Consider the following 57,226-nt stretch of genomic DNA (forward strand, 5'->3'; position numbering starts at 1 on the left):
CAAATCCGCTTCGGCAATCGTGCTGTCGCTGATTTCTGAGGAACCGATGGCATCTGATTGAATCGTGGCGACACCTAAGTTACTGATGAGCATATCTCCGCTCATAGAACGGAAAGTTGGCACACCAGTCGCTCCGGCAATGAGCAGTTGGGCGTCGGTGCCGGCCGTCGTCATTCCGACTGCACTGGCTCCCAGACCATAAAGGACACCGTTCGTGGTGAGCGTGGAGCGACCGGTTCCGCCATCAGCCACGGAAATGTCGGTGCCACCGGCGCGGTAGATGTAGCTCGAACCGATGGTTACGGCGGTTGGGATGTCAGTGGCAATCGAAGGCACGCCCGATCCGTTAGTCACGAGTAGTCCATTATTGCCGGAAGTCACGCCAGAAAGGGCGTTAGTGCCAGACCAATAGGCCAGTTGATTAGCCACGCCGGTGCCCAGAGCGACTGAGCCTGTGGCATTGGGGAAAGTGTAAGTTTGATTGGCGCTGAGATCTGCCACGTCTAATGTTCCATAAAAAGTATCACCGGTGGATTCCATAATTTGCAGTTCACTGCCGGCATTAGCGAGCACAATGTCAAAGGCGCCGGCTTGCGTCCAATTGGAAGTCAAACTGCCTAAAGCCAAGGTGAGTGTCGCACCTTCGCTGCCGCCGTTGGCGCCGGTGATTCCATTGCCGTTAGTGAGCGTTGCCACGTAGTTGCCGGTGGTATCGGTGGTCAGTGCGACAGAATTAGATTGAATTGTGGCGGTGCCAGTGTCAGTCAGATTTATGTCTCCACTAACTGATTGGAAAGTCGGTGTTCCGGTTGCTCCGGCAATGAGGATTTGTCCGCTCGTACCGGCGCTGGTCATTCCCACGGCACTCGAACCGAGGCCATAAATAACGCCGTTATTGGTGAGAGTCGAGCGACCGGTTCCGCCGTTACTCACCGGTAGTGTGCCTGTGACATCAGTTGTGAGATCAATCGCTCCGCGCGTAAGCACTTGATTACTGTCCAGCGTGAGATAGTCCAGTGTTCCGGCCAGGGTGACGGAATTGTGGAGATCAGTTGTGAGAGCGATGGTGCCGGAGGCGTTGGGGAAAGTGTAAGTTTGATTGGCGCTCAAGTCGCCCACGTCCACTGTGCCATAATAGGTGTTGCCAGATGATTCCATAATTTGCAATTCACTGCCCGCGTTGCCCAAGATTATATCAAAAGCACCCGACTGATTCCAATTAGCGGTGAGATTACTCAAAGCCAAAGTTAAGGTTGCGCCTTCACTGCCAGCGGAACCGCCGGTCAGGCCATTACCACTGGCGACTGTGGCCACATAGTTTCCAGTTGTCTGCGTCGTGAGTGCGATGCGATCCGCTCCGACTGAGGCCACACCCGCCGCGCTGATCGTCACATCCCCACTCATCGTCACAAAAGTCGGCACACCAGTCGCGTTAGCCACTAAAAATTGCGTTTCTGTTCCAGCCGTCGTCGCTTGAAGCGCGCCTGTTCCATTGCCATAGAGCACGCCGTTGGTTGCATAAGTTCCCGCTCCGGTGCCTCCGCGCGTCACACTCAAATACTGTTCCGCCGCCAGAGAACTGGCTCCCGTCCAATAGGTCGCGTAGCCATTGGTGCCAGTGCCAGTCACTCCGCCCACGCCGGAAACCGAACTCCAAGAGAGCGCACCGTTGCCGTCCGTGATTAAAACTTGCTGATTGATTCCGTCATCGGCCGGCATAGTCAGTGTCACATCTTGCGTCATCGCCGGATTTGGCGCAATAGCCAGCGTGTGATCAGTCGCGCCTTGCTCACTATATATAGTGAGCGATCCGCTTGTGGCATCTGCTCCTAATTGAATTGTCGCATCCAGATCCAGTGTTGTTCCGGTCAAGTTCAGATTGCCCGAATTGGCGGTGATCCAAGCGATAGAACTATTGGAATCATCCCAGAACATTAGACGGTCGGCGTTGGGGTCGGTGAGATTCGCTCCAGTTCCTCCGCGCGACATTGCGAGTTGATTTTCATAAGCCAGTGTGTTGTCATCAAGCCAATAAGCGGCCGAATTGGCAAAACCGGTGCCATCAAGCGCGCCCACACCGGAAACTGAACTCCAAGTCAGGGCGCCGGCACCATTCGTAATCAGCACTTGACTAGCATCACCATCATTAGCTGGAAGGGTGAAGGTAACGTTTTGCGTCATTGCTCCGTTTGGTTGTAATTTGACAGAATAATCTGTTGTTCCTTGTTCACTATATAGGGTAAGGTCACCACTCGTACCATTGGAACCAAGCGTGACAGAAGAAGCCAGGTCAAACACTGTGCCGGTGATGTTAAGGTTAGCAGCGCCGGAAAGCCAAGCGATAGAACTATTGGAATCATCCCAGAACATTAGACGGTCGGCGTTGGGGTCGGTGAGCGAGGCTCCCGTTCCACCGTCAGCCAGTGACACATCCGTTCCGCCAGCGCGATAGATATAGCCCGAACCGATCGTGACGGCGGTGGGCAAATCCGTACTAATTGAAGGCGCGCCACCGGCACCAGTGACCAAAATTCCGTCGTTCGCGGTGGCAATGCTCGAGAGCGTGTTCGCCGAAGTTGTATAAAGAATAGTGTTTACTCCGCCAAAAGTTCCCACACCAGTGCCTCCGCGCACCACACTCACATATTGTTCCGCCAAAAGCGTGTTAGCATCTGACCAATAAGCCGGATAACCGGCAGTTCCGATGCCTAATGCAACAGTTCCGGAAACATTAGGAAAGGTGTATGTCTGATCAGCGCTCAAATTTGCTACATCAAAAATTCCGTAATATAGCCCGCCGATTGATTCCATAATTTTCAATTCAGACGAGGCATTGGCTAAAACTAAATCATAGGCGCCACCTTGGCTCCAATCAGCCGTTAGATTGCTCAGCGCCAACGTCAGAGTTGCCCCCTCACTCCCGCCATTAGCACCAGCTATTCCATTGCCATTGCTCAAGGAAAGGACATAATTGCCTGTCGTGTCACTGCCCAGCGCCACAGCGTCCGGTTGGATTGTCGCCACACCCAAATCTGTCAGATTAATGTCCCCGCTCACCGAACGGAAAACTGGTGTGCCGGTTGCTCCAGCGATAATAAGCTGTCCACTGGTTCCCGCTGTGCTCGCACTGATTCCACTGGTGCCATTGCCATAGAGTACGCCATTGGTAGCAAAAGTGATCTGTCCTGTTCCGCCGTTGCCCACTGGCAGTGTGCCGGTCACGTCGGTGGCAAGATCAATGGCACTTCTAGTAATGACTTGATTGCCATCAATTGTGAGATAGTCTAATGTTCCGCCCAAGGTCGCAGAGTTGTGTAAATCAGAGGTAAGGGCAACTGTGCCGGAAGCGTTGGGGAAATTAATCGCTCGATCAGCCGTTGGATCAAGCACACCTAGCGTTGTTTCATAAGCATCCGGAGTGGCTCCTTCCAAAGTTAAGGTAGAGGCGCTGATATCAAAGAAGAATCCTGTATCCGTTGCGCTTCCGCCGATAACCAGGTCATTTGTCGTTGTGGTGAGATAGGTAAACGTTCCCGTGTCTGTCCATTTGGAAGAACCCGAGCCACCCGTTTCTGGCGACCAATGCATCTGACCGCCGACATATTTCAAAATCAAGCCTTCTCCGGCGGCATTGTCAAAATTAATGTCCCCTTCGGCGATACTGCTGTCGATAATTTCCGCGCTACCCACCGCACTATTAGCAATTGTCGCCGTTCCATTGGCGATAATGGTTACATCTCCGCCTAGCGTCACAAAAGCTGGAATACTGCTGGCATTAGCAATGAGGATTTGTCCCGATGATCCGGCCGCGGTGATTTGCATTGCTCCGACTCCATTGCCATAAACAATTCCATTGGGCGTGAAAGTAGTCGCGCCGGTTCCGCCGTTGGCCACTGGGAGCGTACCAGTCACATGGCTAGCCAGATCAATTTGAGCAAAGGTAATCGCTTGACCGATGATTGACGCATAGGTTTGGCCGGCGAGCGTGACTGGGGCGTGGATGTCGCTAGTCAAAGCTAGTGTGCCAGAGGTATCGGGGAAAGTATAGGTGCGGTTAGCACTCAAGTCGCCCACATCTACTGTGCCATAGAACGCTCCGCCATTGGATTCCATGATTTGCAATTCACTGCCGGCATTAGCGAGTACGATGTCAAATGCGCCGGTTTGGTTCCAATTGGAGGTTAAATTACCTAGCGCCAACGTCAGAGTTGCCCCCTCACTCCCGCCATTAGCACCAGCTATTCCATTGCCATTGCTCAAGGAAAGGACATAATTGCCTGTCGTGTCACTGCCCAGCGCCACAGCGTCCGGTTGGATTGTCGCCACACCCAAATCTGTCAGATTAATGTCCCCGCTCACCGAACGGAAAACTGGTGTGCCGGTTGCTCCAGCGATAATAAGCTGTCCACTGGTTCCCGCTGTGCTCGCACTGATTCCACTGGTGCCATTGCCATAGAGTACGCCATTGGTAGCAAAAGTGATCTGTCCTGTTCCGCCGTTGCCCACTGGCAGTGTGCCGGTCACGTCGGTGGCAAGATCAATGGCACTTCTAGTAATGACTTGATTGCCATCAATTGTGAGATAGTCTAATGTTCCGCCCAAGGTCGCAGAGTTGTGTAAATCAGAGGTAAGGGCAACTGTGCCGGAAGCGTTGGGGAAATTAATCGCTCGATCAGCCGTTGGATCAAGCACACCTAGCGTTGTTTCATAAGCATCCGGAGTGGCTCCTTCCAAAGTTAAGGTAGAGGCGCTGATATCAAAGAAGAATCCTGTATCCGTTGCGCTTCCGCCGATAACCAGGTCATTTGTCGTTGTGGTGAGATAGGTAAACGTTCCCGTGTCTGTCCATTTGGAAGAACCCGAGCCACCCGTTTCTGGCGACCAATGCATCTGACCGCCGACATATTTCAAAATCAAGCCTTCTCCGGCGGCATTGTCAAAATTAATGTCCCCTTCGGCGATACTGCTGTCGATAATTTCCGCGCTACCCACCGCACTATTAGCAATTGTCGCCGTTCCATTGGCGATAATGGTTACATCTCCGCCTAGCGTCACAAAAGCTGGAATACTGCTGGCATTAGCAATGAGGATTTGTCCCGATGATCCGGCCGCGGTGATTTGCATTGCTCCGACTCCATTGCCATAAACAATTCCATTGGGCGTGAAAGTAGTCGCGCCGGTTCCGCCGTTGGCCACTGGGAGCGTACCAGTCACATGGCTAGCCAGATCAATTTGAGCAAAGGTAATCGCTTGACCGATGATTGACGCATAGGTTTGGCCGGCGAGCGTGACTGGGGCGTGGATGTCGCTAGTCAAAGCTAGTGTGCCAGAGGTATCGGGGAAAGTATAGGTGCGGTTAGCACTCAAGTCGCCCACATCTACTGTGCCATAGAACGCTCCGCCATTGGATTCCATGATTTGCAATTCACTGCCGGCATTAGCGAGTACGATGTCAAATGCGCCGGTTTGGTTCCAATTGGAAGTCAGGCTATCCAGCGCAAACGACGCCGTCCAACCTTCTCCGGCCACGCCGGAAATGGCAATTCCATTGCCACTTGTTGCACCGAGCAGATAATTTCCCACCGTGTCAGTTCCTAGTGCGACTGAATTGGGCTGAATCGTTGACGCGCCCGAAGCCGCAATAAAAACATCGCCGGTCATTGGCACAAATACTGGCACCCCGCTGGAATTGGCCACGACAAACTGCGCTTCCGTTCCTGCTGCTGTAATGTTAATTCCACTCGTGCCATTACCGTAGAGAATGCCGTTGGTGGCAAAAGTCGCTCTGCCTGTTCCACCGTTGCTGATTGGCAACGTACCCGTCACATCAGTTGTCAAATCAATCTGCCCGCGCACTATGTCTTGCCCGGCAAGCGTGATGTAGTCATAAAGACCGCTCACACTCAAATTCGTCTGAGTAATAATTGTTTGCCCGGTGCCATTGCCAATCACCAATTGATCATTGTCCACGTCCCATTCAATCCGGCCTTCAGCGGTTGGTGTCGGCGTGGCTGATTGAACCAGTGTAAGATTTGATCCGGAAATCGTTCCGCCGGAAATCGTCAGCGCATCAGAAACATAGGCATCCGTAACAGGAGTCGCATTCCAGATACCGGCCGTCACTGTTCCCAGCGAACTGATAGTTGATGTATTGCGCCATTGTAAAGCAGATCCGGTATTGCTCAAAAATTGACCCGCTGATCCAACAGCCATTCTTTGCCATTTGATGATTCCCCCGCCTTGATTAGTTCCCACAATCATATCGCCCTCCAAAGGCGAAGCAGCCACGACATCCGGATGAGAAAGCGAAAGTAAATTATGCGCTCCGACAAAGGGGGAATTTTGCCAGCCAGGCGCTCCGCCCAAAACACCAAAAATTTGTCCGTTCGATCCAATCGGCAAACGTGTCAGCGCTCCGCCGGAAGAATAATATAGCAGATCGCCTGGAACATAACTAGACAGTCCTGTTCCGCCATTGCCAGTTGGCAATGTGCCCGTCACATCCGTGCCTAAATCAATCGCGTTTAGTGTAAGCACTTGATTGGCATCGATTGAGAGATAATCCAAAGAACCAGCCAACGTGACTGCGCTGTGACCAAGTGCCGACAAATTACCCCATGCCGGTGTACCATCGGCAGAAATTGATAATACTTGGCCGATTGTTCCCGCGGATATCTTAGAGAAAGTTGAGCCGGAAGAATAATACAGCATATCGCCGGAAGTAAAAGCAGAAAGTCCCGTGCCTCCACTGGCAATTGGCAAAATGCCTTGCGTTTCGCTTGCCAGATCAACTTTTCCGACCGTGAATTTTTGGCCAGAAAGCGTGAGAAACTTGGAGCCGGAAATGGTAAATTTCAAACGTTTGTCGTTGCCCAAAAGTAGCTGATTACTCCCCGTTCCGGTTGGCAAATTGGAAATGGCAATTTTGCCTTGCGCGTCCAGAGCAACAATGTCCCCGGCCGAGACGCCAACTTTTTTGCCATTGAGGAGCAGTGAATTTCCGGCATTGAGCGCATAAAGCGGAGTGGCCAGTCTTTTTCTCGGTGCCATCTCGCTATCCTCTCCCACGCGGATGCCCAAAAAGAACTGACCAGCTTGGATGGTTGTGAAAATTGGCAAGTCAGTGACTTGTCCCAGGTTAACGCGGAAAATACCATCCTTAACCGTGACAGTTTGCGTTTCTTCCCAAACGCGATTGGCGCTGTCTGTGTCGGAAGGATAAGCGTCAATTTGGGTGCGATCTGTGTCATAGATGGCAAAACGCACAGCATAGCTTCCGTCCTCTACTTGCCCGTTGGCGCCGGAAAGCGCTCCGGTCAATTGAATAATTCTCGGTTTTGTGACAATGGTTGTCGCGTCACTCGCATTTTGCGTCGTCGTATTGTCCGACGCAACAATCGCTTCCGCCAAAACCATTTCTTGTCCTCCTTCGCTAAAGCTACGGCGTGACGAGCCCGAATTGGATTTGGCAATAGTTTTTTCATCTCCCATCGGCGCATACGCCAAATCTTGTCCCCCTGCCAAATTTCCTTCGCTACGCTGAAGCTCTTTGACACGCCGTAGTTCATCAACGGAGGAGGTTAGCGAAAGCGAGGCCAACTGATATTTTTCCGGCAAAGCGTAGGCCACTGTCGCGAAAAGCAAAATAATTCCAACCACCAAAGCCGGATATTTAGCATTGACAAGAATTAAATTTTTCTTGGCTCGGAGTGCCAGAGAATTTTCTTGCCTTTTTTCTTTCGAAGCCAATTCAAAATTATGCGCGGATTTTTCTTTTTTGACAGAAAGATTTTTTTTGCCTTTGAAAAAAATTGAAATTATTTTTTCTGATGATTTTAGTAATTTTAGATTCGCAAAAATTTGGCGGATAATTTTTAGCAAAAACCAAGCCAGAAAAATACCGGAAATCAGAACCGCAAATGAGACTGCAAGTTGTTCAATCAGCACCAAATCTAGTTTTTCGCCGGAAAAAATCGCACCGGCAAAAATGGCTTGTTTGCGGGAATTTTTACCCGTGCAGACGAGGCAGTGCCTCGTCTCTGCCGCTTTTTTGCCACCACAAATAGCCCTTTCCCAAACTTGGGTTAAGAGATTTTTCATCGATTCTCTCGATGTGGAAATAAACAAAATCAGACTGTGGACTAAGCGTCTATGGACTCGCATTTTTTGTTTTATTTTCCCATGAATTTACTTCTGAATTATACCATAAAAAAAAAGATTGCAATAGGGCAAAATGGCAAAGTTATCCACAGGTGGAAATTGAGAAAAAATTGGTTGAATTTTTGATATATTTATCGCATCCGTAGAGACGAGGCACTGCCTCGGCTTGGTCACATTTCCAATCTATTTTTTGCAAAAATACCTAGCCTGTAGAGACGCCTGCCTGTCCGGTAGGCAGGCAATTCAATGCGTCTAGCGGTTTTAATAATCGGGTAAATTTTACACAAAAAAAGACGTGGCAGTGCCACGTCTCTACAAGTAAATTTATTTTCGCAAATTTTTACCGATTCCCCTCAATCTTCCAAGAATGCACTTCCTTCAAGATCGAATCGACGTCGGAAACCCATTTTTGCACCGCCTTTGGATCATCCAAGTCCGGTCGATAACCGCATTTCCAGGGACTAACCATCTTTTGCGCGGTGGTCATTTTTTCATTATAAATCAAATCCTTGATCCGTTTGGCCGTCCGTTCAAAACCTTCTTGCGGAGTCGCAAAACAAGAATGCCCGGCTGAGCCCATTTTGTCTGTCTTTAAGCGAAAACCGACGTAGTTATAGCAATCCTTGCCATTGTTCACCGGGACATGATCACCCCAAGAACTTTCCTTTCTGGCAATCGCGATAAACATCGCCGCCACCAACGGATCTTCTTTGGCAATGAAAGGCGCCATTTGCTTGATCGGATGATTGCCGACCAACTCACGAATTTTGGTTTCAAATTCTTTTTGTTTGGCCAATTTTGCATCTTCGACCTGTTTTTTGGCCAGATCTGCCTGTTTCTTTTTGTCTGCCTCCGCCTCGGCCTTGGCCGCATTTTCGCCCAAAACCCTGGATTCTTCTTGTTTTTGACTCAACTGCACGATTGCCTCTTTGACCTGAGCCTCTTCCACGTCGGCGTGCGCGCCCGGCCCCAAATAACGATAAATCATCGTCATCAAAAACATCCCAAAAATGAGCGAACCGACCAGCGACAAATTCCAAGCCCGCATCACACTCACACCATTTGTATAACCAGCAAATGCATCTTTGAGATAAGTCGTGAAACTGGCATAACGCTCGCTCAACTCGGAATAAATCTTCGCTTCCGGTTTTGTCTGATAGCTATAGCGGACAGTTTTTTCCCGCCGTGAAACAACCGAATCTAATCGGTCAGTCGCAAAATTAATTTTCCCGCCACGCTTTATCCGCAAAAGTTCATTTTGGGTGAGGTAGAGCTTAGAATCGCGCGTCGTGAAATCGCGCACTTGTCCATATTTTTTAGAAAACAAGACGGAAGAATTTTTATACTTCAAGACAAATTTCGCCAAAGCATAATCCGGCGCGAGCGGTTTCTTTTGATTTTTGATTATCCCATCTAACATGTTTTGATTATAGCATAGTTTTTATTTTTCGTCTTTTTATAAATCCCCTTCGCCCTCCGGGAGAAGGCCTGCCCGAATTGCAACTCGTTGCAGGCGGGTGGCCGAAGGCCGGATGAGGGAAAGGGTGTTGCGTAAAACAAAAACTGAATTGGTTTAGATTATTCCTAATTTATTGCCCTTGCCCTCACCTGTCATGATTGCATGACATCCTCTCCCGAGGGGAGAAGAGGCTTTTTATTTTTTTTCAAAAAAAGTAAAATCAATCCACCAAAAAACATTGCGAGAGAAAATATTTGTCCCAATGTGAAATTGCCAAAAATAAATCCGATTTGCGGATCCGGTTCGCGAAAAAATTCACCCGCGAAACGCGCGCCGGCATAACCGATGAGATAGAGCGCTAAAAATTTTCCTGAGAAACTTTTATAATTGCGCCAAAACCAAAAAAATATAAATAGTAAAAATCCCTCCAAAAAGGCTTCATAGAGCTGTGATGGATAGCGTAAAACACCGGTTGGATCGGCCGGAAAATACATCCCAAAGCGTGAAACCGTCACTCGTCCATAAAGTTCGCCGTTCAAAAAATTGCCGATCCGGCCGAAAAAATAGCCGGCAGGAATGACGGGAATAATAAAATCCGCGAGCGCCCAAAAATTAATTTTGTATTTTTTAATAAAAATCCAAGCGGCGATTAGAACGCCAAGAAGTCCTCCGTGATAACTCATACCATAAATGCCAATCAGTTTTCCCGTGTCCAAATCAAACGGAGAAATGATTGCCAAAGGATGCGCAGAATAAAATGGGAAATTATAGAAAAAAACATAGCCCAAGCGTCCACCGATGATGACACCAAAAAAACAAAATAGTAAAAAATCTAAAAGCACTTCTTGCTTTTTTTGTAATTTATTTTTTGCACTGATATTTCTTCCCTCCTCGAGTTTAGAAAAAATTTTTTTATCCTCAAAAAGCTGCAATCTTTTTTTCAAAAGCAGCCAAACAACCAAAAGCGCCACCGCATACATCAGAGCATACCAGCCGACAGAAAAAAATCCGAAATGCATTATTTCGGGATTGATTTTTTCAGGAATGTGCTGATAGAAGTCTAAGAAATTATTCATTCAAAAGCACCTAATTTCTAATTACAAATTTCCAATGTCAAACCAAGTCTAAAATCCAAAGTTCAAAAAATACTTTTTGTCATTTTGATTTGGAAATTGATTTGATATTTGGCATTGGAAATTTGGAATTATTGTTTCCCCTTCTTCATCTCCGCCTCCGCTTTTTTCTCTTCTTTTTTCTCCAGGCGTGCCAGATAAAAACTGGCGACTACCACGATCAAAGTAATCACTACCGCATAGGCCAGTTTAGCTCTGAGGCTGTTTTGATCCTGTGGGAAAAAATAGTCGATAAAGGCTTTAATGGCGTCATTCCAGGCCAGACCAGCTACGAGTCCAAGCGCCGCAACGATATATTTCACCGTCCGGTTGCGCACCTCGCTTTTCACTTTCGCCAGCTCCCCGATCAATTTTTCTTCAATTTTTTTCATATTGTTTTTTATTTTTTACCAATTAATTCTTCCACCGCCAAGCTAGCTACCAATGCGAATGCATGGTGCCGGCCAAAACGTGACAGAGTAATTTTTTCTGCTTTTTCATCGTGTTCTATTTCTACAATTTGTCCGATTTCTATCTTCTCAATTTTCCCGATTTTCCAATCTTTTTTACTCTCGCTTGTTTCGCCGAAATAGCTGACTGGAGCATGCGATTTTTTTGCCAGCTCCTTAACCCGCAGATTATCATGATTCAAAATCACCGCACCGCTTTTTTTCGTTTTTTCGGCCAGGATAATATACTCCGCGACAAGATCATTCATCGTAGGAAAAGATTCTAAATATCTTTGCGTGATATCCGTCACGACAGAAATTTCCGGTTCGATGATTGAAAGCAGATAGCGCATATCACCGGGACAAGAAACACCCAACTCCAAAACCAGATATTCGGGAAAGTTTTTTTGCCAGATTGCCCGAAAAGCAGCACTGATCACTGGCCGCCATTCTTGAAAAGAATTATATCCACTGGATAGGCCTAGAATGGCCAAGGGAAGCCCGATGTCTGTGTTAAAATTACGTGGATTTGCCCTAACTTTTCTTCCTTTTTTCTCCAAAATCTTTTTGATTTCATCCCGCACAAAAGTCTTATTCACACTCCCCGCCACCGCAATAATTTTCGGACGATGAATCGCCAAAACTAATTTAGCGATTAGCTTGAGATAAAATTTTAGGATGGGTTTGAAAATTGTTTTCATATCTCTTGTGTCATTCCCGCCCCCGTTTTCACGAGGATAAACTCCGTCGGGAATCTAGGTTCCGCTAATTATAAGTTTTAATTTTTGTCATCCTGAGCGGAGTTCGTACTCGAACGTAGTCGAAGGATCTGCTCACCAATACCGCAAGTTTTACAAATATAAATTAAGCTCTGGATAACGCAAAGCAGATTCTTCGACTCCGCTCCGCTTCGCTCAGAATGACAATGCTTTTTATTTGCCAAACAATTTTTCCATCCGATCAAACGCCCGATTAATATCTTGCGCACTCCGCCCAAAACTCATCCGCACATGATTTTTTCCGCTCGGTCCAAAGGCCACACCAGGCACAACCGCCACTTGCGCTTTTTCTAACAGTCCCAGTGCGAAACGCCACGACAAACTATCCGGACAATCCTTGATCTCGCCAAAATCAAAATCAGTTTTCAAAATGCGGGGAAAAACATAATAGGCACTGGTGGGTTTTACGTAGCTAAAAATATGACTCAATTTGTCCAATCGGCGACAAATCAGATCGCGCCTTTTTTCATATTCCCGATTAAAAAATTCGACGTCACGATCCCCCATTTCAAGCGCTCCCATTGCCGCGTATTGCGAAATGACCGGGGCGCAAGTGACCAACGAATCATGAACTTTCAATATTTCTTTGGCAATACTTTCGTCGGTGTGGAGGTACGCCACACGCCAACCGGTCATCGCAAAAGATTTGGAAAAACTGAACAGCCGAATCACTCTTTTGCGCAATTCCGGCAATTCCGCCAGACTAAAAATTTTCTCATTGGAATCGAAAATAAAATCCTTATATACTTCATCGGAAATGAGATAGAGGTTATGTTTTTCGGCGAGCCGTGCCAGTCCCAAGAGTTGTTCTTTGGAATAGATCGTCCCGGTCGGGTTGTTTGGATTGCAATAGAAAATTGCTTTGGTTTTTGGCGTGATCGCCGCTTCATATTTTTCTAAGTTAAACGCCCAACCATTTCCTTCATCAAGTGAAACAAATACCGGTTGGCATCCAGCGAGCAAGATCACTTCGCGGTACGAAGTATAGGTCGGCTCAGGAATAATGATTTCATCACCAGGATTCGTAATGGCAAATAATGTTGCTGTAATGCCTTCAATCGAGCCAGCCGTCACAATAATTTCTTTTTCAAAATCATAAAACATCCCCGCCTCCGCCAGTTTCACTTCAATTAGCTCGCGCAGTTCAGAAAGTCCCGGAGAAAGCGAATATTTCGCCACCACACCATTTTTGAGGGCCAGTTCCACGCGCCGTTTAATGCACTCTGGCGTATCAAAACTCGGCACGCCTTGCGCCAAGGAAATGACATCCGGAAACTTAGAAGCCCGTAGTTCCATCTGCTTAATCACAGACAGTCGTAAATTTTTTGTGCGTTCAAACATAACTAAAAACTATTTAAGCCAGTAATAACAGTTGATTCATTATTCCTTTGATTATCCAGCGCTTCTTTAATTCCTGCAAACAAAGACTCAGGGAGATTATCATAATCAAACCACTCCCATTTTTCACATCTCAGCGGCTCATTCACCATTGCCTCACCTCCGATATGCTTCCCTTCTAATATTATCGTTATGTGATGTAACCGATATGGCTCAAGTCGATCCTCTCTCGCCACTAGAACTTTTTTTGACACCTCGATTTCAATCCCACATCCCAGCTCTTCATCTATCTCTCTGTCGGCAGCGTCAAGCAACTTTTCGTTTTGCTTAAGATGCCCGCCAGGAAAACCCCACTGGCCATAACCAACTTTTGATAACCTTTTTCCAAGAAGCACTCTTCCTGCGCTATCAAACACAGCCACATCAACACCTATCATAATTCCCTGACCTTCTTTCATGCTTATCCTTACTTCCTGCTCCATATTGATCTAGTTTTAATTTTTAATCTTATTCCAACTTTTTCCCCAATTTCAACTTCACCGAATTCGCAAAATTTAGCATAGCGGAATCAAGCGCATATTTAGGTTTAAATTTGTTTTTTTGCATAAAAAATTTGCTTCATCCTTTCGTAATTATATGCAAAGATAAAGCAAAAAGCAAGGTTATTTTTTCAATAGCGCGCCCGAAATCAACTCATCCAAAAATACTGGAAAACCCATTCCAGCCTGACGCGCTGCCTCTGGAGCAAGACTGGTCGGAGTCATGCCAGGCACAGTGTTGATGTCGATAAAATAGGCTTCGCTATTTTTTTCATCATACATAAAATCCACCCGCGCGAGATCCGCGCAACCGATTGCTTGAAAAGTTTTGATGGCATAAGCTTCCAATTTTTTCTGAAACTCTACTGGAATCTCTGCCGGACAAATGTGCCGACTTCCTCCGGTTTCATATTTGGCTTTGTAATCATAGAACTCGGAAATGAGTGGAATGATTTCTGTGATTGCCAACACTTTCGGATCAGCATTTCCCATCACCGTCACTGTCAGCTCGCGCCCTTTGATATATTGTTCCAAGAGCACTTCCGATCCATAGCGAAAGGCATCCGCAATTCCTTTCTCCAATTCCGTTTCAGTTTTCGCAATAGAAATTCCGACCGATGATCCCAGTTCTGCCGGTTTAATCACAACAGGCAAATCGATCTTTTCTAAAATATTTTCTAGCGTATAATTTTCTTTTTTCAAGACCAGATCTTTCGCAACACTGACACCAAAATTTTTAGCAATTACTTTTGCTTTTGGTTTATTCATCCCTAGCGCATGCGCCAAAACTCCGGAAAAAACATACGGAACACCCAGCATATCCAGCATCCCCTGCAAACGTCCGTCTTCGCCAAACGGCCCGTGGATAAGCGGGAATACTCGATCAATTTTTTCACCAGAAAGATCACCTTCGGTAAAATTCAAAAGACTACGCTCTCCCCTTTGAAGAGTCACCAAGCTCTGAGATTTCTCGAGACTGATCGCACCTTCCTTACCAAGTTTATCAGAATTATTTTTCAGATACTGCGCGCCTTTTTCTCCGATCAACCAATTTCCGCCTTTTGTAATTGCAATTGGAATGATGCGATATTTTTCCTGATTAAGGTTTTTCATTACCGCCTGCGCCGAAGAAAGGGACACTTCATGCTCGCCAGACTGACCACCAAAAATCACCGCGATGTTTATTTTTTTCATAAGTTTTAACAGATTATCTTTTCTTCTTAATTTCCCGCAAAACCTTTCTCGCCACTTCAAGATACTTGGGAAATTTGGCATAAAGATCATTGGCCATTTTTTCCGAATACGTATGCACCGACAAATTGCGATCATCCGTCATAGAAAGACAGGTTTCAATTTCTTCTTCACTCAGTTCCAAAATATTTCGTACTTCGCGGAAACAAGCCTTGGGCGATGCGCATTCGATACTTTCGAGTTCTTTCAAATAAATTTTCACCACTTTCCAAAAAAGCTCAAAAGAAAATTCATAGCGTTGAATTGTAGCGTCACGATTAAGGTCATTAAAAGGTGCGTCCAGCGCCTTTTTCCAAGCAGTTAGCGCTTGTTCTAATTGCCCAATTTTTTCGCCTAAATAAGCCATATTTTTTTCTCATTTAATAATTTAGCTTGAAAATTTTCATCTGCTTTTTTGAGATAGACCAAATCAACTTTATAGGGTAAATGTGATTCCTCCAAATCTTCCTTCGCCAGGGCAATTGCTTTTTCATCGAAAATATCGCCTGAAATGGCCACATCAACATCGGAAAACATGCCCTCACCCAGACTGGAACCAAACACAAAAAACTTGGCCTCACCGCCCAGCCTCTTTCTCAAAATAGCGCTGATCTGTTTTTGATATTTTTCCTCTAACATAGTCTTGCTTTGATTATAGCAAATAATAGGCAAAAATCAACTAAAATCCACCCCCTGCCTAGAGGGTGGATTTATCTTTCGTTATGCCGTAAATTTCAAAAAATTTACTAGTTATTTGACGCTTCCGCACTATCTTTGGCAAAAGCCTTTCGCAGTTCAATCCTGGCTTGCTCCATCGTTGTTTTGAAATTAGAAAGAGCACTTTCCACAACACCTTTTCTGGTTGCAATCAGCGCTGCCACTTGCGTGTTGACTTTGGCGACACTCTGCTTGTCTGTCTGCGTTTTTGTGCGATTAGCTTGCATACTTTTTTTGAAATTTGCCATCACTGTTTTCGCGTCAACTCCCGCCACGCAATCAGCTTTGGCTTTCTCCAAAAGCGCCTTGCGCGAATCTGCCGTCACGCTCAATAATTGATCTACCTGGCCATTTCTAGTGGCAATTGCCGCCTGTACACCCTCTTGAAATTTACTAATCGCTCCGTCCAAAATTCCCCGCCGTGTTTCGATTGCCGCGCGAACCTTGGTTTCAAAATCGGCTACCGCTTTTTTCTGCGCGTCAGTCATTGCTTTCGCTTCCAATGCCTTAAATTGGCCGTCGCGGTTAGCATCCCAAGCCTCTCGGTTAGTGTTTAATTTAGCTTCGATTTCCGCTTTTTTGGCTGTCCAATTCGTCAATCTTTCTTGACTCCTGGTCTGAAGCTTATTTTCTTCACCTGCCATTTTCTGAGCGAACGCATCGGCCCGCTCTGCAATTTTTTCACAGATATTGTCATTTACCGCCGCTTTTTTGTCGGCTATTTTTTGCTGGACATCCGATCTCCCGCTCCCCCCATTTGTAGCGTCACTGACAGCCCAAGCATTGGCGGAAAAAAGCAAACCGGCAACAACCGCTAACGATAGGGTTTGTTTATAAATTAGTTTGATCATAAGTATTGCTTAAATTATTAGACTCCGCGCTATCATCAGTTAGTGCTTTGACATCAGCCTCATCGCTGGTTGCCTGGAGTTTCTCATTGTCCGCTCCGCTGATTATCGCATCAACAGTGTTGTCCACTTCGCCAGTCGGCGCAGGTGTTTTGATTTCCGCCGTATCCATTGTCTTTTTTACTGCCGGATTTTCCGCCGGCTTTTCCGCTTGCTTTTGCATCGGTGGGTTAGTCGTCACGTCCTTAGCACCGCATCCCGCGAGCAAAAAAACGCTCGCGCCGAGGGCTAGTGTGATAATGTTTTTTTTCATAGAATTGTTTTGTGTTTAGTTGATTACTTAAAACCTCCTTATTCAAAGAGCATCGACCAAACGCACTTTGTTATTTTTTTTCAAAATTATTCAATACAACAATCGATCGCTTTTCTAACTAACTCGCCCAACTTTCCCATGAAACCACTTCGCTCAGTAACGCTTGCGGTTTTTGCCGAACCTGCGACTGACGAATTATTTATTTGAGCCTGCGGAATTTCTGCTGATTTGTTTTTCTTGTCGTCATGTCTGTTCAGTGCCTCATCATCAATTTTTTTGATATCCCCGGTGTTGATTACTTTCATGTTAATCCCCCAAAACAACGAGTATAAATCATAGGCTTTTTGAAAAAGATCTTGCGCTTTTTCTTTTCTACCCATCCCCTGTTGCTTCGTCCCCACTTCCATTAGCCTCATTGAAGCCGCCAGCAAGTGTTTTGAAATGCACCATTCTTCGCCTTGTGGATCTTTGACAATTTCTCGCAAAAGTTCTCCACGCATTTTCCGCGCCTCTTGCAACAAATCAAAATATTCCGGTTTTTGCAATTTCGCTCCCGTAAAAAAGAAATGCTCTTCAATACTCACCAAGTTCATGATAGCAATCGACAAATCCTGATCGGATGAGAGATCCATCTTATCCTGCTTTTTCATCTGATCGATCTTTTCCACGAACTCATTAAGACTGCGGATTTTGTTTTCTTCCATAATTCTACGAATTACAAATCTGTACAAATTTACAAATATACAAATTGCAATATTATATTGCTAATTATAAAGGCTTGCTATTTTTCGTTCAAGAAAATTCTTGACGTTCGACTTTTTTAGCATCCAAAATTTTAGTAGACCGGCAGAACACCAACCAAAATGCGGAAACCGCGCTATAAAGAATTTACTTGGACGGAAAATAGCAAACTACACTTTCTTAGCTTCGAGTTAAAAAATAAAATGCAATACTCAAAAGCAAAAGAAATCCTACCGGAACAGCCACTTTTTGAAAAGGAAAATAGACTTTATTATTATTATTTTTCTTTAATTTAAAATGCCACATTCCGCCGAAATAAAAAACTACACTCCCGAAAATTATGCCCAAAAGCAGTTTGTCCACGCCCCAAAATGTGTGATAGGCCTGCCCCATCAGTCCCACAAAATAGAGCGGGATGATAGTGAGGAGATAATAACCGGCGTAGACTGTGAGAGCTTCTCCCCGGAAATTAATTTTTTTCTTTTTCAACCATTCCAATGTCCAAGCCGAAAGCCCGACCAAGAGCGCTCCAATCCAAAGTCCCGTCACTGTGTCGTCAATGCCGAGATAATGCGAAAGCTCCAGTCCCGCACCCACCGCCACCACACAAACCGGACAAAATGCTTGCACAGAAAATGTTGGCATCAGCATTAATCCAACCAGTAAAAATATTTTTTTAAGTCCTGCACTACTGCGCATTAATTTTATCTTTGAAAAAATTGATTATTTCATCCTGTCCAAGATAGCACTTTTCCGCCGTCCAAAGAAATGGAACTGCTCCGATAGAATCTTTGGCCACTTGGCACTCCTGTTGTTTTTGAATCATCAGATTAGCGCTCGCCTTATCGCCCCCCACTTCGTGCTGCGAAAAACTGACCTTATCTTTGACATTATTATCCGCGATATATTTTTCTACCACGATGCAATGCGGACACTGCGTGCTGTAAAACAAAATAATCGCCGAATTGTCCGTCACCGTCGCTGGCGGATTGCCGCAACCGGAAAAAATTAACAACACAAAAAACAAAAAAACACCCAAAGTAATTTTTCGCATAAAAACAAAATTAGTCCGAATTAATAATACAAACTCCAAAATTTACTCCAGTTTACCAGCCTACAACAAATCATAAATAAGTTAACCAACGAACTCGTCCGCTGTAGCCTTAGCGAAGGCGGATTAAATCCTGACGTTCTAAATTATACCAGTCACCAGCTTATCCTGCAACCCGATAAGAATACACGTGGGATTTACGGGCTTGCCAAAAGCAAGTCCGTAAATCCCACTGCAAACAAAAAAACAGCCCCGATTGCTCGGGACTGATTTTTTTTCAGCGTTTCAAAGAAATACTAGTATCTCCTTGATCCACCAAAACCACCATCGCCGCCGCCTGGTTTTCGGAAACCACCAGTTCTTGGTCTTTCCTCCATTGGGCGAGCTTCATTAACAGTCAAAGTTCTTCCTTCGAACTCTTTTCCGTCAAACATTTCGATAGCTTTTGTAGCTTCTTCGTCAGAAGCCATTTCCACAAAACCGAAACCCTTTGAACGACCAGACATCTTATCAGTGATGATAATAGCTGTCGCAACGGCTCCTGCTTGAGAGAAATAATCTTTCAAGCCGTCTTGTGTTGTACTGTAGGAGAGTCCTCCCACGTATAGTTTTTGTGCCATGTGTTTGCCTTATACTTAAATTACATTGCAAGCCGACCTTCTCTTTTAGCTTACTTCTCTGAAACTGACGTTTCAAGATCTTTGTCCTTAGATTCACATATAAGGCAAAACCTACTGAGAAAACTTACAATAGGTCTATTATACACCTAAACACGAAAAAAATCAAGTGGTAGGAGTCAAAATGGCTCATTATCGACTTTTTGTTCTAATGGCGGGGAAACAAGCGTTTAATCTACTATCTGTTGATGTAGACAAAAATTTGCGTTTTTCTTTTCACCGCCGCAGCGCTTGTCACCGGCAGTTATCTTTTCTCTAAGATTGAGGTTTAGAAAATTTTGCAAATTAAATAAGGCAATCGGAAATTTAATTTCCGATTGCCTTGCGACTTGTTTTTTGTATAAACGCTCCTCTCTTATAATTAGCTGGAGGAATTTTTCTTTTTCCAGTAATAACAATCTCCCGGAGATGCTCTGTATATTTTTTTACAATGCACCCCACACTTACATTCTTTGTGAGGTTCATCATTTTCTGATATTCCAAAATAGCATCCAAATTTTTCAGCGCCTGTGTCTTTCATTTTGTTTTCCGCTTTTGATTCATTTTTCCACACATCAATCGCATTCAAGGTCATTGATATTTTTCTTTCCGCAGATGCCCTGAAATCTTCCCAGAAAGTTTCTTTGCTAGTTTGGCCTTCTTTGTATGCTTCCAATAATACGCAAAGGGAGTCCCTTACCTCTGTTGAAATTCCTTCAATCAGTCGATCTATTTTTGTTTTCATCATAAACCTCCTATTTCGTAAACGTTTCTACAACCTGTCCCACATAAAATCCAGGTACATCTTAATCGCTTGAGCGATAGACGCATCTTCGATGACAGTCGCGGTTTTGCGGTCGTAGGAAATAAGCGCTGTGACTGCTCCGGAAATGACCACGTCGGCAGAAATTTTTATTTCCGGCAAAAGAAATTTAGTGTGCGCGATGCCCTTGGCCACGTGAGCAAATTTGTGATTAAGTGGCGTGTCTTCCAAGATCATGCGATAGAAAATTTTTCGCTCTTTAATCTCTTGGAAATAGGCCAGCTCGTCTCTTTCCGAGACAACTTTGGTCGCCGTTTCGTAGGATCCGCAATTGATGACAGAATGATGCTTGAGAATGTATTGCTCAAAAACCTGCTCAATTCCTTCCCTCCCTTCGAAGAATTTGATTTGCGGTTTATTTTCTTGACTGATATCAATCATTTTGAGCATTGGCAAAATGGTATTTTGTAAAAGTTGCATTTCCAATTTTGTTTCTGCTTGCCTCTCGATAACCAACTTTTCCAGGTTTTGCGGATCTTCCGCCACAAACAATTTCTTTTTTCCTTTGCGACTTTCCGCCACGAGTCCCTTAAGCTTCAACTTATCCAGCGCCGCATAGATGCTCACGCGGTTCACTCCTGATGCCCGCGAAATATCCTGCACAGTCGATGCACCGTTTTCCAAAAGAGCCAGGTAAGCAGCCACTTCTTTCTCGGTCAGTTTTAATTGTAAAAGAGCCACTTCTAACTTTTGCGGCGTTTGTTTCTTTCTCATGGCATTAGTAAGTTAAGATACACCAGATTGGAACGATCACCAAGGCGATGTATACAAATTATATTAATTAAATTCACAATTGGCGATATTTTGGCTTGTTTGTTGGTTATTTTGATTTTAATAATGTTGTAAATGGGTTGTTTACAAATTAGCATGAAGTCACATTAAAAACAAGTCTAATGTTAAAAAGTCTCAAATAGAATTGTACACAGAAGAGTAATGGAAAAAGCCTAATAAAAACTGTCATAAAATAGACACAACCCTTCTTTACTGGTAAACTATATTTATGGAAACATTCTTATCAACAATTACTTCTGGCTATCCAATACCAACTTGGATCGTAAAAGTAGCTCTAATTATTTGGGCTGTTTATATTTTTGTTGGAATAGTACTTCGTATTTATAAATTTATTGAAAAAACAAACAGCTCTATTTGTTTATTTAATGAAGTTAAAAAAGAACTGAAATCATTAGGTGACAAGCATTCCAAGCTACTGGAAAAATTCAACACGCTTATCGCTGCGCTAGCTGAAAAAAACTCGCTCGATAATCCAGATTTATTTTCCACAAATAGCCCACTGAATCTCACTCAAAAAGGAATTGACTTTATTGAAAATGTTGGATGGAAGGCATCGCTTGAAAATGAAGTCAATAAGAAGATACTGTTCGATTCATTGGATAAATTCAAATTGAAAACAAAATATGACGTTGAAAAATATTCAATCGTCTTACTTACAGAGCTAGCGGGAATGAGAAGTGAAAATCCCTACACTCCCGTAAAAAGATACCTTTATGAAAATGCCAAGCAGGATGATTTCAAAGTATTAACCGCTTGTGCCATATATCTCAGGGATAAATACTTAGAAAGCCATCCAGAAATAAAAGACTAAATAGCCAGAACGTGGCTATTTTTTCTTGCTACCAAAATTTACTGACAAGCGTATTGACAAGCATCGATCCAACTTGCAAGTTCGCTTTTTGTTTGAACATATCCCAAGATATTAACGCTCGCGCCTTTGTGAATTCCGAGGTGTAGGTGTTTTCTCTCGCCGTCCGTTTCCGTGCTATAGGCAGCGCCGAGTTGACCAAGTGTGTCGCCGGCTTTCAGATCAGCCCCGATAGCGCTTGTGATACTGGAAAGTTTCAAGTGGCCGTAAACAACCGTAACTGGTTGGTTGTTGAGCATGCACGATTCCACAGCCACTCCGCCATAACCGCTGGCAGATTTTTTCAAGATTAATTTTCCGTCACAAATTGCCTGCACAGGAACGGTTGCGTTCAGTTCTTCGGGAAAGATTTCGAAATCCGTGCCAGTGTGATAGCCAGAAAAACGTTCCGGCTGAACTGGAGACGTTGCTGGCGTGATGTAGATGCCGAAATATTTTTTGGTCACGCGCTCATTGGCGCGATCTAGTGGAGCCTGAAAACCACCAACGACTTGCACTGGTGAGCTGGTCGCCGGATCGGAAACTGTAGAATTATTTTGTATCGGCAAAGGCTGAGTTTGATTATTTTTAGTCACAGAGGCAGGCGCAACTATTTTTTCCACCCGCCAAAAAATCAACCCCACTAAAACAAAAACTAAAATCAGAAGAATAAAATATTTTTTCATATTCTTATATTATTAAAATAGCTCTCTTTTGCGAATTTTTTTCTCCAAACTCAACTTTCCTGCGCCATAACGGAACATGACCAAGAAAGATGCAAGATATAACAGCGCCACTTCCCCGCCGTTAAAAAGCGGATTGAGTCCAGCCGGGAAATGTACCAGGAAATACGCCACCAGCATTTCGATCACTCCCAACAGCGCTGCCAAGCGAGTGAACACGCCAAAGAAAACCAACAGTCCTACAACAACTTCAACCAGGCCAGCAAACCAAAACAGACTAAAAAATGGCACGGCGCCATGGCCACCAATGCCCCCGAACAAACCAAAAAATTTTTGCGCTCCGTGCATAAAAAACATTGCGGACACAATAAGCCGGAAAACAGTATAGGCCGTATTATCCCCATCTTCGTCATGACAACCTGACGATATTTTTTGCATATACTTTTTAACTATTCCTTCCATATGTTTGAAGTTAAATAATTAATTACCAATTTTTTATTTACCCCTTTCTCGTGGATCAAGCCCAACTCTCCAAATGATCGTTTGTACGATTGATCCCAAGCCGGAAATCGCCAGAAGCAGGACAAAAAAGTGGGTCAGCGGACTGAGGAAAAAAATGAAAGCCACGAACAGTCCCGCCCAAATTCCCGTGCACCACGGGCAATTGATCAGCATCGAGAGCTCTCGGCGATAACCGGAAGAATACCTCCGCAAATAACCGCGGACATGCTCCGTGATCGTGTCATAAACAAAAAGTCGGATCAGTCGAAAAGTGGCAAAAAAAAGTAAAGTAAAATCAAACCAAGAAATTTCTCTTCCCAATTTATGCGTAAGATTTAAATAATAAGTAGCACTAGCGACCAAGGCTAAAAATATAGCAGAAAAAAAATTATGCCAAAATGCTTGACTGTTTTTATAAATTTCTTCGTTCATATTATTAAAACTCATCAAGATAAAAGGAAACCATCAGGCAACTGAAAAAATCCAGCTAACTGCCATCACATAGAGACAGGCGGTTCGAGCCTTTCTCTATGGATTATAAATTGTCGCAAAGACATGCCTCGCCTCTTTCATCACTAGTTATACGATGCTACGGCCTTGCAAAAGGCGCATTACAATCAAGATTACTGCCACAACTAGCAGAACATGGATCAGTCCTCCCAGTGTGTAGGAAGAAACAAGCCCCAATACCCATAGAATGAGTAAAATTACAATTATTGTCCACATATATTTATGCTTTTTAACTAATTATACTTGCCTGTCAACGTTAATACGAGACAAAAAGCCAAAAGGATCGCTAGCGCTCTAGAGATAAAGAGGTTTAAAGGTTGTCTCGGTAAACATGTAAGTCCTGACATGGCAACTTTTCAAGTAAGGACTGACGTCCGATCCAAAAGCAAGCTTATCCATAGCCAGGATTAGTCAAAAAAAACCTTAACAGTTCTTATTGGTTAAAGGGAGAATAAATAAACTCCAAAAGGCCACGCGACTTGAAGCTTGCTTTTGGATTGGACGTCAGCCGCCTATGCTATACTATAAATATAACTATGACCATACTTATCAAAGAAGAAACCGAAGAAGAAAAAGTCGCTAAAAAAATCCAAAAAAAGACACGCTGGAAAAGCTTTCTTTTGAGCATGTTTGCTTTTCTTCTACTAGGACTGCCCTTGGCCACCTATTTCCATTTTGGCTTTGACCATTTGAGCGAATTTGAAACCGCCGATGAATTTCTGTGGTATTCCCAAGGCAGAATCCAGCAGTATTGGGATGCGATGCTTTCACGCAATTGGAAAGACACCCGCATCAATGACAAACCCGGAGTCAGCCTGGCCATCATTTCCGGTTCGGCGCGTTTTTGGGAGAAGGCTCCGCCACCTGATACATTTGACGGCATCCGCAAACTGAAAATATTTCCCGTCTCCGAAATTCTGGAAGCGCATTTCAACTACCGCATGCCAATTTTGCTTTTTAATGGGATTATGGCGCTCTATTTTTTCTGGATGATTCGAAAAATCACAAGCAACGATTGGGCGGCGCTTTTTTCTTCGACGCTCATCCTCCTGCAACCGATCCTGCTTGGCGTTTCTCAAATCATCAACCCCGACGCGCTTTTTTGGTCTTTCGCCCTCGCTTGCCTTTTGACTTTTTTGGCATTTCTAGAAACTGGCCAGATTTTTTTGGTCCCCCTTTCCATCATCCTGCTTGGCTTCACCTTAGCCAGTAAATATGTAGGAATCATTCTTTTTCCCTTTCTCCTTTTCGCCCTTGGGGTACACGCCATCTTTCACATTCCTGATTGGCAAAAAGAATCAAAAATCATCTGGAAAAAAATGCTTTGGCGCTCCTTGGCTTACCTCCTGATCGTCGCCGGCGGAATCGGCACTTTTGCACTCCTCATGCCAGCAGCACTGGTAAAAATTAAATATCTGGCCGAAGGCACCTATGATTTTCCTGGCATGCAAACAATTTTTCGCATAAGCATCGGCATTGCGCTGGGAATAATTCTCGACGCCCTGATTTTCAAAAGTAAAATTCTCATCTTTGTCGCCCGTTATGGCAAATATCCCCGCATCATTTTCACCGGACTGTTATTTTTCGCCATGGCTACACTGGTAGTTGTGGTTGGCGTCGATTGGACACGCGAATCAAATCTGTTTGGCCTATTGGGTTTTTCTTTCGAAGGCGGAAAAATTCCAGAGTTTTCCGTCCTGCCGTTTTTCAAACAGTTTCTCCTGGAAAGCCGGCCGCTCATTTTTGCAACCACTCCCCTAGTTTTAGGCACCTTAGTTTTTGCCTGGCTAGCCAGTGCTTTCAAACAGTGGAAAACGAACTGGTTTTTGGTCATCCTCACCGCTTTTATCCCTATTTTTTTCCTGGCGGTAATGGAACAAAAACTGCTCATCCACGTGCGCTACAGCATCATTCTTTTTCCCATTGTCGCTATTATTGCTGGAGTGTTTTTGGCGGAATTTTTTCACTGGGGGTTTTTACGCTATGTCCCAAAAGTGATTATTTTTGCCCTGCTTTTTTCCGCCAGCGTCGTCTACCTGCAAAAAGCGCAGCCGTTCTATTTCAACTACACCAATGAACTTTTGCCTAAAAGCTATTCTCTAGTAGACGGCTGGGGCTATGGCGGTTATGAAGCAGCGCAGTATTTAAACAGTCTGCCTGACGCCGGAAAAACGCGCGTAATTGCCGACTACATGGGAGTCTGTCAATTCTATGTCGGTCCCTGTATCCGCTATAGCGACATAACGAGGACGTCTTTTCGCAAACGCTGGAATGCTAAGGGCTATAATTATTTTGTCCTGAGCAAAAAAGGCTTTGGACGTTTCGACTTGAACGAAGATTTTCCAGAATTGGACACTTTCGAGCCAATCTGGAAAATGGAAATCCATGATCGCCCCGGCAACTATCTCAAAATAATTTCTTCCGAAACAGCAATCCTAAAGGATAAAAGCGAAGCTTCTTTGGAAAGTGGAGATTAGCTAATATTGGCAGGACTTACGCATTTGCCAAAAGCAAGCTTATCTATAGCCGAGGTTAGTCAAGAAAAACTTCTGCTTTCTTGGCAACTAAATAAGTAAAGATGAGCTCTAAGTAGCTACGCGCTTTGAAGGTTGCTTTTGGCAAATGCGTAAGTCCTAATTGGAAAAAACACAAGCTATTTCATAAAAACTTTTTCCGTCAACTTATTTTTTATTTTAATCCAATAGGCACTCAGTCCGCCGAGTGTTGCAATTATTTCTTGAACTTGGGGAGAATAATAGCCGCCATTGACCGAATGCGCTAAACATGCTAAGCTTCAGGCAGTGAAAAGTCGTCGAGCTTCACGCAATACATAAGGATTATTAATTACAACGAAAAAATATGATCGGTACAATAAAGAAAAAAACTGACAAAGGTTTCGGATTCATCACTTCTCCAGAATTGGGCAAGGATTTATTCTTCCACAGCAATTCTTTGGTTGACGTTACATTTGACGAAATCCAAGAAGGTGACCAAGTTTCTTTTGATTCAGAAGAGTCTCCAAAAGGCTTGAACGCAATCAACGTTAAGCGCGCCTAGTTTTTTAGGTAAACTTCAAAAAACTCCCAAAGCTTCACGCTTTCGGGAGTTTTTTGTTTGCAATTTTTTCACAGAGACGCTCTACCTGAATGTTCTTTTATATTTAAAACCAAAACCCCAATGTGGGGTTTTGGAAGTTACTACTCTTATCTGGTCAATAGACATCAGTCAGATTGAATTATGACTCTGTCAACACTTTCAAACATCTTGTCGTGATCGCTATAGTTTCCGCGGACCTTTACTACCAAGCCATTCATGAAATCGCTAAAATGTCTCGGGCTACTATCTTTGTCGGTGATGATGTCATTTTTACTCAATTTGACCATCATTGTTCCCATATGATCAGACACAAACGTAAAGGTTTTGTTGGCCGGATCGGGATTCATAATCTTTCCCCTGAAAGTGCTGTCGGCATGAGCTGGAACACTAGAGAGGGAGAGAGCACCTACGACAAGAGCCAAAGAAGCAACAATTGTTGTTAGCTTTGTCATATAATTGTGATTAGATTAATTAAAAAGAACTATTCTTCCAAATAATCGACCTTTTATTTGGTCAATTAAGTTATTAATTTTTGGTTTTTTGAGATGCTAGCCATAAACACCTCTGAATACTGATGATACGATGCTATTCCTTTTTTCGGCGCAAAATACCACCTTAAAAATTTGATCGCTACCGGCTTTCAAAAAGAACAAAAATAGCCTACAATAGAGGCATAAAAAATTAGCCTAAAAATCCTATGCCAAACACACCCATTATTCAACTGCTGGAAGAAAACGAGTTGAATGTTTCTGCGCTCTATGCGCTCTATGCCCAAAAAATTCCCGCCAAATGTACTTTTTGGAATCAACTTTCCCGGGAAGAAATTTCCCATGCCGCTTCCATAAAAAACGATTGTCTTGGCCTTAATTTAGAACAAGCCATTGCCGAGAATAATTTTTCGCGCGGAATCATCACCTATGTGATGGATTTCGTTTTGGCAGAGATTGAAAGAGCCCAAAATAATGCGGTATCACACTTTGACGCCCTAAACACCGCTCTGCGAATCGAGCGCTCAATGCTGGAAAAAAAATGTTTTGACATTTTTGCCCCGACAAACATAACCCTCAAGGAGTTGTTTGAAAAACTAAACACCGAAACCGAACAGCACACAAAAGTGCTGACGGAAGAATTGAAACGATTCAATTAGTAAACAGCAAAAGGCCCCGCTAGGAAAATCAGGACTTGCTCGCTTGCTCGAGTCATTGTAATGTAATTGCCCATATGAAAAGATTATTGCGCCTCATTCCCAAAGGCAGTGTCGTTTTGGCCATTACCTCTTTCGCCTCCTATGTCCTAGGCCTCGGGCGAGACCATTTTTTCGCGCGTACTTTCGGCGCAGGACGCGCCTTGGATGCCTATAACGCCGCTTTTCTTTTTCCTGATTTATTATTCAATATCCTCATTGCTGGAGGGATTGCCGCCGCTTTTGTGCCAATCCTCACCGAACTGTTGCGCAAAGACGAGAAGATCGCCAAGGACTATGTCGATTCCGTCATCACCGCCGCCACCGGAACAATGCTTCTTTCCGCTGTGATTATTTTGCTGTTTGCTAATCCGATCAGCGCGCTTGTTGCTCCCGGTTTTAGCGGCGAGGAAAAATTATTGGTAGCCAAAATCCTCCATGTCTTGGCCTGGTCTCCGATTTTTTTTGCTGCCTCGAACGCTATCGGGGCGATGCTCATCACCAAAAGGCGTTTTTTATTTTATGGACTTTCACCGGTGCTCTATAATTTGGGAATAATTTTGGGGACAGTTTTTCTCGCTCCCCACTTTGGGATTATGGGAGTGACCTATGGCACACTCTTTGGTGCAATCCTTCATCTCCTGACGAGGCTCGGCGATGCCATCTGGCAAGGATTTCGCTTTCGACCGAATTATAATTTTCGCACGCCGGAATTTCGCAAAACCCTGCGCCTTATGCTTCCGAAAATGTTCGGCCATCCGATCGAGCTCGCCACTTTTTGGGGTTTCACCTCCATCGCTTCCGCGCTCGCGCCCGGATCAGTTACAGTCATCAGTTTCGCGCGCAACTTTCAAAGCGTACCGATCAGCCTCATCGGCATCACGATTGCCACCACCAGTTTTCCTGTCCTTTCTCATGCCATCAGCGAAAAAGCTAAAGAGAAATATTGGAAAACACTCAAAAATTCTTTCTGGGCGATTTTTTCTATCAGCGCACTTTCCGCTATTGTCATTTTTTTTATCCGCCGACCGCTCATCGGAATTTTTCTCGGTGGCGGAGCATTTGATGCGGAAGATATTAATCGCACTGCCTTGGCGCTCGGTGTCTTTTGTCTGAGCATCCCGACCGAAGCACTGGTACATCTTTTGGCGCGCGCTTTTTATGCCACAAAAAATACGACCATTCCGGTCGCTGTTAGTATTCTCGGAATCATTATTGCCATCCCCGGCGGATATTTCCTCAGCCACACCTACGGCCTCATCGCCCTCCCCTTCGCCTTTTTCCTCGGCAGTGCGTTTGAACTGATTATCCTAGGAATTCTTCTGCCGCGACGAGTGGGGAAAATTTTGGATTAATTAAGTTTTACCCAACAATAATCATCACTTTTCTCCCCGTATCAACATTCCCGCCGTTCCAATCGTGATTGGCGTTCATAATCGTACTGGCTTTGTAGATATAGTCGGCGCCTTTTCTGGTGCCGGGGTCATTGGTGATGAAATCACCGTTTTTTCGGTAACCTTTGATGACAAGCATATGATAGAGTGGGCCGGGAGTTTGAAAATTGGGATTGCCCAGTTGTCTGCCGGCTTCTGGCATAATCACTGCTTTGCCTTCTGCAAGCGCTGTCTTGATTTGCTCGATAGTCGGATCACTCACCACTTCCACTTTCGGCAAGTTAAAATATTCCCGCAAAATTGTGGCCGTTTCATCCGCAGTCGTGTCTTGATAGTAGCCGAATTTTTTCATCTCAAAATCCATAATCGCCAACATTTTTTTGTCGGCGTCCGCGGGACCGTTGATTGGTTGGTTATTGATATAGCTCGCGACCATCAGTGTCGAAGCCTCTTCACAAAATTCTTGATAGGGCGCGCTCCAGTTTTGATTGGGCGCTTGGGAAGTGAAGGGAATTTTCAGATTGACTTCAGCAGGTAAAGTGGCAGTTGCTACCGGCGTCGAGGGTGCGGTTGGAGATGAGGCAGTTGGCGATTGTGAAGATGTGGGAATATTTTCCTGGGGAGCCGGCGTCGCTTCATAGGGAACGGCCGGTGGCAAGGGCGTTACGATGAATTTATCCTTAAAACGAAAAATGGCAAAACTGGCGCCAAAAATGACAAGTGTGCCTAAAAAAAATAATAATAATTTTTGTGGTTTTTGCATATATTTCAGGACTCACACGTTTGCCCGAGTCAGCCGTATTTTCTAAAAAAATCTTGTCTGAGAATGCCTTTTTTCTTCAAAATTTTCCATTGGTTGCCGTCGATTGAGGGGAAATTTTGAAAAGAAAAAAGAGCATTCGAGTTATTTTTTTAGAAAAATACCGGCTGCGAGGTAAAATGCGTAACTACTATGATTATTGGGAAGATTATAGCACAAACAGCCCGACTCTGCCAGCTTCTCCCATTCCTACCAATGCAATACTTCATGGACGATATCCACCACTTTTTGCGGAGTGGCCAGGGCTTTCACTACATAGAAATGCGCGTCGTATTTTCCTACTTTATTATAAGTCTTTTCATCACTGAGATTGCTCAGGACTACCACCGGGGTAGTTCTGATTGTAATATCTCTTTTCATTTCTTCCAAAACTTCCATCCCGCCTTTGACCGGCATAAGCATATCCAAAAGAACGACGTCCGGTTTTCGCTCGCGGATAAGTGCTAAACCTTCCTCACCGTTGACAGCGCTAATCACGTCAAACCCTTCTAATCTAAACTTTGTCGAATACATCTCTCTGATCATGGCGTCGTCATCAACAATACAGACTAGCTTCTTTTCGCCAAGAATCTCTTCCATACTTTTTTGGTTGATATCTTCCATATATTTTTTACTGGTTTGAATTATTTTTTAGCTTGCCTAGAATATTTTGCAAACTAACTATAGCATAACTATGGCTTTCCGTCCAAAGCAGGTTACGGAAAGACAGTTAATGATGTATAATATGCTTATTGGATGGTAATTAGATAATCTCTCTGAATTATGCCTTTTGAAATAAACCGCTCAATCAATCTGCGCAAATATTTTTTCAGCCTGCTGCTGTCTTTTGTTTTTTCCTGGTTATTTATGCAGCCTGCTTTTGCTGCTACGCTCAGTTGCAACTCCTGCGCCACTTGCACTTCCCAAATTGCAGCCGCCACCAGCGGAGACACTGTCGAACTCACTGCTGATTTGACTGGCGGAACTGAGTCGACCTGCATCACTTTTGATCATAAAGACGGAGTCATCCTTGATTGTCAAAACCAAATCATCACAGGACCATATTGGGACGGCATCCCGCCCTATTTTTTTGGCATCAAGTTGCTTTCGGCCGATAATAACACCATTAGAAATTGCACGGTCAGCAGCTTCTATCAAGCTATCGATATCGAAGGCAGTTCTGGAAATACGCTGGATAATGTGGCGGCAATATTTTCTTTTCAAAATGGCGTCCATGTCAACCGGGACTCTAGTAACAACATGATATCTAATAGCGTAGCGCAGTTTAATGGAAACCGTGGATTCTATATCTACTACAATTGCAATAACAACACAATTATGGATTCCGACTCGGCCAATAACACTGTTGGGGTTAATATTGAATATTCCTCCGGAAATATTCTAGACAATCTCACGATAGACGACAATGTTTATGGTGTTGGAATGGCCTACTGCGAAAACAACATCCTCAAAAATTCACGAATCAATGACAACAGCGACGCAGGGATAGCGATCGCTCCCGCAGATCACAATTCAACCTATGCGAGATATAATACTATATATAACAATTATTTCAAAAATACCACAAACGTAACGATAAATGATGCTACGGATAGCCAGCCGAATTATTTTAACACCACGCTCAATTGCTCCTCTGGTCAAAATATCATCAGCGGCGCATGCATCGGTGGAAATTTCTGGACAACGCCGACTAACAATGGCTTTTCTGATACTTGTACAGATGCCAATAGTAACGGCGTCTGTGACTTAGCTTATACTTTTTCAGCGATTAATATTGACAACTACCCGCTGGCTTCTGCGCTTTCCGGCGACCTCATCGCCCCGGCCTCACCGGCCGGACTTAGTGTGATGTAGATTTGGTTATTTTCATTACAAGACTTGCGAGTTTGTCAAAAACAAGCTCATCCACAGCCAAGGTTGGTCAAGAAAAACTCCCGCTTTCCTAATGACTAAATAAGTAACGATAGACTCTAAGGAACTACGAGTCTTGAAGGTTGCTTTTGGCAAACGCGTAAGTTCTACACTAATCAACAGTCAACCCAAGTGGTGAAGCTGGAGCGATCACATCCGAATCAAGCAACAAGAGAGCACGATAAGCGTTGATTCGGCGACCGCCGACGCTGGTGCCATCATCTATTTGCTTGATAGTAGTAAGCCCAGATTTCACGTCTCCGGTGTTTAAAATTGCACTTTTAACTTGTGAGACCGTGAGCGTTTGATCATATCCCCAAAGCATCGCCGCCAGACCAACGGTATAGGGAGCGGAAAATGAAGTTCCATCACCTGAAGCATAATGATACACACCATCCGGATCGTAATATAAGCTATAAATATTTTCCCCCGGTGCAACAATGTCCACACTGTTTGTTCCGAAGTTGGAAAAAGTTGCCAAAGCATCATTTTGATCTGATGCGCCGACACAAATGACATTGGTCAAAGTCGCACTAAAATTACATGGATAAACCGGAATGGTGTCATTGTCTGAAGCATCATTTCCCGCCGCCGCAATGACCAGACCGGAAAAACTGGCAATCGCATTTCTCATCAGGATATCGACGCCGCCATTTTCACCAAAACTCATATTGATAATCTTTGCGCCATTCTCCTGGGCAAACTGCACCGCCTTGACGATTGTCGCTGTGTCAAACTCGGCAATGTGCCCGCTGCTTTGTCCATCGGCTTTTAGCGACATCAATTTAACATCGGGAGAAATACCGGTGATTCCGGTGCTATTATTAATCGCTGCCGCTATTATCCCTCCTGTCATCGTTCCATGTGTATCCATCAGTGCATCAAAAGGATCTTTCTTGTCATAATCAAAATCGTAGCCATACAAGCAATCACCTAAAAAAACACCGTCCTCATCTTTGCAAAGTGATCCGTCCCATAGATTATTCACATCAAGATCGGGATGCGTATAGTCAAATCCCGTATCGATGTCCGCCACAATAACCGGATTTTTTTCTGAATCCGGATCATTCTCATATTTATCCCAAGCCAAGAGCCAGTGGATATCCGCCCCGCTCGTACCCGCAGTTGAGCTGACCGTTTGCCCGGTATTGTTCAGTCCCCACATGCTTGGCCAACTAGTGTCATTTGGCGGAGTGATTGCCAGGCTTTTGTAAATATAGTTCGGCTGGGCCGTTTCTACCGCTGAATTTTTTTGCAGTTCTTCCACTTTCTCATCTACCGTTGCGTTGTCGCGGATCTCATAGAGAAAAACTGTGTCCGTGATTTTTTCCTGCTCACTAACATTCGCTATGTCTTCTAAATTATTTTTCTTAATCGCTCCCGCCTCTGTGCCTGGATCAATTTTTTCTATTTTATACTCAACCAAAATTTCACCGCTCCTTTGCGCTGCAGGATTTTCCCCGTCCAATAGAACGGGAGATATCACATCGGCTGTCTCTTTTTTAAAATATTCCGCCAAAATAAAACCGCCAGATATGTTTGGACTTACTAGAAGTGAAAACAGCAGCAGAAAAAAAACTATTCTTCCTCCCACCTTTTTGTTTTTGATTTCCATAATTTAATTATACCACGAGTTTCCCTACCGAGAGATAAAGGCTTCCATAGAGGCCTCTATTTTTTGCCTGCACCTGATCCCATCAAGCTAAATACATAAAAAAACTCCCCTGCAGCGTAATACAAATTATTGTTCGCTGAGGGGAGGGTGATCGTAATATATTATGGTCCATTTTAATCCCAATCATTGATTATTCCGAAAATTTTATCGAGCCTGTTTTTGATGTCTTCAAAATTCCCGCGCAACTCATGAAGGGGAATCTTTGCATTCAACACATCAGCTTCCTTTAGCCCCTCTGCCAGATCTAGCGTGTCGTTGAAAACTTCAATTCCGCGCAAGATACTTTTTATAACCAGGTCAGTCGCTGACTCCAATTTTTTCCCCTTGCTCTTCTTGCTTCGGCGCTCCTTAACCAAGCCCTGTTTTTCCGCCTTTAGCCTAACAAGCAGATTGAGAGCATTGGGATGAATAAACTCTTTCTTCCTTTCCTTTTTCAGATTTTGGATTATTTCATAGACTGCGGACTGGTTTTCTTTCTTGTAATCAACCAGTACCAACGCCTCTCCCTTGGTCAATTCACGCTCTGCAAGCATTTTTATGTAACTCGGGAGCAGATCCAAGTAACGCCGGATTCTCTGGATGCTTGCAACCGGCTTTCCCATCGCAACGGCGATATCCTCATCTGACAGTTTAAACTCTTCTTCCATGCGCAGTATCGCCAGAGCCTCCTCGATCGGTGTAAGTGCGACTTTGTTGGCATTATCAGTCACGCAACGTAAAAATATCTGTTTGTCATCCTCAATCTTATAGACCAGGCAACTGACATGACTGATTCCCGCTTCTTTTGATGCGAGTGATCTTCGCTCTCCTCCAATAATCAATCCGTATGGCATACTGTCGGATTCTTTCCGAATGACAATTTTTATCGGAGAATCCACGTCGCCGTTGAGCTTGATGGATTTTGCAAGCTCTTTGATTTCTTTTTTATCAAAAAAGATTCGTGTTTGCCGCTTAAGGGGAACCAGAAAAGCAAGCGGAATTCTAACTCTGGTCCCTAAAATCAGATTGTCCAATTCGTCGCGTGAGTTGATAGTGTAATAACCATTCTCGCTCAAAGATCTCAGGCAACCGACTCTCCACTGGGATCTTTTTTGCATTTCAGCAAAATCAACCGGCGCCATTCCGTTTTTAACCCGAAATTTTTTGATCTTTTTCTTTTCCCCCCTTTCTTCTCTTTGGGCAGCTCTTCTCGCTTCCCTATCCGCTCTTACATCCTCATCCTCTTCTGTCTCATTGAAAGTCCCAGTTCCCTCCTCATTGATTTCCTTTAAACTATAGCCTCTTTCAATGTCTTTGAGGATGCTTCCGATATCTCCTTGTTTCATTATGCCTTCTCCTTTCAATAAATGGGTTGATATTTTAAAGAGCCGTTTATAATCAAAAGTTTTCCTCCCTATATCAAACCTAGCGTAGAAAATTAGAAAAGGCAAGAAATCCCCAATTTAATATAAAAACCAACTGACTAAGACTGGTAAGAGATATTGATTTAGAGGCCTCTATAGAAGCCTCTAAAATTGCAAAAAAAATAACCCACCTCTCACCGTCGACAGTTGTCATTGGTGAAGGGTGGGTCTTGGTCGTTTTTACTCTCTTGTGGAACGACTAATCCACAAGGCCGTGACCAGTCAATCGCTCGAGCGCTTCCAGATAGCGCGCTCTGGTTTGCTGGATGATTTCCACCGGCAAATTCGGCGCCGGGGAATCCCCCTTCCAACCGATTGATTTCAAATAGTTACGCAGGGGCTGTTTATCAAAGCTGTTTTGGCTACGCCCGATTTGATAGGTCGCTTTCGACCAAAAACGAGAGGAGTCTGGAGTCAGCACTTCATCAATGAGAATGAGCTCGCCTTCGTACCAGCCAAGCTCAAACTTGGTGTCAGCGATAATAATTCCGCAATGCAATGCGTGCCTTGTTGCTTTTTCAAAGAGCCCTAGGCAGATGTCAGCAACTTTGTCAGTGTTTTTTACTCCGACAATTTTTTGCATCTGCTTAATTGAAATATTTACATCATGTTTTCCTGCTTCGGCCTTGGTCGATGGCATAAAAATAGGCTCGGACAATTTTTCTGATTCCTGAAGACCAACCGGCAATTCATGCCCGCAAACCACTCTATTTTCCAGATAGGCTTCCCAGGCTGAACCAGAAATACACCCCCGCACAATACATTCCACCGGAAGCGGAGCGGCTTTACGAACCAACATACTTCTCCCAATGAGTTGCTCTTTGAAGGAAGCACAGACCTTGGGGTATCTGTTGACATCTGCCGTAATTAGATGGTTGGGTACGATATCACGCAAGTAATCGAGCCAGAAACTTGACATTTGATTGAGGATTACCCCTTTATCCGGTATAGGATCAGGCAATACTTCGTCAAAAGCGGATATGCGATCAGTGGCGATCATTAAGTTTCCCGCGTACTTAAGATCATACATATCGCGGACTTTCCCACGAGAAACAAGTTGGAGTCCCGGTAAATAACTTTCAAACATTGGTTGTGTCATGCGCGTTCTCCTTTCATTTTTTCTCTCTGTTTTCGCCCGATTTCAAGTGCTTCGCTCATTGAACGTCGGACGGCCGGTTTTTGCTCTTTTAAAGTAATGATGGGATAGATTCCGGAAGCTGCATCTTGCGCAGCCCGCAAACATCCCTCCGCTCCCACGTAATCATTAAAAACTACTTCGGAACCGGGCAGCTCTGTAATACTTCGGATTGCTGTTTGGGTGTGTACCAAATTTTTTGGATCCACGATGGCTACGCCAAAAATCACGATATGACTGTCTTTGAAAAGATTCCGCAAAAAGGCATTTGCACAACCAGTCAACTGGTTTGCCCAGCCGGCACCGACAATGATGGAATCAACTTGCCCGATTAAAATCGGAAGTCTGATTAAAACATCAAGTGGATTTCTATGGATACTGTTTGTCCACTCGTCGAAAAGCCTGACCCGGCCATCATCGGCAAGCTGCAGCAAAAAATCATGTGCTTCAACTGCCTGCTCCAGATCAGAATCGGAACCAAACATGGTCGCGATTCTCGGCACCTCAATTCTCCGCATTCCTTCAGGAACTACAAATGAGTTTGTCATACTTCATTTTCTCCTTTTCAGTTTCATTATTTGCTAAAGTTTATTCCCAGCTTCACGATGAGCGATTGAAATTGCATTGCCGAGATAGTTTTCTGGCAATGTGAGATATGAGTCGATACCGATATCGGCGTCTGTCATCTTTCGTAACATATCAGTAGTAATTTCTGCATGCTCGCGTGAATAGTCCAGCACTGCATCAATAAAAGTCCCATCATTAGAAGCCTCCACTATTGGAATAATTTCTTTATTGACAAGATGGTGCGCATCGGGTACTCCTTCGCGTTGCAAAAAAAGATGAACCAGTTCCGCCACGACCAGTTTGCCTTGAACATCAAAGTTTTTCCGACATTTTTCTGCATCGATCCTCATACTTTTAAGCACTCGCTTGGCCGTCAAAATTTGCTGAAAAGCATAGACGGCAATAGCCGAGTAGCTTCGCATTACATTTGACCAGCGCAGGTCGCGTTGCAAATCACTCACAAGTGTCATTGCGACTTTCATAAACTCTGCGATAACAGACACATGCATTCCGGCCATATTTTCGGCCGCAATTGGATTGGATTTTTTATGTGACATTGCTGATGAAGATGAACTTTCGCTCACCACTTCACCAAACTGCGAACTTTGCAAAATCCTGGTGTCCTCACCAAGATTTGCCAGCGCTCCAGAAAGAAGCACTAGCTCGGAATAAAATCTGGCCATCCCTTCAGGCGGAGCTATCTGAGTACTAACTTCCGCAACCGGAAGTTCTAAAAAATCCATTAAAATTTTTTCACCCCATCTGTCTTTTATGAGTGCTCTTTGCGAAGCCGATGTGCCAACCGCCCCGCTAAATTTTCCCGGAACTTCTTTTGATAATACTGTCAATCTGCGTGCGGAGTTCACATAACGATTGTGCAAATTCGCCAACCAAAAACCTGCAGTAACTGGTAGTGCGGTTTGCAGATGCGTTCTGCCCGCCATAAGCACCTCAGCATTTTCTCCAATCCTGTAGCGCCATAATTCGTCCAACTCGTAGAGCTCAGGCAAAAAAACATGCTCAAAAGTAACCTTGAGTTGGAGTGCATAGGCGGTGTTAATGATGTCATAAGAAGTTGCGCAAAAATGCAACCAGCGATGTAATCTCATTGGTAAAAATACGCGCATGAGCGCAAGCAGAGCTAATATATCATGATTAATTCCCGGCTCTCTTTCTTTAGCATCTTGCTTTGTTGTGGTAATTAGGAAGAGCATTTTAATCAACAACTCGTCGGTTAAAAGTTTTGCGTCTTCTTTCGGCATAACACCGATAAGTGCAAGTACCTTCATCCAAAACCATTCCACGAGGATAAGCCAGCCAGCCCACTGATCATAGCCAAGATAGGGCTTGAGTTTTTCTGGCTGGTATCTGGGATCCCCTGGCATTTGCAAATTACGTCCATTTTTACCTGATAATCTGTAAAGAATTGTCAGTGCATTTCTCAGATTGTCTTCCATAGTTTCCCATCCTTTCATTTTTGGGTTTTTCGGCCAAAAGCCATCTCTAATCGATTTTATATTCCTAAATTGTCAAAAAACAAGCCAGACTTAGTCCGGCCCTCCTTATGCATAACCTAGCGTAGAAACGAAAAAAAAGCAACAAATGACCCAGGCCACCAAAAAAACGCACCGATAATTAATACAAAGCATATTCAGTCCAAACCCTACTCATTTTATCCGAGAAACGTTTTTTTGGAAATCATCAAAAGTTGTGTATAAAAAAGATTGCCAACCCAGCTTCTTGGCAGAAATCACATTGACTTCTTCGTTGTCCCAAAACATAATTTCTGCCGGCTTAATTCCTTCGATTTCACCAAGATCCTGATGGATAAATTCAAAGAATTTTTTATCCGGTTTCTTATGCCCTATTTCTGCCGAAGAATAAATTTTATCAAAAATTCTATCAAAACCCATATTGCTTTTCATATACTCTGTTCGATATTTTTCCTGCTGTGTCCCTAAGTAACATTTAATACCTAGCTCTTTCAGCCTTTTTATCTCATCAATCATTCTTTCATCAATATAGTGTTCGGCCTTAAACCAATAATCAAGCAAGTCCTCGACTGTCCCGCGCCATTTCCAATCATCGAGCAGTGGTCTCAATTCTTCCTTGAGATCAGCTTTGCCCACCAAGCAATCCTGAAATTTATCCCGAAAAAATGCCTGGACAACATTACTGGAGACTCCAAATTCTTTCTCATATTGAACGCTGAAATAGCTCGGTGAATCTATCACCACGCCATCCGCATCAAATACGACTGCTTTTATGCGTTTCTTCATACTATTTTTTCTTCCAATCACTAATCTCAACCTTACCATGACCCTTGTCGATGATGGAAAGTTTTTGTTTTTCCTTCCAGCCGTATTTCTCCACGATCTCTTTGGGAATCGTCACGGAAAAACTATACGCACTGGATTTTTTGAGCTTGTGAACATTTTTTTGTTCGGACATATTTTTTTAATTTTAGGGACTTCTATTTCTTTCTCCCATTTTATCACCGCCAAGGCTAAAACACAAAAAACTCCCACCAAGTAGATATTCTTGCTTTTGGCTCCGCGATCCGCCGGCAGATTTAAGCTAGTTTAAATAAAAAGCGGTCTGACTATATAAGCCCTACCGCTTTAAAATGAACATTCTTAAAACTAAAAGTCCTCATCTAAAACTGTGCTACCGGGAGAACTTTTGCTAATTGCCTAACTTGGTTTTTGTGGATGATGAGCATATCATGCTTTCGCCGATATTTTTCCTTGCTAATTACAGGAATGTATTCCTCCCACCAGGATTTTTTTTCGTTAGGTTCAAAAAACCTATAGCCCAGCTTTTGGGAAATACCAATCACCGGACTTGAATCCCAAGGCGTTTCCCAGAAAGGAGCCAATAGCAGTGCGCCCACTTCTCCCATCCAAAGACGGGCCGCCCACGTTCCGATACTCCCACCATCGATCGATATCGACTTAAAAGCATTAATCGTTTTCTGGGAAACTTGTGAATATTTACTTTCACGTTCCCGCAAAAGTATATATAATTCCCCAAGATCAACTTCCGGCGGATCAGGGTTCAGCTTCTCGTACATTTCTAAATCAGTAATTCTCCAGGCGCTGGAAGATTCAGGACGATAGCCAAAAATTTCCCGACTGTTAACATCACCCACATATGCGGAAACAATAATGCCATTAACAACAAGTGCCACCATTGAACCAACCCCGTGAGATTGACGCCTGATGTAGGCTTTTGTCCCATCAATTGGATCAACCGTAAAATAGGCGTCTGATTTATTACTTCCCTGTACAACCAAAAAATTTTCTTCACCAACAATTCCGATGTCCGGGAAACATTCCTGGAGAGATTTCACATATGATTCCTGCGCCAACGTATCAGCTGTAGTGAAGAAATCATCCATCTCTCCGCCATATCCCATTTTTCCATTAACCTCGAAACTCATAATTTGCCGCCGAGCGATAACCATGGCCCTTCGTACGAGCTCCTTTAAAATGATCCCTACTGCATGTCCATTAAGATCCATCTGTCTCTCCTTTCGATTTACCGTTAATAAAAATATTAGCCATCTCTCATTAAAAATGGTTTTTTGTTAAAATGCTAGATTTATTATTTAACCACTAACAGCCCAAAAAAGCAAGCGGGAAAATATCTGCTAAATATTTTATTTTAGAGGCTTCTATAGAGGCCTCTATTTCTTTTTTAATCTTACCCCAATCGTAGCAAAAACACAAAAGAACCCGGCGCTTAATAATCCTTATATCCCGCATCTTTCAAGTCCTTTTTCGCAGACTTGAGAAACTTTCCAAATTGGCGGTTTTTTTCTTTTTTTTCCAGTCCCGTCATTCCATAGTGCTCAGTTTCTTTTTTGAGACTGATATAGTTAGCATAGCGTCCTTCATCTAATTGTCCGGAATCTAGCGCCAAAAGCACCGCACAGCCCGGTTCGTGTAGATGCGTGCAATCGATAAATTTACAATTTTGCGCGAGGGAAGTTATTTCATCAAACAAATTATCAACGCCAGCATTCGCATCAGCCATACCCACTTCACGTACTCCGGGGTTATCAATCACGATGCCGCCCTGGGATAAGAAATACATTTCTCTAGCAGTTGTCGTATGCTTGCCTCTGCCAGAGCGCACTCCAATGCCCTCGATTCTCACGATATCTTCTCCGAGTAACCTATTGATGAGCGAAGATTTGCCGACTCCGGATGAGCCTAAGAAACAATAGGTCTGGCCTATGGTGATAAATTTCTTGAGTTCCGCCAGGCCTTCATCAGTCAATGTGCTGGTTGCGATAACTTTGACGTCTTTCAGTCTGTTTTTAATTTCATTGATTTTCAATTCCAGTTCTTCTCGGGAAAGCAGATCAATTTTATTGAGAACAACTGCGCCCTGGATGCCACCGGAATTTGCAAGAGCGAAATATCTTTCAATGCGGTTTAGATTATAGTCCCGAGAAACGGACTCGATGACCAGCGCCACGTCGATATTGGCCGCGATAATTTGCGTTTCCCGCTTTTCACCAGTTCTATTCTTATCTCCAGTTTTTCTTTTCAACAAGGTTTTCCTTGGCAATATCTTGCGAATCATAGCCTGGTCTTGACCAACTTCATCAAGTGCCACCCAATCGCCCACCGCGGGCAAATCTTCTTTTGAAACTGCCTCAAACATTTGTTTTCCGGTAACCTTTGCCAAGTATTCACCGCTGACATTTTTGACCTTGTAACCTCCTTTATGCTGAGCAGTCACACGCGCCACGGCAAAATCAACCAGTCCGAGCTTCACTCGGCTAGTTTCAAAAAAAGCATCATAACCCAAATCTTCGTTTTGCATTTTTTAGTCAGTTAGTTTATTTTAGCTAGAAGCTTCTATGGAAGCCTCTAGGCCTTTCTTTTATTCTACCTCTGTCGAGGTAAAAACACAAAAATATATCCGGACAAAGATGTCCATTTGTTTTCTTAAAAAAATAGAGGAGTGCGACTATGTTCATAGCCGCACTCCTTTTTTCAAAGTGTATCTTTTTTACACCGGATATTTCCCGGTGAAGCATCCGTAGCAAAAGTCGTCAGGATGCACAGCCGCCTTGCGCAAATCCTCCATACAAAGATAGTTTAATGTATCCGCATGGATCAATCTACGAACATCGTCGACGCATCTTCCCCCGCTCATCACCAACTCCTCTTCGCTTTTGATATCAATCCCAAGCGAACAATGCCCGATGATTGGCGGACTAGCAACTCCAAAGTGTACTGCTCTGGGTCCACATCCTCTGACGATATCAATGATATCTTTGCTTGTTGTTCCTCTGACGATTGAATCGTCAACAAGGCTAACGGACTGATTTCGGATCAAGCTTTCAATCGGGCTGAGCTTCGCCCAGATATTTTTTTGACCGGGAGTGATGAATGTTCTGCCGATGTAATGATTGCGCAAGAGCGCTAATTCCAAGGGGTGTCCAGATTCACTCGCGTATCCTTGAGCGAAATACATGGCGCTATCCGGGATTGGAACAATCGCGTCGATGGCCAGGGGATGCCTTTGGCTATATAGCCTTCCTGTTTGCATCCGGAAATCAGCCACGGATTGGCCAAATTGGAACGAGTCTGGTCGAGCAAAATAGATTAGTTCGAAAATGCAATGGGCCGCATTTTTAGGAACGTTCATCTTGAAAGTTTCCAAGCCCTTCCTGTCAATAACAAGAATTTCTCCTCGTTCTATTTCTCTCACGAATTTTACTCCCAAGCTTTTATTGAAGGAGTTTTGTTCGGAAGCAATCATGTAGCCATAATCAAATTGACCGAGACAGAGTGGCCGAATGCCATAGGGGTCTCTCGCGGCAATTATTTTGTCCTTGGTGATAAAAAGCAAGGAGTAACTACCACGAATCATTTTGAGCGTCTCAACTATCGCCTCCACCAAAGAATTCCTTTTTGACCGAGCGATCAGTTTGAGAATAATTTCAGTGTCAGAATCGGAGAAAAAAATATCCCCTTGCCTACTCAACTCCTGACGGATCGCTAATGATTCAGGCAGGTTTCCATTATGCGCAATGCCTAAAGCGCCATAACGGGTCATCGCCAAAAGGGGCTGAACATTATTTATGTTCTTTACCGACCCAGATGTTGAGTACCTATTATGTCCGATTGCTGAGTTAAATTCCTCTTCGATCGGAATACTTTTTTTGGCAAATAGACTTTCGACCGAGTTCTTACTGATTGATAGTCTGCGAAAATGAAGATGCTCGAGATCGGTTTCTCCATTCGACAATATCATGCCACTCGCTTCTTGCCCTCGATGTTGCGCACCAAGAAGTCCGAAATAAAAAAGGGGCATAAGTTTGATCTTTTTTTCTGAATAAATTCCAACGATTCCACACATGGCCACTGCCCTCCTTTTGAGGTTATCTGCATATTATCGATTATTGTCGTTATTATTATGTTAAGTTGCAAGGCTTTATTATAGACGTATCTTAAAAAAATGTCCAATTGTCGCAGTTGCAAAAAAAATAAATCTTATCTAAATAAAATAAAAACAAGGTGAGTCTTAGAGACCCACCTTGTAAAGAACTTAAGCGTGATTCCGCCTAGTTCCATTGGTTTTTACCAGCCCAATTTACCCGCCCGCTGAAGTGCCGCATTAAGCTCATCGCGAGCAAGCATTGCCGCTTGTGCAGATGACGTAGCGAAATCCTTCGGATCGCCGCTGAACGGTCCCTTTTGCCAAGCGGCAATGGTTCCGCGAGATGTGCTGACCACAGCGCCAAACCCATCATCATTGAACGGGACAACAGCCTCATCTGCTTTTCCGCCCTGTCCCTCACCGCCGCTGATACTGTAGCCGGGGACGAGCATAAGGGAGTCCGGCAGAATCTTTCGCATTTTGACCGCATCATCCGGATATGTGCCGCCCATTACGACGCCACAATTGCGATACCCATTTTCTCCTTCCGTCCCCTCGCTCCACAATGAGACATAATGGGCGAGCCGTTCCCAGACCGTAAGCCCATTGTCTGTTACCAGTTGCTCAATGACAGAGTTCGGTTTGAATGAGGTCTTGTCGACGACAAAGACGCAGGTACCGAACTTTTTTATCTCACGAACATAGCGCATCACCGAGTCCTCGGCAATATAGCCATCGATCGTGACGGCATCCGACCGAATAGGCGCAACGACCATACGGTCATCAAAGAACGGAACCTCGCCGATATGCGCTTGTGCATATGCGTCGGCCGTTTCCGATCCATCTTTGCACTTGGCATCTTTGATGGTCAGAAGTCCACGATACTTGGCATAGGCCAATGTTTTTTCCAGAGCCTTCCATGTATGACAGCTCCTGTTATAAAACGCGGCCTGCGGTTTTACAACGGCGACAAACGGTTCAACCGCATCAATGATCGCACGGTTGAATGCGTAATAGAGTTCGCCAACCGCTTCCTCTGTGTCTCCGTAAACCGCCCGCATTTCTGCAATGAGATAGGGTGGCATAAATCTGAGTTGCGGGTCAAGTCCAACACAAAGAACACTTTTCTTCATCCGCATCGCTTCCTGCAATTTGTCTACGAAAGTTTTCATTTTACCTCCTAAAATTTGAAGTTGACAGTTAATGGTTTTTACAAGTTTTGCCTAAAGTTAAGTTTCTTGCCCTCCTTTCTCTGTTTTTTTAATATTCGTTATCAAATTTTTAAGTTACTACCCAATTTATTTATTGGTTTTTAATGCTACCAGATAAAGCATATTTATGCAATACATAAAAATACCCCGCAAAGACATCCGTCCTATATCATTTTCCACTTCCTATTTTATATTCTGATAATATTTTTCCTTAGCTTTTAAATGATGCTCAATATTTTTATTGGACTTAGCGTGTATTGGATCACAACTCTTGACAGCATATCCATTTTCAGAGAAAATTTTAATTTTTCTGGGATTATTTGTTGCAAGATTTATGCAACACGCCTCGGGAATTTCGAAAAATTTTAGAATTGCGACAACGCCTGCATACGTACGCGCATCTATCGTCTCATCTTTCGCAAGCATTAAGGCAGCTTCAATTGTATTTACATTAAATTCTTTCTGCAGCCACAGCGTAGCTAATTTAAACGGGACACCCATGCCACGACCATCTTGCCGAGGGATGTGGATAATCATGCCCTCTCCTGCGTCAGAAATAGTTTTCATAGCAAGATGCAATTGATCCAGACACTCGCAAGTAAGATCACCGAATATTTGTCCGGTAGCGCAGCCAGAGTCTGTTCTGACTATCAATTTATTTTCATTTTTGAACTCGGGCATGAGTGTTTTTTTGTTGATATCCGCTCTTGCAATTACGGCGTAATCGATCCACTGATCATCAATTTCAAAAACAAATTCCCAAAATTCTCCAAACTTAGTTTCGAGTGGTCCTAGGCCTTTTCTTGTAACAGAGTAGTATTGCTTTTTTCCATTTTCTACAACAGAAACACGCTTAGTCATAGGACTCATCCCTAATTTTATGGCTTCAATTAGATCGTTTTTCATTTTTTGCAGCATATTATTTGAAATTTAATCTTACCAGGACTACTCTTTTTTCGAGATTTTGCTAAGTCTACCATTAAACCACCTAAGTCGGATAAAAGCAAGCGAAAAAGGCATTGGCCTAAACTTAAAATCATACTAGCGCCTGCTTAAGCCTCGCTCTTATTTGTTTTTAGCAGTCGTTATCTCCAGTGATTTAAGCCCTACTAAGTTTTAATTAGCTCTATGCTTATTTAGTTTTTCCGATAGCTAATACAAACATTGCATAAAATTTCCTGCTTGCTATACTATGTTTACAATCTCAAAAAATATGCACCACAAGCCATTTTATGATCCGAAAAAAAGTTACCAAGAAAATTGTGAACAAGGACCTTTTGGTCTTTTTTTTAAACCGCAAAAATATGAAAATGCCCAAGAGCCGCGCTTTTCTTTTTTGGGCCAACTTGTCTTTGCCCCTTTTGGAATACCGGCTGGGCCATTGCCGAATAGTCGCTTTGTGAAAGCCGCGCTGGATATGGGTTTTGATCTTCCGGTCTATAAAACAGTCCGCACGAGAAAATACCCTTGCCATCCCTGGCCCAACGTCATTGGAGTTGACTTGGAAGGCGCTTTGACTTTGGAAAAAATTCGCAGTGGTCTTGTCGCGAAAAATAATTATGCGCCACCACTTTCCATCACCAACTCTTTTGGCGTGCCCTCTTCTGACCCCACTATCTGGCAAAAAGATTTAGCCCAAGCGGTGAGCTATGCTAAAAAAGGGCAAGTGGTGATTGGTAGTTTTCAAGGAACCAGAGAAAAAGGAGGGGTTGATTCGTCTCTCGTTGCCGACTTTGTTTTGGGAGCAAAATTAATCAAAGAGACTGGGGCAAAAATTTTGGAGCTAAATTTTAGCTGTCCTAACGAGAAAACTCCCGATTTGGTTTGTTTTGATTCAGAGCTGGTGCTTAGAATTTGTGAAGCAGTGAAAAATGAAATTGGTTCCATTCCGCTAATCATTAAACTCGCCTACTTTGAAGATGAACACAATTTGCGAAAGCTGGTTGAAAAAGTGGGAAAGCTGGTTTCCGGGATTGCCGCGATAAATACTCTGCCTTGCGCAATCCGAGATCGGTCGGGAAATCAAGCTTTGCCTGGAGAAGGACGACTAGTTAGTGGCATTTGCGGAGACGGCGTGCGCTGGGCCGGACTAGATATGGTCAAGAGGCTAAAGACGCTCCGCACCGAAATGAATTTAAACTACACCATTATTGGCGTTGGCGGTGTCAGCACGCCGAAAGATTATCGCGGCTACCTCGCTTGCGGAGCAGACGCGGTGATGTCAGCCACGGGAGCAATGTGGAATCCATTGCTGGCGCAAGAAATTAAAAAATATGTTTAAGGAATCATGTTTTTCTTTGCAAGCATTGCGCCTGGAACAATTTTGGATTATACTCGAGGCATAAATATAACCGAAAAAACTATGAAAATTATCATCCGCTGGCTACTCTCCGCCCTAGCTGTTATCATTACTGCCTACCTCTTGCCCAAGGAAGCGATCTTTGTGCAAAGTTTTTTTGTAGCGTTGGTCGTAGCGGTTGTTTTAGGATTTTTAAATAGTATCATCAGACCGATCCTTATCATCCTTACTTTACCCATCCAGATCCTGACTCTCGGCCTTTTCACTTTTATCATAAATGCCGGACTCGTCATGCTCACCAGCAGTCTCGTGAGCGGATTCTATGTGAAAAGTTTTTGGTGGGCACTGCTTTTCAGTCTCGTGCTTTCACTAGTCAATGCCATAATTAACCGCTTTGAACCAAAAGAAACTCCAGATCAAGAATAAAAAACGTCCCTTGCCACTAAAAAAAGGCCTCGCTGGCCTTTTTGTTTTTCCCCAAAAAATTTAGTGCGCGTATCGCCCGACGAGGGAAGCTTTTTCCTGGACATGCCCTTCGATGGCTGCTTCAATATCTTCTTTCGTTACCGGACCTTCCAGCTCTAGCTTTGTGTCCAGTGCATACAGCTGAAATTGATAGTGATGCGCGCCAATAGGAGGGCAAGGTCCGCCATAGCCTGCTTTTCGAAAACTGGTCAAAGCTTCGATCCCGCTGTCGGGAACGCTGTTTTCCGCGATCCGTGTGAGATACGGATCCAGATCAAATATTATCCAATGCGTCCATCCTCCGGTCACTGGCGCATCCGGATCATGCACGATAAGCGCGAGCGACTGAGCATCGGCCGGCACGCCGGAAATCTCCAACGGCGGATTGACATTCTCGCCATCGCAAGTATATTTTTTGGGAATTATGGAATTGTTCTCAAAGGCACTGCTCGTAATTCGCATATATTTAGGTTAAAAATTAGTTTGCAATAAGCTGGTATTTTTCGTCCAAAAATTCACAAAAAACCAGACAATGCTACATATATAATACGCAGACATGGAGGTCTTCGACTTCCCAAACTGAAACACTCCCTTAACGAAAAGCGTATGGTGCTATATAATAGAGGCAAGATTTAAAACAAACCTATGGATAACAAAAAATCACTAATCATTAAAATAGTTTTTGGTTTGATTCTTGTTGGAATTGTCTTTTTCGTGCTTTCTTCTTCTCGAAAAGGTCCGGTCTATAAATTGCCCTCCGTACCAAAACCGGCGCCAGTGCAACAGCCCGCTCAACCACCTGCCAAACTGATCGATCTGACGAATTGGAAATTGACTTTGCCAATCACCTCTCCGAGTGATCCGACACAGCCACTGGAAATCTTGCAACCGGAATTGGCAACCTACCAGCTACGCCCTTGGTTTCAATTGGCTCCCGATAAAAAGGGCGTGCTATTTCGAGCGCCGGTCAATGCGCCAACCACATCCAATTCCAGCTATCCCCGTTGCGAACTGCGCGAAATGACGGACAGTGGGACGCAAGAATTTTTCTGGCCTTCAACCAGCGGGACACATACCCTTTTTCTCGATGAGGCCATCACTGCTGTGCCGCAATACAAACCAGATGTAGTCGCCGGACAGATTCATGGCGACACAGACGATCTCATTGTCGTCCGGCTAGAAGGACAAAAACTCTATCTTGCTCGCAGCAAAGCCAACTTGTTTACGCTTGATGATAATTATGTCCTCGGCACACGTTTCACCATCAAATTCGTTGCCAGCAATGGCCAAGTCACTGTTTATTATAACAACAGTGCGACACCGATCTACACACTAGAGAAAAAAGTGAAGCAAGCCTATTTCAAGGTTGGTGTTTACACCCAGTCAAACTGCAAAACCGAACAATCACCAGAGCTATGCACGGCAGACAATTACGGAGAGGTGATGGTCTATCAAGCAAAAGTGACGCATGAATAAGTCTTAGCTTCCAAGTAAGCCTGTTCTGAGCTCGCCTGCCGGTTCATAGGTTGCAATAATTACTCCAGTAGAAGAAGTTTTAGAATCGACCAATTTGAATCCCTGCGGCAAAGTACCTTCGGCAAAAAGTCGCTTTCCCTTGCCGATCGTAACCGGGAAAATCCAAACGTGCATGCGATCAATAAGCCTCTCCTTCAAGATGGTCTGGATGAGATTGCCACTTCCATGGACCCACAAATCTGGTCCATCTTGCTCCTTGAGCGCTTTAAGCTTTTTCACAACGTCTTCCAATATTATCTCCGAGTTGTTCCAAGTGAGCTCGCTAGCAACGTCGGAAACGACATATTTTTTTGTGGCGTTGAATCTTTCCTTGATGGGAAAATCGCCCTCGGCGTCTGGCCAATAAGCCGCAAAAATATCATAGGTCTTTTTTCCCAAAAGCAACTCGAACGGAATCTTCATGAAACCATCCATGACATTGCCCATCCTTTCATCCCAATAATGATATGTCCATCCGCCATACTTGAAATCTTCCGAGATGTCTTCTTCCGGTCCGCCGGGAGCCTGCATAACGCCATCCAGCGTGACAAAAGTTGTCGTTATTATTTTTCGCATATTATTTGTGTTAAAAAATTAAGTCGCCACTACCCAACAAATTTTCAGTCTTTTTGGTGTGGCCTATATGAATAATACGCGCGCTAATTGCGGCTAGACGCAGAGCTAGTCGAGAACGGTTCTCGACTAGGCATGTAAATAAAAAACGCTCGTTGGGCGTTGTTGTTTTTGTTGCTCACTTGACATAACGGCTTCCAAACGTTTTTAAGTGAGAATTTTAATAAGAAGATGTGTAATTAGCCGCGCTATCTTTTTATATTAAATCGTAGTCCCATCCCGGTTGCCATGCTTTCTTTTTTCTCCAATCATCAGCGAAAGCCTGCTCCCAAGATTTTCCCCCAATCAAAACGTCTAGGGCTAATTGGGGGACTTTATGAGCAACGATAGCAATGGATTTGTTGCGATAATTTATTTTCAAATATTTGAGAAAATCACTCATTCTATTTTTCACATCCTCACAACTTTCCCCACCAGGAAATTTATCTGCAACATTTTCCTCTTGCATAGGCTCGACAATTACAGATGGTTTTGCGTTATATGCTCCATAGTTGCACTCGCGCAATCTTTCATCTCGTATTATTTCAACGGCCCCACTAAAGATTAAGTCTGCTGACTTCACCGCTCTTTTTAGATCAGAACAAAACACGACATCAAATTTTTTATCCGCTATTAGGGATTTCAATTTGATTGCCTGCTCGATACCTTTTTGGGAAAGTTCCACATCAGACCAGCCGGATGATATTTTCTTTTCATTGTCAGTTGTGGTTCCGTGCACAAAATAAGTTATTTTTAGCATAGCAATTCAAAATGATTTTAATAATATCTGCATCATATCGCAAAAGTTCAAGCTATCTTTTTTTATTAAGCTTTTGGTTGATTTTCAATCCTCACTGCTTCTCGACAAAAGCGAGCAGTTCATTCCAGATGGCATCGGCTATTTCAATCACGCCTTCTTCTTTGGCTTTCTGGCTTTTTGCGTCACCTTGTTCGCCAGGCAGATAGATTGATTGACCCGCAAGAGGTTTTGCGGCTTTCATTGATCGGACCAGCTCAGTGGAGCGTTTCATGAATTCTTCTTTGGTGGACAGAAGGCCCGGATCAATGGCCAGCACAAATGTTCCCGCGCCGTCTGATTCGTTGAAACCTGGGATGCCAGCCAGAGAGAACGGACCGCCGAGCATTTGAATGAAAAATGACAAGCCAAATCCCTTGTGTCTGGCAAAAGTGCTCACAGATCCTTGAAGCACCTCAGCCGGGTCGGTGCTCGGGTTGCCCTCTTTGTCAAAGCCAATACCTTCCGGCAACTTCTCGCCTTTGAGTTTGGCTTCCATTACTCCGAAATAGGCCATGGCGGAAGTCGCGCTGTCAAAGACAATCTCGCCACCAGTATAGGGAAAGGCATAGGAAAAAGGATTCGTGCCTAGTTTTGGTTCGGCGCTACCAGTTGGTGCGACAAAAGCGAATGCACCATTGCCGACACAGACAAATCCGATGAAACCTGCCTTGGCAATGCGTCTGGAAAAATAACCGATGGCGCCGGAAGATGTTGAAGTGTGGTTGAGTCCCACGATGCCCACTCCGTGTTTTGCAGCAAGATCAACGGCCATGTCGGTGGCTTTGGCAGTTGAAACCATTGAGTGCCCACCAGAAATCAGCGCTCCGCATTTGTTTTCAGAAACAATTCTAAATTCTTCAACAGCACTGGCTTTTGGTATCCCGCCTGTAGCAATTTTTGTTATACCTTGGTTATTACCACGCAATTGGGCATAGAGAAGCACCTCCGCGATGATTTTTGCATCATCTCCAACATAGCCCAGCTTTTTGACGCCTTCTAGCACTTTGTCTTTCAATTCTTGGGTTGCGATTTTCATAGGGTAGATTTAGAAATTAGATTACTCCTTCATTATACTATTTAGAATTTTCAATGCAACAATACTTTGCTCTCAATAGCTGATACATTTAGAAGCTGGAATCTCGCAAAGATTAAATTAGGAAATGTAATTATTGCCGCAAACAGCTTATCAAAAAGTTCAGCCAGCACTACATTGTGGCCACAGGTTCTTTTTTGAAAAGTGACGCTATGTGAGAGTGTGACGGCAATTATTAGTGACTCATCCAACCTGATGTTATCCGAGTTTTCTGTCAAGAATCTGAAAATTAGTGCTAGCGGAGCAAGCCGGGCTCGAATATGGGCAACGGAACAATTGGACGCTACAGGCAAAGATTCCAGTAAAATTTATTACCGAGGTGATCCAAAAATAATCGAAGATATTAGCGAAGCCGCGCTTTTGGCAAAAGAAGACTAGAGAAATCTATTTTCTTTTATAAAAATTTGTTTGGCAGATATGTATTTAAATACGTACTTTTATTTTGTCTCCGGAGAAGAAAAGGGGCAAATGAAAACGGCCACCCTTTCTGGTGGCCGTCCTGTGTGGCTCCCCCTGACAGATATGTTGTGCTACTTGAATATCGCTCAGTTAGAAATGGAGATGGGGTTATTCAGTCCCGCATTAGCCACATACAATTTCAAGCACGTATCCCGATAGCTAAATTTACTTATTTTTCGCATCAATCTCGTTTGAAAAAACAGGTAACCCAATTCTTGAAAGATAATTTGTAAATCTTTGTGATAATTCTTCTCTAAACAACTCACATAATGTTGAGACATAGACGTCTGGATGAACCTCGTATAGTTCATCTCTAGGAACAGTCATAAAATGTTTAAAATCTACAACCAACTCAGGAATTCCATTAGAAGCATCGCCAGCTAAATAATGATACCGCTTAAGGTCATCATTTTTCTTTAATTTTTTGACTTTTTTTTCATGTTTTAAATCATTACTCATTTTCCACTCTGCGATATGCTTTCCCTCAATAAAATCATTTATCGGATATGCAGGGCAAAGAAGAATAGTTGGTAAATATTTATCTTGCACCTCTACTTCTCCGAGCTTCTTTTTTTCCTTGTTTTTTTCTCTTTCTATGCAATCACTTTCTAAATCACAATCCTGACTAAGCACAACCACATATTTCGGGTAAAAATCTTTTATTTTAATTCCTCCATCTGTCTCTCTTTTCGAAAAACCCAAATAAATAGCGACTTCCTTTAAAATATCGCCTTGGCATACTCGTTTTCCAAACTTAAAGTATCTTTTTTTAATCTGGCTTTCGAACATAGAAACCTTTTTTAAAGCTAGTTTTTTTTATTTCATATCTTTCTTTTGTTGCTCCAAAAGTAAACCTATTATCTTTCTTGAAAACATTAAATTCTTTTTCATCCACTTTCTCATTTTTGCCTCCATGTTTACTATCGACAATGACAAAACTTGAGTATGCTTGCATATCTTTATTTATTTAAAAATTTTCTAAATTTATCAGTTATACTTTGCTCAAACAAGCTTTCAATATGATTGTGATAAATTTTTGCCCTGTCCAGAACACCTTCCTCTGAAATTTCAAACGGCAGGGTAGAATAACAGTCGAAATCCAAAATGAATTCTTTCGTGGCAATTTCATTTGGATATTCCTTATTAAAAATTCCAAAATTAAACATCAACTCACCTTTTTCTTTCTTAAAAACGAGCTGACTCATTGCTCTTGAAATTTTTTCTTTTCCTTTCATCGAAAAATCAAGCAAACCTATAAGATTTTTATCGATATAATTCTTCCAATCCAAGGGATTTTTTTCTTTCGACAGCTTTATCTCATTTATAAATCTTAGTCCTAGGCGGTTTATCGTTTTTACCTCAAAAGTATTAGTAAATTTTTCAACAAGTGTTTTTAAATCAACAAATAATTCTTCCGATGAACTATATTTATCATATTCTATAAAGGCATATTTTTCACTAACTTCGAAGCGTTTTGTTTTTTGCTTATTTTCAAAAGTATATGCCAAAAACTCATTCATTAATTTGGTTACCTCTCCACTATCAACATCAAACCGAAAGCTACCTTCTTTTCCTTTCTTCGGCTCTTGAAGTATAAATTCTTTGCTTAGTTCTTTTTTGTTAAATTCTTCAAGAGAACCAAGCTCAACTTTTTCAAAATCCAATCTAAAAATAACCTTTTCGAGACAATTTGTTTTGTAACACTTTTTTTTCATAGATTTTTTCATTTGCTTAAATTATACAGCAATTAACACAAAATTAAAAGCACCTGGCACTTAGTAATCTATTGAAGCAGATAATCAGCCCATTGGCAAGTTACTGTACAGTTACTTTACTTTTTCCCTAAAAAGACAACAATAAAGAAAAGTAGCAAAATTTTGAAAAATGTAACGAAAAAAATAACCTCCTCAGGGGATAAAAGCAATCGAGGACCGTCCTCGACTGGGAAGTTTTTTGCCCGTAGAGTGCTTTTTTGTCAATAAGCACTCTACGGGAAAAAGAGAGAGAAAGAAAAAGTGAGAAAAATGGGTCAGGCACCTTCTCATCCTTCTTTCCAATCCCTGATCAAAATCCCGCCCCGGACTTTCTTGAGGGTGACTTTCTGCTTTTCTTTCCAGTTAAGCTCCATCGCCATCTCTTTGGGAAGAGTGACCGCCAGACTGGTTTTCCCTATGCGCGTGATTTTTCTGGTGTTTTTGTCTTTGAGTTTGGTGGTAGCCATATAAGTATTGAAATATGTATTTAAATACGTACTTTTATTTTATCTCCAGAAAAGAAAAGTGGCAAATGAAAACGACTACCATTTCTGGTGGCCGTCCTCGACTAGAAAGTTATTTAAAAATGATACTATCAATTTCTTCTATTCGATCGAAATCATTTTAAGACATAGGCTGATGCGGGACCTTTGCCGACTTGCCTGATCAGCTTGATTTTTTTCAGCCTTTGCAAATGAAATTGAGCTGTTCTTTTGGGACAATTCAAAACATCCATAACATCAGTCGCCGTAATCCGGCCAAGCCTATCAGCAAAATCAAGAATTTTCATTTGATCGGCTTCCAAATAGACTTGCGAACTGATGTCATCACTAATTTTTCGCGCCGACAGCGCAGTCACTTTATTTTTGACATTATCAATTTCTTCCTTGAAGCCTAGCACGAAATATTTCAGCCATGGAGTAAAATCAACTTTTCTTTCCAGATAAGTTTTGCCGATATTGATCGCTTTGTAATAACTCGGGCGGTCTTTGTTGTAATAATCTTCCAAGGCGAACAACCGGCGAAAATCATAACCCATTTTATACAAAATCAGCGTGGCCAGCGCTCTGGCGGTGCGTCCATTGCCATCTGAGAATGGATGGATGGCCGCAATTTCTTGATGCACAATTCCAGCTACGATTACCGGATTGATGTCCGCATTTTCACTCTCGTTTATCCATTTGATGAGATCAGCGCACAGAGTCGGAACTTTTTTAGCTTCCGGACCAGCATACATAACTTCGGTGGGAAACCCCGCTTTGCGCCGAACCACGTAAACTGGACTCTTTCGATAGTGCCCTGATTGCTCTTTGGGTAAAGTTTTGTTTGTTACTAATTTATGAATTTTGAGAAGGACTTTTTCTGTAATTGCTTGTCTTTTTTGCACAATCTCTTCAATATATTTCAAGGCTTTTAGATAATTTTGCACCTCAAAAATATCTCGCTCCGGAGCATCGACTTTCTTTTTTCCTAGCAAAGCCTCAACTTCGTAGGCGTTTAGCTGGTTTCCCTCAATGGCCGTTGAACTGTGAGACATTCGCACCAGAGCCTGTCTGCGCAATTTTAGTTCATGTTTGGGCAAAATTCGGGCGCGTTCGATGGCTGACTTAGTTTGTGCAATGGAAACCAACATCCCAACAATACTGTCGGTAAGCTTATATTTTGGCAAAAACATATTTTTTTGCAGGTTATTATTACACTAACAGTATAGCATAAAAAGAATAATTGCGCAATAATCGCGCAAGATATCGCGCAAAGGTTTTATAGCAAATATGCGGAATTTAAAAAACACTTTCGAACTCAAAAAATAGATCCTACTAAAACAAAAAGAGACATTTCTGCCTCTCCTTGTCCTACTTTGCTCCCCCTGCAGGATATGTTCCGCCACTTGAATATCTCTAAAGTGGAGATGGAATTACGATTGTTCAGTTTTGTGGTATAAAAAACTTTAAATTTTACAAATTAAAAACCGGGGCTTACCCTGTTGAACGGGTATGCTCCGGCTATTCTACTATTTCGCCGTTTAAGCGTTGTTACGCTTCGGCAGGACCAGTGCCAATGTTGAAGAACTCGCCGACTGCGACAACCTTTGCGCGTCTTGCTGCAAGTTTACCGAGTTCTTCGCTTGCTTCCTGCATGGACGCATTAAGATTAACTTCATGCTGATTGATTTGCTCATGCAGGTTGGCGATGATTTTGGCGACCTTCTCAGCAAATTCATCCGCTCCTTGTTGTGTATTATCAGCATCGGAGTCAAGCATCTCGACAGCGGATGTGCATTCTTCGCCGATGCACACTCTGGCTCCGAGGACTTGTGCCGTCGCGATAATCGAAAACGGCACTGCTTTCGATCCATCGCCCTTGATCAGGCCATTGGCACGATCATAAACGGCTTCCGCCTGATAAAGCCCAAGTACCGGCTGAATGGGTTTGGGGGCGGTGGCGGGTATAGCTGTTTTTTCAAAAAGGGTGTACGATCCAATTTTCATAGCTTACTCCTTTCCTGTTTGTGGCTTAATGCCAATTGTTTATACACTCCCAATGTTGATATGGAACTCGTTTTTAGATGCATCTCTTTTTCAGAAACGCAACTGTGCAACTTAGCATATCCCTTCAGAGTTGTCAATCTTCTGGCGCAAACTATTACTTAAAAGGCTTAATGATGTTGCGCGACGCAATCTTTCTTGATTCGACTAGTCGCGCAGAAGCTGGCTACCAAAATTCTCGAATTAGATGTGATTCCAGATGCCCAATCGAGCCCGGATTTCCATAAAGGGCTTCATGGGCTTTTCCACTTCCGCCACTCTGCTTTTTGCCTCCCTTAACACATCAATAGCATCGTCGAAAAGATTTTTCACCATGAACTCGCCCAATTTAAGCTCAGGGTTTTCAAAGAATGGCATTATCGTTTCCTCGAAGCCTTCCTTTTTCAATCCGAGTAAATTAGCGTTGGTCAGTATCTGACAGCTGACCACATTCTCGTTAATTTTTGGTATATCCAGTTTTGCAGGTTGATTCGGGTGAGGTTCTTTGCGGTATACTGTAGTCACAATAATCATCACCGCTAAATCGGCCAAGACGAATAATTTCCTCTCAAAAAACTGGCCTTTTTCCTCTTTAGTTTCCAGTGTTTTCACTGGGATAAAGAGCCAGCCGTCATTGATAAAAAATGTCTTCGGCAGACTGTCGACAACTTCTTTGGGGGTGACTCTTTTTTCATTCTGCCCGCCACCTTCGAGCGGGTGATTCAGTATCGCTTCAAAAGTCATTGATTTACTGCTGATTTCCGCCACTCGGGGCAAAATCAGCTTGCTGGCTTCCAGAGAAAGCTTAACAAGAGAAAACCATTCCAGTGGATTCAATCTCCCCTTTTCCACAGTCCCTTGAGTTGCGAAATGATACGGCTCGGTAAGTTCCTGTTTTTTATCAACCATGATCAATCTCCTTCCATCTCCGTTGTGATTCATACTACCGTTAAGCGCATTACCATTTCCGATTTTTCACCCTCACTGAGAAATTTTCCATTTTCAGGATCAGCGAATGCATTCGGATGCGTCAAAATTGGCTCAACACAAAAGTATTCATCCGCATTGTCGCTCCAAAGCGTTAGCTGAGAAGCTGAATTGAAATCGCCACTTAATTCCATGCTTAGGGTTCGTTCTCCGGACTTAACCAGAATCGGGCTGTCTACAACGATTATCTCGGACTCTTTTTTGAAATCAGTCAATACGTGAGAGCCGACTCTGGCCAGACACTTCGCAATACTGTGCCTTGGTGGTTTGGAAAAATCGCTGCAGAAATAGGGATGAAACCCTGGGTTAATTGGCGCGCGAAAATATTCGCCATCGCGTAACCTTTCTATGGCAAGTTTCAACGTTAAGGAAC

At 43.5% G+C, this 57,226-nt stretch carries 59 protein-coding genes (2 of these 59 running past the window's edge); 10 read left to right on the forward strand and 49 right to left on the reverse strand.

Annotation, left to right across the window (positions count from 1 at the left end; translation table 11 throughout):
- The 18 genes from WC848_00920 to WC848_01005 form a co-directional block, all read right to left on the reverse strand.
- Positions 1–8,100: the 5' portion of a hypothetical protein gene (locus WC848_00920; protein MFA5961227.1), read on the reverse strand. The gene continues 12,897 nt to the left of window position 1, outside the view; 8,100 of the gene's 20,997 nt are visible here — the first part of the coding sequence; its start codon is at positions 8,098–8,100; its stop codon lies off the left edge, out of view.
- Between the two features lie 400 nt (positions 8,101–8,500).
- The gene (locus WC848_00925; protein MFA5961228.1) at positions 8,501–9,580 is read right to left on the reverse strand and encodes a hypothetical protein; all 1,080 of its coding nucleotides are present in this window, start codon (positions 9,578–9,580) and stop codon (positions 8,501–8,503) included.
- A 191-nt stretch (positions 9,581–9,771) separates the two neighbouring features.
- A complete protein-coding gene (lgt, locus tag WC848_00930; GenBank protein MFA5961229.1) occupies positions 9,772–10,695 on the reverse strand; it encodes a prolipoprotein diacylglyceryl transferase in 924 nt (307 codons plus the stop codon).
- A gap of 128 nt (positions 10,696–10,823) precedes the next feature.
- Positions 10,824–11,123, reverse strand: a complete 300-nt coding sequence (locus tag WC848_00935) for a DUF5654 family protein (protein ID MFA5961230.1) — start codon at positions 11,121–11,123, stop codon at positions 10,824–10,826.
- 8 nt (positions 11,124–11,131) lie between these two features.
- On the reverse strand, positions 11,132–11,881 hold the full coding sequence (locus WC848_00940; protein MFA5961231.1) for a Mur ligase family protein: 750 nt from the start codon (positions 11,879–11,881) through the stop codon (positions 11,132–11,134).
- A 231-nt stretch (positions 11,882–12,112) separates the two neighbouring features.
- Entirely contained in the window at positions 12,113–13,300 is a 1,188-nt protein-coding gene (locus WC848_00945; GenBank protein MFA5961232.1) for an aminotransferase class I/II-fold pyridoxal phosphate-dependent enzyme, read from the reverse strand.
- A gap of 2 nt (positions 13,301–13,302) precedes the next feature.
- Positions 13,303–13,779 carry an NUDIX domain-containing protein gene (locus tag WC848_00950; protein ID MFA5961233.1) on the reverse strand — a complete coding sequence of 159 codons (477 nt, stop codon included), beginning with the start codon at positions 13,777–13,779 and terminating at the stop codon, positions 13,303–13,305.
- Positions 13,780–13,959: 180 nt separating this feature from the next.
- Positions 13,960–15,030 (reverse strand): D-alanine--D-alanine ligase family protein, encoded by a 1,071-nt coding sequence (locus WC848_00955; GenBank protein MFA5961234.1) that lies wholly within the window; start codon positions 15,028–15,030, stop codon positions 13,960–13,962.
- A 13-nt stretch (positions 15,031–15,043) separates the two neighbouring features.
- Positions 15,044–15,433: an HI0074 family nucleotidyltransferase substrate-binding subunit gene (locus WC848_00960; protein MFA5961235.1), complete on the reverse strand. Its 390-nt coding sequence runs from the start codon at positions 15,431–15,433 to the stop codon at positions 15,044–15,046.
- Entirely contained in the window at positions 15,421–15,705 is a 285-nt protein-coding gene (locus tag WC848_00965) for a nucleotidyltransferase domain-containing protein (GenBank protein ID MFA5961236.1), read from the reverse strand. The genes WC848_00960 and WC848_00965 overlap by 13 nt, the downstream gene beginning before the upstream one ends.
- 107 nt (positions 15,706–15,812) lie before the next feature.
- The gene (locus WC848_00970; GenBank protein MFA5961237.1) at positions 15,813–16,634 is read right to left on the reverse strand and encodes a hypothetical protein; all 822 of its coding nucleotides are present in this window, start codon (positions 16,632–16,634) and stop codon (positions 15,813–15,815) included.
- Positions 16,615–16,944, reverse strand: coding sequence for a hypothetical protein (locus tag WC848_00975; protein MFA5961238.1), 330 nt, complete (start codon positions 16,942–16,944; stop codon positions 16,615–16,617). Before WC848_00975 ends, WC848_00970 begins: the two co-directional genes overlap by 20 nt.
- A gap of 86 nt (positions 16,945–17,030) precedes the next feature.
- Positions 17,031–17,648: a hypothetical protein gene (locus WC848_00980; GenBank protein ID MFA5961239.1), complete on the reverse strand. Its 618-nt coding sequence runs from the start codon at positions 17,646–17,648 to the stop codon at positions 17,031–17,033.
- A 217-nt stretch (positions 17,649–17,865) separates the two neighbouring features.
- A complete protein-coding gene (locus WC848_00985) occupies positions 17,866–18,384 on the reverse strand; it encodes a hypothetical protein (protein MFA5961240.1) in 519 nt (172 codons plus the stop codon).
- Positions 18,374–18,739: a hypothetical protein gene (locus tag WC848_00990; protein MFA5961241.1), complete on the reverse strand. Its 366-nt coding sequence runs from the start codon at positions 18,737–18,739 to the stop codon at positions 18,374–18,376. The genes WC848_00985 and WC848_00990 overlap by 11 nt, the downstream gene beginning before the upstream one ends.
- Before the next feature lie 293 nt (positions 18,740–19,032).
- Positions 19,033–19,356 carry an RNA-binding protein gene (locus WC848_00995; protein ID MFA5961242.1) on the reverse strand — a complete coding sequence of 108 codons (324 nt, stop codon included), beginning with the start codon at positions 19,354–19,356 and terminating at the stop codon, positions 19,033–19,035.
- A gap of 418 nt (positions 19,357–19,774) precedes the next feature.
- Positions 19,775–20,140 carry a hypothetical protein gene (locus WC848_01000; GenBank protein ID MFA5961243.1) on the reverse strand — a complete coding sequence of 122 codons (366 nt, stop codon included), beginning with the start codon at positions 20,138–20,140 and terminating at the stop codon, positions 19,775–19,777.
- A 24-nt stretch (positions 20,141–20,164) separates the two neighbouring features.
- A complete protein-coding gene (locus tag WC848_01005) occupies positions 20,165–20,929 on the reverse strand; it encodes a helix-turn-helix domain-containing protein (GenBank protein ID MFA5961244.1) in 765 nt (254 codons plus the stop codon).
- A gap of 286 nt (positions 20,930–21,215) precedes the next feature.
- Here WC848_01005 and WC848_01010 point away from each other — a divergent pair, with 286 nt between their 5' ends.
- On the forward strand, positions 21,216–21,818 hold the full coding sequence (locus WC848_01010; GenBank protein MFA5961245.1) for a hypothetical protein: 603 nt from the start codon (positions 21,216–21,218) through the stop codon (positions 21,816–21,818).
- Between the two features lie 38 nt (positions 21,819–21,856).
- Here WC848_01010 and WC848_01015 read toward each other — a convergent pair whose 3' ends face one another.
- From WC848_01015 to WC848_01030, 4 genes are all read right to left on the reverse strand, one after another.
- The gene (locus WC848_01015) at positions 21,857–22,540 is read right to left on the reverse strand and encodes a M23 family metallopeptidase (GenBank protein ID MFA5961246.1); all 684 of its coding nucleotides are present in this window, start codon (positions 22,538–22,540) and stop codon (positions 21,857–21,859) included.
- A 12-nt stretch (positions 22,541–22,552) separates the two neighbouring features.
- Entirely contained in the window at positions 22,553–22,975 is a 423-nt protein-coding gene (locus WC848_01020) for a DoxX family protein (protein ID MFA5961247.1), read from the reverse strand.
- Positions 22,976–23,032: 57 nt separating this feature from the next.
- On the reverse strand, positions 23,033–23,470 hold the full coding sequence (locus WC848_01025; GenBank protein ID MFA5961248.1) for a DUF1360 domain-containing protein: 438 nt from the start codon (positions 23,468–23,470) through the stop codon (positions 23,033–23,035).
- Positions 23,471–23,617: 147 nt separating this feature from the next.
- Positions 23,618–23,764 carry a lmo0937 family membrane protein gene (locus tag WC848_01030; GenBank protein ID MFA5961249.1) on the reverse strand — a complete coding sequence of 49 codons (147 nt, stop codon included), beginning with the start codon at positions 23,762–23,764 and terminating at the stop codon, positions 23,618–23,620.
- Between the two features lie 320 nt (positions 23,765–24,084).
- Here WC848_01030 and WC848_01035 point away from each other — a divergent pair, with 320 nt between their 5' ends.
- Complete coding sequence (locus WC848_01035; GenBank protein ID MFA5961250.1) at positions 24,085–26,025, forward strand: phospholipid carrier-dependent glycosyltransferase; 1,941 nt, start codon at positions 24,085–24,087, stop codon at positions 26,023–26,025.
- Between the two features lie 382 nt (positions 26,026–26,407).
- Complete coding sequence (locus tag WC848_01040) at positions 26,408–26,605, forward strand: cold shock domain-containing protein (protein ID MFA5961251.1); 198 nt, start codon at positions 26,408–26,410, stop codon at positions 26,603–26,605.
- 164 nt (positions 26,606–26,769) lie between these two features.
- Here WC848_01040 and WC848_01045 read toward each other — a convergent pair whose 3' ends face one another.
- Positions 26,770–27,096 carry a hypothetical protein gene (locus WC848_01045; GenBank protein ID MFA5961252.1) on the reverse strand — a complete coding sequence of 109 codons (327 nt, stop codon included), beginning with the start codon at positions 27,094–27,096 and terminating at the stop codon, positions 26,770–26,772.
- A 245-nt stretch (positions 27,097–27,341) separates the two neighbouring features.
- On the opposite strand from WC848_01045, the gene WC848_01050 reads away from it, so the two are divergent.
- Together WC848_01050 and murJ are read left to right on the forward strand one after the other, a co-directional pair.
- Positions 27,342–27,791 (forward strand): hypothetical protein, encoded by a 450-nt coding sequence (locus WC848_01050; protein ID MFA5961253.1) that lies wholly within the window; start codon positions 27,342–27,344, stop codon positions 27,789–27,791.
- 74 nt (positions 27,792–27,865) lie between these two features.
- Positions 27,866–29,182 (forward strand): murein biosynthesis integral membrane protein MurJ, encoded by a 1,317-nt coding sequence (murJ, locus tag WC848_01055; GenBank protein ID MFA5961254.1) that lies wholly within the window; start codon positions 27,866–27,868, stop codon positions 29,180–29,182.
- A 7-nt stretch (positions 29,183–29,189) separates the two neighbouring features.
- Here the strand turns inward: murJ and WC848_01060 are convergent, their stop codons facing one another.
- Together WC848_01060 and WC848_01065 are read right to left on the reverse strand one after the other, a co-directional pair.
- Positions 29,190–29,984: a C39 family peptidase gene (locus tag WC848_01060; GenBank protein MFA5961255.1), complete on the reverse strand. Its 795-nt coding sequence runs from the start codon at positions 29,982–29,984 to the stop codon at positions 29,190–29,192.
- Between the two features lie 246 nt (positions 29,985–30,230).
- Positions 30,231–30,644 (reverse strand): response regulator, encoded by a 414-nt coding sequence (locus WC848_01065; protein ID MFA5961256.1) that lies wholly within the window; start codon positions 30,642–30,644, stop codon positions 30,231–30,233.
- 159 nt (positions 30,645–30,803) lie between these two features.
- Between WC848_01065 and WC848_01070 the strand changes: the two genes are divergently transcribed.
- A complete protein-coding gene (locus WC848_01070; protein MFA5961257.1) occupies positions 30,804–31,895 on the forward strand; it encodes a NosD domain-containing protein in 1,092 nt (363 codons plus the stop codon).
- 169 nt (positions 31,896–32,064) lie between these two features.
- Here the strand turns inward: WC848_01070 and WC848_01075 are convergent, their stop codons facing one another.
- The 12 genes from WC848_01075 to WC848_01130 form a co-directional block, all read right to left on the reverse strand.
- Positions 32,065–33,567 carry a S8 family serine peptidase gene (locus WC848_01075; GenBank protein ID MFA5961258.1) on the reverse strand — a complete coding sequence of 501 codons (1,503 nt, stop codon included), beginning with the start codon at positions 33,565–33,567 and terminating at the stop codon, positions 32,065–32,067.
- Between the two features lie 173 nt (positions 33,568–33,740).
- Positions 33,741–34,952, reverse strand: a complete 1,212-nt coding sequence (locus WC848_01080) for a ParB/RepB/Spo0J family partition protein (protein MFA5961259.1) — start codon at positions 34,950–34,952, stop codon at positions 33,741–33,743.
- 277 nt (positions 34,953–35,229) lie between these two features.
- Positions 35,230–36,129: a phosphoribosylaminoimidazolesuccinocarboxamide synthase gene (locus WC848_01085; GenBank protein ID MFA5961260.1), complete on the reverse strand. Its 900-nt coding sequence runs from the start codon at positions 36,127–36,129 to the stop codon at positions 35,230–35,232.
- Entirely contained in the window at positions 36,126–36,713 is a 588-nt protein-coding gene (locus WC848_01090; protein ID MFA5961261.1) for a hypothetical protein, read from the reverse strand. Before WC848_01090 ends, WC848_01085 begins: the two co-directional genes overlap by 4 nt.
- A 33-nt stretch (positions 36,714–36,746) precedes the next feature.
- Entirely contained in the window at positions 36,747–38,189 is a 1,443-nt protein-coding gene (locus tag WC848_01095) for a lyase family protein (protein MFA5961262.1), read from the reverse strand.
- A gap of 210 nt (positions 38,190–38,399) precedes the next feature.
- On the reverse strand, positions 38,400–39,011 hold the full coding sequence (locus tag WC848_01100; GenBank protein ID MFA5961263.1) for an HAD family hydrolase: 612 nt from the start codon (positions 39,009–39,011) through the stop codon (positions 38,400–38,402).
- A gap of 1 nt (position 39,012) precedes the next feature.
- Positions 39,013–39,183, reverse strand: coding sequence for an AbrB/MazE/SpoVT family DNA-binding domain-containing protein (locus WC848_01105; GenBank protein ID MFA5961264.1), 171 nt, complete (start codon positions 39,181–39,183; stop codon positions 39,013–39,015).
- Positions 39,184–39,388: 205 nt separating this feature from the next.
- Positions 39,389–40,255 (reverse strand): inositol monophosphatase family protein, encoded by an 867-nt coding sequence (locus WC848_01110; protein ID MFA5961265.1) that lies wholly within the window; start codon positions 40,253–40,255, stop codon positions 39,389–39,391.
- Between the two features lie 221 nt (positions 40,256–40,476).
- Positions 40,477–41,568, reverse strand: coding sequence for a ribosome small subunit-dependent GTPase A (rsgA, locus tag WC848_01115; protein ID MFA5961266.1), 1,092 nt, complete (start codon positions 41,566–41,568; stop codon positions 40,477–40,479).
- Positions 41,569–41,757: 189 nt separating this feature from the next.
- Positions 41,758–43,113: an amidophosphoribosyltransferase gene (gene purF / locus WC848_01120; protein MFA5961267.1), complete on the reverse strand. Its 1,356-nt coding sequence runs from the start codon at positions 43,111–43,113 to the stop codon at positions 41,758–41,760.
- A gap of 221 nt (positions 43,114–43,334) precedes the next feature.
- A complete protein-coding gene (gene pyrF / locus WC848_01125; GenBank protein MFA5961268.1) occupies positions 43,335–44,306 on the reverse strand; it encodes an orotidine-5'-phosphate decarboxylase in 972 nt (323 codons plus the stop codon).
- A 222-nt stretch (positions 44,307–44,528) separates the two neighbouring features.
- The gene (locus tag WC848_01130; protein MFA5961269.1) at positions 44,529–45,251 is read right to left on the reverse strand and encodes a hypothetical protein; all 723 of its coding nucleotides are present in this window, start codon (positions 45,249–45,251) and stop codon (positions 44,529–44,531) included.
- Positions 45,252–45,537: 286 nt separating this feature from the next.
- On the opposite strand from WC848_01130, the gene WC848_01135 reads away from it, so the two are divergent.
- Complete coding sequence (locus tag WC848_01135; protein ID MFA5961270.1) at positions 45,538–46,626, forward strand: dihydroorotate oxidase; 1,089 nt, start codon at positions 45,538–45,540, stop codon at positions 46,624–46,626.
- Between the two features lie 81 nt (positions 46,627–46,707).
- Positions 46,708–47,070: a phage holin family protein gene (locus WC848_01140; GenBank protein MFA5961271.1), complete on the forward strand. Its 363-nt coding sequence runs from the start codon at positions 46,708–46,710 to the stop codon at positions 47,068–47,070.
- Positions 47,071–47,130: 60 nt separating this feature from the next.
- Here WC848_01140 and WC848_01145 read toward each other — a convergent pair whose 3' ends face one another.
- The gene (locus WC848_01145; GenBank protein MFA5961272.1) at positions 47,131–47,571 is read right to left on the reverse strand and encodes a YbhB/YbcL family Raf kinase inhibitor-like protein; all 441 of its coding nucleotides are present in this window, start codon (positions 47,569–47,571) and stop codon (positions 47,131–47,133) included.
- Between the two features lie 183 nt (positions 47,572–47,754).
- Here WC848_01145 and WC848_01150 point away from each other — a divergent pair, with 183 nt between their 5' ends.
- Complete coding sequence (locus WC848_01150; protein MFA5961273.1) at positions 47,755–48,585, forward strand: polysaccharide lyase family 7 protein; 831 nt, start codon at positions 47,755–47,757, stop codon at positions 48,583–48,585.
- A 3-nt stretch (positions 48,586–48,588) separates the two neighbouring features.
- Here WC848_01150 and WC848_01155 read toward each other — a convergent pair whose 3' ends face one another.
- The 3 genes from WC848_01155 to WC848_01165 form a co-directional block, all read right to left on the reverse strand.
- Positions 48,589–49,200, reverse strand: a complete 612-nt coding sequence (locus tag WC848_01155; GenBank protein ID MFA5961274.1) for a dihydrofolate reductase family protein — start codon at positions 49,198–49,200, stop codon at positions 48,589–48,591.
- A gap of 253 nt (positions 49,201–49,453) precedes the next feature.
- Positions 49,454–49,996, reverse strand: coding sequence for a histidine phosphatase family protein (locus WC848_01160; GenBank protein MFA5961275.1), 543 nt, complete (start codon positions 49,994–49,996; stop codon positions 49,454–49,456).
- Positions 49,997–50,087: 91 nt separating this feature from the next.
- On the reverse strand, positions 50,088–51,071 hold the full coding sequence (locus WC848_01165; GenBank protein ID MFA5961276.1) for an Ldh family oxidoreductase: 984 nt from the start codon (positions 51,069–51,071) through the stop codon (positions 50,088–50,090).
- Positions 51,072–51,290: 219 nt separating this feature from the next.
- Between WC848_01165 and WC848_01170 the strand changes: the two genes are divergently transcribed.
- Positions 51,291–51,506: a DUF2807 domain-containing protein gene (locus WC848_01170; protein ID MFA5961277.1), complete on the forward strand. Its 216-nt coding sequence runs from the start codon at positions 51,291–51,293 to the stop codon at positions 51,504–51,506.
- 246 nt (positions 51,507–51,752) lie between these two features.
- Here WC848_01170 and WC848_01175 read toward each other — a convergent pair whose 3' ends face one another.
- The 8 genes from WC848_01175 to WC848_01210 all read right to left on the reverse strand — a co-directional run.
- A complete protein-coding gene (locus WC848_01175; protein ID MFA5961278.1) occupies positions 51,753–52,376 on the reverse strand; it encodes a hypothetical protein in 624 nt (207 codons plus the stop codon).
- Entirely contained in the window at positions 52,357–52,542 is a 186-nt protein-coding gene (locus tag WC848_01180; protein MFA5961279.1) for a hypothetical protein, read from the reverse strand. The genes WC848_01175 and WC848_01180 overlap by 20 nt, the downstream gene beginning before the upstream one ends.
- Positions 52,543–52,546: 4 nt before the next feature.
- Positions 52,547–53,302, reverse strand: a complete 756-nt coding sequence (locus tag WC848_01185; GenBank protein ID MFA5961280.1) for a TIGR04255 family protein — start codon at positions 53,300–53,302, stop codon at positions 52,547–52,549.
- Between the two features lie 326 nt (positions 53,303–53,628).
- Entirely contained in the window at positions 53,629–53,808 is a 180-nt protein-coding gene (locus WC848_01190) for an AbrB/MazE/SpoVT family DNA-binding domain-containing protein (protein ID MFA5961281.1), read from the reverse strand.
- Between the two features lie 152 nt (positions 53,809–53,960).
- A complete protein-coding gene (locus WC848_01195) occupies positions 53,961–55,016 on the reverse strand; it encodes a Fic family protein (protein ID MFA5961282.1) in 1,056 nt (351 codons plus the stop codon).
- Positions 55,017–55,374: 358 nt separating this feature from the next.
- Entirely contained in the window at positions 55,375–55,830 is a 456-nt protein-coding gene (locus WC848_01200) for a hypothetical protein (GenBank protein MFA5961283.1), read from the reverse strand.
- Positions 55,831–56,070: 240 nt separating this feature from the next.
- Positions 56,071–56,808, reverse strand: coding sequence for a hypothetical protein (locus WC848_01205; GenBank protein MFA5961284.1), 738 nt, complete (start codon positions 56,806–56,808; stop codon positions 56,071–56,073).
- Positions 56,805–57,226 carry the 3' portion of a hypothetical protein gene (locus tag WC848_01210; protein MFA5961285.1) on the reverse strand. The gene runs 337 nt beyond the window's last position, so 422 of the gene's 759 nt are visible here — the last part of the coding sequence; its start codon lies off the right edge, out of view — the gene reads right to left on this strand; its stop codon occupies positions 56,805–56,807. The genes WC848_01205 and WC848_01210 overlap by 4 nt, the downstream gene beginning before the upstream one ends.

It is taken from the genome of Parcubacteria group bacterium, from assembly GCA_041659505.1.
Classification (GTDB): Bacteria; Patescibacteriota; Minisyncoccia; order Moranbacterales; family UBA2206; genus UBA9630.

What these genes read in the sequence shown, in the direction of transcription:
- WC848_00950 (MFA5961233.1), bottom strand. Translation starts at nt 13,779, where the DNA reads ATGGAGCAGGAAGTAAGGATAAGCATGAAAGAAGGTCAGGGAATTATG.
- WC848_01140 (MFA5961271.1), top strand. Translation starts at nt 46,708, where the DNA reads ATGAAAATTATCATCCGCTGGCTACTCTCCGCCCTAGCTGTTATCATT.
- WC848_01065 (MFA5961256.1), bottom strand. Translation starts at nt 30,644, where the DNA reads ATGGAAGATATCAACCAAAAAAGTATGGAAGAGATTCTTGGCGAAAAG.
- WC848_01145 (MFA5961272.1), bottom strand. Translation starts at nt 47,571, where the DNA reads ATGCGAATTACGAGCAGTGCCTTTGAGAACAATTCCATAATTCCCAAA.
- WC848_00935 (MFA5961230.1), bottom strand. Translation starts at nt 11,123, where the DNA reads ATGAAAAAAATTGAAGAAAAATTGATCGGGGAGCTGGCGAAAGTGAAA.
- WC848_01030 (MFA5961249.1), bottom strand. Translation starts at nt 23,764, where the DNA reads ATGTGGACAATAATTGTAATTTTACTCATTCTATGGGTATTGGGGCTT.
- WC848_01015 (MFA5961246.1), bottom strand. Translation starts at nt 22,540, where the DNA reads ATGAAAAAATATTTTATTCTTCTGATTTTAGTTTTTGTTTTAGTGGGG.
- WC848_01195 (MFA5961282.1), bottom strand. Translation starts at nt 55,016, where the DNA reads ATGTTTTTGCCAAAATATAAGCTTACCGACAGTATTGTTGGGATGTTG.
- WC848_01025 (MFA5961248.1), bottom strand. Translation starts at nt 23,470, where the DNA reads ATGAACGAAGAAATTTATAAAAACAGTCAAGCATTTTGGCATAATTTT.
- rsgA (MFA5961266.1), bottom strand. Translation starts at nt 41,568, where the DNA reads ATGCAAAACGAAGATTTGGGTTATGATGCTTTTTTTGAAACTAGCCGA.
- WC848_01005 (MFA5961244.1), bottom strand. Translation starts at nt 20,929, where the DNA reads ATGAGAAAGAAACAAACGCCGCAAAAGTTAGAAGTGGCTCTTTTACAA.
- WC848_01060 (MFA5961255.1), bottom strand. Translation starts at nt 29,984, where the DNA reads ATGCAAAAACCACAAAAATTATTATTATTTTTTTTAGGCACACTTGTC.
- WC848_00955 (MFA5961234.1), bottom strand. Translation starts at nt 15,030, where the DNA reads ATGAAAAAAATAAACATCGCGGTGATTTTTGGTGGTCAGTCTGGCGAG.
- WC848_01180 (MFA5961279.1), bottom strand. Translation starts at nt 52,542, where the DNA reads ATGCAAGCATACTCAAGTTTTGTCATTGTCGATAGTAAACATGGAGGC.
- WC848_01000 (MFA5961243.1), bottom strand. Translation starts at nt 20,140, where the DNA reads ATGATGAAAACAAAAATAGATCGACTGATTGAAGGAATTTCAACAGAG.
- WC848_01040 (MFA5961251.1), top strand. Translation starts at nt 26,408, where the DNA reads ATGATCGGTACAATAAAGAAAAAAACTGACAAAGGTTTCGGATTCATC.
- WC848_01085 (MFA5961260.1), bottom strand. Translation starts at nt 36,129, where the DNA reads ATGACACAACCAATGTTTGAAAGTTATTTACCGGGACTCCAACTTGTT.
- murJ (MFA5961254.1), top strand. Translation starts at nt 27,866, where the DNA reads ATGAAAAGATTATTGCGCCTCATTCCCAAAGGCAGTGTCGTTTTGGCC.
- WC848_01045 (MFA5961252.1), bottom strand. Translation starts at nt 27,096, where the DNA reads ATGACAAAGCTAACAACAATTGTTGCTTCTTTGGCTCTTGTCGTAGGT.
- WC848_00990 (MFA5961241.1), bottom strand. Translation starts at nt 18,739, where the DNA reads ATGCGAAAAATTACTTTGGGTGTTTTTTTGTTTTTTGTGTTGTTAATT.
- WC848_01075 (MFA5961258.1), bottom strand. Translation starts at nt 33,567, where the DNA reads ATGGAAATCAAAAACAAAAAGGTGGGAGGAAGAATAGTTTTTTTTCTG.
- WC848_01070 (MFA5961257.1), top strand. Translation starts at nt 30,804, where the DNA reads ATGCCTTTTGAAATAAACCGCTCAATCAATCTGCGCAAATATTTTTTC.
- WC848_01050 (MFA5961253.1), top strand. Translation starts at nt 27,342, where the DNA reads ATGCCAAACACACCCATTATTCAACTGCTGGAAGAAAACGAGTTGAAT.
- pyrF (MFA5961268.1), bottom strand. Translation starts at nt 44,306, where the DNA reads ATGAAAACTTTCGTAGACAAATTGCAGGAAGCGATGCGGATGAAGAAA.
- WC848_00995 (MFA5961242.1), bottom strand. Translation starts at nt 19,356, where the DNA reads ATGGCACAAAAACTATACGTGGGAGGACTCTCCTACAGTACAACACAA.
- WC848_01130 (MFA5961269.1), bottom strand. Translation starts at nt 45,251, where the DNA reads ATGAAAAACGATCTAATTGAAGCCATAAAATTAGGGATGAGTCCTATG.
- WC848_01155 (MFA5961274.1), bottom strand. Translation starts at nt 49,200, where the DNA reads ATGCGAAAAATAATAACGACAACTTTTGTCACGCTGGATGGCGTTATG.
- WC848_00945 (MFA5961232.1), bottom strand. Translation starts at nt 13,300, where the DNA reads ATGTTTGAACGCACAAAAAATTTACGACTGTCTGTGATTAAGCAGATG.
- WC848_01160 (MFA5961275.1), bottom strand. Translation starts at nt 49,996, where the DNA reads ATGCTAAAAATAACTTATTTTGTGCACGGAACCACAACTGACAATGAA.
- WC848_00980 (MFA5961239.1), bottom strand. Translation starts at nt 17,648, where the DNA reads ATGGAAGAAAACAAAATCCGCAGTCTTAATGAGTTCGTGGAAAAGATC.
- WC848_01100 (MFA5961263.1), bottom strand. Translation starts at nt 39,011, where the DNA reads ATGAAGAAACGCATAAAAGCAGTCGTATTTGATGCGGATGGCGTGGTG.
- WC848_00965 (MFA5961236.1), bottom strand. Translation starts at nt 15,705, where the DNA reads ATGTTAGAGGAAAAATATCAAAAACAGATCAGCGCTATTTTGAGAAAG.
- WC848_01020 (MFA5961247.1), bottom strand. Translation starts at nt 22,975, where the DNA reads ATGCAAAAAATATCGTCAGGTTGTCATGACGAAGATGGGGATAATACG.
- WC848_01165 (MFA5961276.1), bottom strand. Translation starts at nt 51,071, where the DNA reads ATGAAAATCGCAACCCAAGAATTGAAAGACAAAGTGCTAGAAGGCGTC.
- WC848_00970 (MFA5961237.1), bottom strand. Translation starts at nt 16,634, where the DNA reads ATGATCAAACTAATTTATAAACAAACCCTATCGTTAGCGGTTGTTGCC.
- WC848_01035 (MFA5961250.1), top strand. Translation starts at nt 24,085, where the DNA reads ATGACCATACTTATCAAAGAAGAAACCGAAGAAGAAAAAGTCGCTAAA.
- WC848_00940 (MFA5961231.1), bottom strand. Translation starts at nt 11,881, where the DNA reads ATGAAAACAATTTTCAAACCCATCCTAAAATTTTATCTCAAGCTAATC.
- WC848_01190 (MFA5961281.1), bottom strand. Translation starts at nt 53,808, where the DNA reads ATGGCTACCACCAAACTCAAAGACAAAAACACCAGAAAAATCACGCGC.
- WC848_00960 (MFA5961235.1), bottom strand. Translation starts at nt 15,433, where the DNA reads ATGGCTTATTTAGGCGAAAAAATTGGGCAATTAGAACAAGCGCTAACT.
- WC848_01135 (MFA5961270.1), top strand. Translation starts at nt 45,538, where the DNA reads ATGTTTACAATCTCAAAAAATATGCACCACAAGCCATTTTATGATCCG.
- WC848_00985 (MFA5961240.1), bottom strand. Translation starts at nt 18,384, where the DNA reads ATGCGCAGTAGTGCAGGACTTAAAAAAATATTTTTACTGGTTGGATTA.
- WC848_00975 (MFA5961238.1), bottom strand. Translation starts at nt 16,944, where the DNA reads ATGAAAAAAAACATTATCACACTAGCCCTCGGCGCGAGCGTTTTTTTG.
- lgt (MFA5961229.1), bottom strand. Translation starts at nt 10,695, where the DNA reads ATGAATAATTTCTTAGACTTCTATCAGCACATTCCTGAAAAAATCAAT.
- WC848_01205 (MFA5961284.1), bottom strand. Translation starts at nt 56,808, where the DNA reads ATGAATCACAACGGAGATGGAAGGAGATTGATCATGGTTGATAAAAAA.
- purF (MFA5961267.1), bottom strand. Translation starts at nt 43,113, where the DNA reads ATGTGTGGAATCGTTGGAATTTATTCAGAAAAAAAGATCAAACTTATG.
- WC848_00925 (MFA5961228.1), bottom strand. Translation starts at nt 9,580, where the DNA reads ATGTTAGATGGGATAATCAAAAATCAAAAGAAACCGCTCGCGCCGGAT.
- WC848_01150 (MFA5961273.1), top strand. Translation starts at nt 47,755, where the DNA reads ATGGATAACAAAAAATCACTAATCATTAAAATAGTTTTTGGTTTGATT.
- WC848_01090 (MFA5961261.1), bottom strand. Translation starts at nt 36,713, where the DNA reads ATGACAAACTCATTTGTAGTTCCTGAAGGAATGCGGAGAATTGAGGTG.
- WC848_01185 (MFA5961280.1), bottom strand. Translation starts at nt 53,302, where the DNA reads ATGAAAAAAAAGTGTTACAAAACAAATTGTCTCGAAAAGGTTATTTTT.
- WC848_01110 (MFA5961265.1), bottom strand. Translation starts at nt 40,255, where the DNA reads ATGGATCTTAATGGACATGCAGTAGGGATCATTTTAAAGGAGCTCGTA.
- WC848_01095 (MFA5961262.1), bottom strand. Translation starts at nt 38,189, where the DNA reads ATGGAAGACAATCTGAGAAATGCACTGACAATTCTTTACAGATTATCA.
- WC848_01105 (MFA5961264.1), bottom strand. Translation starts at nt 39,183, where the DNA reads ATGTCCGAACAAAAAAATGTTCACAAGCTCAAAAAATCCAGTGCGTAT.
- WC848_01200 (MFA5961283.1), bottom strand. Translation starts at nt 55,830, where the DNA reads ATGAAAATTGGATCGTACACCCTTTTTGAAAAAACAGCTATACCCGCC.
- WC848_01080 (MFA5961259.1), bottom strand. Translation starts at nt 34,952, where the DNA reads ATGAAACAAGGAGATATCGGAAGCATCCTCAAAGACATTGAAAGAGGC.
- WC848_01010 (MFA5961245.1), top strand. Translation starts at nt 21,216, where the DNA reads ATGGAAACATTCTTATCAACAATTACTTCTGGCTATCCAATACCAACT.
- WC848_01175 (MFA5961278.1), bottom strand. Translation starts at nt 52,376, where the DNA reads ATGTTCGAAAGCCAGATTAAAAAAAGATACTTTAAGTTTGGAAAACGA.